The 46,433-nt window shown below is 62.3% G+C and carries 50 protein-coding genes and 1 tRNA gene; 31 read left to right on the plus strand and 20 right to left on the minus strand.

The window, feature by feature from the left end:
• Positions 1–585, plus strand: a 585-nt coding sequence (locus GOEFS_RS03145) for a TauD/TfdA dioxygenase family protein (protein WP_007316426.1), incomplete at its 5' end; no start/stop codon positions are given.
• A 6-nt stretch (positions 586–591) separates the two neighbouring features.
• On the opposite strand, the gene GOEFS_RS03150 is transcribed toward GOEFS_RS03145, so the two are convergent.
• From GOEFS_RS03150 to GOEFS_RS03160, 3 genes are read right to left on the minus strand one after another with little or no spacing between them, the layout of a single operon-like run.
• Complete coding sequence (locus GOEFS_RS03150; protein WP_050949756.1) at positions 592–1,248, minus strand: response regulator transcription factor; 657 nt, start codon at positions 1,246–1,248, stop codon at positions 592–594.
• Entirely contained in the window at positions 1,245–2,417 is a 1,173-nt protein-coding gene (locus GOEFS_RS03155) for a sensor histidine kinase (protein WP_007316428.1), read from the minus strand. The genes GOEFS_RS03150 and GOEFS_RS03155 overlap by 4 nt, the downstream gene beginning before the upstream one ends.
• Positions 2,418–2,424: 7 nt before the next feature.
• Positions 2,425–2,964 (minus strand): hypothetical protein, encoded by a 540-nt coding sequence (locus tag GOEFS_RS03160; protein WP_007316429.1) that lies wholly within the window; start codon positions 2,962–2,964, stop codon positions 2,425–2,427.
• A 204-nt stretch (positions 2,965–3,168) separates the two neighbouring features.
• Between GOEFS_RS03160 and GOEFS_RS03165 the strand changes: the two genes are divergently transcribed.
• The 5 genes from GOEFS_RS03165 to GOEFS_RS03185 all read left to right on the plus strand — a co-directional run bounded on the left by GOEFS_RS03165 (position 3,169) and on the right by GOEFS_RS03185 (position 8,156).
• Positions 3,169–3,540, plus strand: a complete 372-nt coding sequence (locus GOEFS_RS03165) for an ArsR/SmtB family transcription factor (RefSeq protein WP_007316430.1) — start codon at positions 3,169–3,171, stop codon at positions 3,538–3,540.
• A complete protein-coding gene (locus GOEFS_RS03170; protein WP_007316431.1) occupies positions 3,537–4,022 on the plus strand; it encodes an SRPBCC family protein in 486 nt (161 codons plus the stop codon). The genes GOEFS_RS03165 and GOEFS_RS03170 overlap by 4 nt, the downstream gene beginning before the upstream one ends.
• Positions 4,022–4,585: a maleylpyruvate isomerase family mycothiol-dependent enzyme gene (locus tag GOEFS_RS03175; RefSeq protein ID WP_007316432.1), complete on the plus strand. Its 564-nt coding sequence runs from the start codon at positions 4,022–4,024 to the stop codon at positions 4,583–4,585. The genes GOEFS_RS03170 and GOEFS_RS03175 overlap by 1 nt, the downstream gene beginning before the upstream one ends.
• A gap of 148 nt (positions 4,586–4,733) precedes the next feature.
• A complete protein-coding gene (locus GOEFS_RS03180; RefSeq protein WP_007316433.1) occupies positions 4,734–6,170 on the plus strand; it encodes a sigma 54-interacting transcriptional regulator in 1,437 nt (478 codons plus the stop codon).
• Positions 6,171–6,188: 18 nt separating this feature from the next.
• Complete coding sequence (locus GOEFS_RS03185; RefSeq protein WP_007316434.1) at positions 6,189–8,156, plus strand: vWA domain-containing protein; 1,968 nt, start codon at positions 6,189–6,191, stop codon at positions 8,154–8,156.
• 75 nt (positions 8,157–8,231) lie between these two features.
• Here the strand turns inward: GOEFS_RS03185 and GOEFS_RS03190 are convergent, their stop codons facing one another.
• The gene (locus tag GOEFS_RS03190) at positions 8,232–9,167 is read right to left on the minus strand and encodes an AEC family transporter (protein WP_007316435.1); all 936 of its coding nucleotides are present in this window, start codon (positions 9,165–9,167) and stop codon (positions 8,232–8,234) included.
• Positions 9,168–9,353: 186 nt separating this feature from the next.
• On the opposite strand from GOEFS_RS03190, the gene GOEFS_RS03195 reads away from it, so the two are divergent.
• The 4 genes from GOEFS_RS03195 to GOEFS_RS03210 all read left to right on the plus strand — a co-directional run bounded on the left by GOEFS_RS03195 (position 9,354) and on the right by GOEFS_RS03210 (position 12,172).
• On the plus strand, positions 9,354–9,962 hold the full coding sequence (locus tag GOEFS_RS03195) for a DUF4190 domain-containing protein (protein ID WP_007316436.1): 609 nt from the start codon (positions 9,354–9,356) through the stop codon (positions 9,960–9,962).
• A 143-nt stretch (positions 9,963–10,105) separates the two neighbouring features.
• On the plus strand, positions 10,106–10,279 hold the full coding sequence (gene rpmF / locus GOEFS_RS03200; protein ID WP_007316437.1) for a 50S ribosomal protein L32: 174 nt from the start codon (positions 10,106–10,108) through the stop codon (positions 10,277–10,279).
• A 101-nt stretch (positions 10,280–10,380) separates the two neighbouring features.
• Positions 10,381–11,757, plus strand: a complete 1,377-nt coding sequence (locus GOEFS_RS03205; RefSeq protein WP_007316438.1) for an MFS transporter — start codon at positions 10,381–10,383, stop codon at positions 11,755–11,757.
• The gene (locus tag GOEFS_RS03210) at positions 11,750–12,172 is read left to right on the plus strand and encodes a MarR family winged helix-turn-helix transcriptional regulator (RefSeq protein ID WP_007316439.1); all 423 of its coding nucleotides are present in this window, start codon (positions 11,750–11,752) and stop codon (positions 12,170–12,172) included. Before GOEFS_RS03205 ends, GOEFS_RS03210 begins: the two co-directional genes overlap by 8 nt.
• Positions 12,173–12,275: 103 nt before the next feature.
• Here the strand turns inward: GOEFS_RS03210 and GOEFS_RS03215 are convergent, their stop codons facing one another.
• Positions 12,276–13,046, minus strand: coding sequence for an SDR family oxidoreductase (locus tag GOEFS_RS03215; RefSeq protein WP_007316440.1), 771 nt, complete (start codon positions 13,044–13,046; stop codon positions 12,276–12,278).
• Between the two features lie 197 nt (positions 13,047–13,243).
• Here GOEFS_RS03215 and GOEFS_RS03220 point away from each other — a divergent pair, with 197 nt between their 5' ends.
• From GOEFS_RS03220 to GOEFS_RS03270, 10 genes are all read left to right on the plus strand, one after another.
• On the plus strand, positions 13,244–14,182 hold the full coding sequence (locus GOEFS_RS03220) for an AurF N-oxygenase family protein (protein ID WP_007316441.1): 939 nt from the start codon (positions 13,244–13,246) through the stop codon (positions 14,180–14,182).
• On the plus strand, positions 14,182–15,882 hold the full coding sequence (locus GOEFS_RS03225) for an FAD-dependent oxidoreductase (protein ID WP_007316442.1): 1,701 nt from the start codon (positions 14,182–14,184) through the stop codon (positions 15,880–15,882). Before GOEFS_RS03220 ends, GOEFS_RS03225 begins: the two co-directional genes overlap by 1 nt.
• Positions 15,883–16,083: 201 nt before the next feature.
• Positions 16,084–17,145 carry a DUF7847 domain-containing protein gene (locus GOEFS_RS22740; protein ID WP_007316443.1) on the plus strand — a complete coding sequence of 354 codons (1,062 nt, stop codon included), beginning with the start codon at positions 16,084–16,086 and terminating at the stop codon, positions 17,143–17,145.
• A 116-nt stretch (positions 17,146–17,261) separates the two neighbouring features.
• A complete protein-coding gene (locus GOEFS_RS03235) occupies positions 17,262–17,948 on the plus strand; it encodes a response regulator transcription factor (protein WP_007316444.1) in 687 nt (228 codons plus the stop codon).
• Positions 17,949–18,045: 97 nt separating this feature from the next.
• On the plus strand, positions 18,046–19,464 hold the full coding sequence (locus GOEFS_RS03240) for a HAMP domain-containing sensor histidine kinase (protein ID WP_007316445.1): 1,419 nt from the start codon (positions 18,046–18,048) through the stop codon (positions 19,462–19,464).
• A gap of 110 nt (positions 19,465–19,574) precedes the next feature.
• A complete protein-coding gene (locus tag GOEFS_RS03245) occupies positions 19,575–21,257 on the plus strand; it encodes a S1C family serine protease (protein WP_007316446.1) in 1,683 nt (560 codons plus the stop codon).
• Positions 21,258–21,320: 63 nt separating this feature from the next.
• Entirely contained in the window at positions 21,321–21,908 is a 588-nt protein-coding gene (locus tag GOEFS_RS03250; protein ID WP_007316447.1) for a MogA/MoaB family molybdenum cofactor biosynthesis protein, read from the plus strand.
• Positions 21,909–22,415: 507 nt separating this feature from the next.
• Entirely contained in the window at positions 22,416–23,039 is a 624-nt protein-coding gene (locus tag GOEFS_RS03260) for an MspA family porin (RefSeq protein WP_007316448.1), read from the plus strand.
• A 54-nt stretch (positions 23,040–23,093) separates the two neighbouring features.
• The gene (locus GOEFS_RS03265) at positions 23,094–23,747 is read left to right on the plus strand and encodes an MspA family porin (RefSeq protein ID WP_007316449.1); all 654 of its coding nucleotides are present in this window, start codon (positions 23,094–23,096) and stop codon (positions 23,745–23,747) included.
• A 261-nt stretch (positions 23,748–24,008) separates the two neighbouring features.
• Positions 24,009–25,802 carry an ABC transporter ATP-binding protein gene (locus GOEFS_RS03270; RefSeq protein ID WP_245549758.1) on the plus strand — a complete coding sequence of 598 codons (1,794 nt, stop codon included), beginning with the start codon at positions 24,009–24,011 and terminating at the stop codon, positions 25,800–25,802.
• 164 nt (positions 25,803–25,966) lie between these two features.
• Here GOEFS_RS03270 and mscL read toward each other — a convergent pair whose 3' ends face one another.
• A complete protein-coding gene (mscL, locus tag GOEFS_RS03275) occupies positions 25,967–26,836 on the minus strand; it encodes a large conductance mechanosensitive channel protein MscL (RefSeq protein WP_007316451.1) in 870 nt (289 codons plus the stop codon).
• Positions 26,837–27,001: 165 nt separating this feature from the next.
• Positions 27,002–27,661, minus strand: a complete 660-nt coding sequence (locus tag GOEFS_RS03280; RefSeq protein WP_007316452.1) for an SAF domain-containing protein — start codon at positions 27,659–27,661, stop codon at positions 27,002–27,004.
• Positions 27,662–27,759: 98 nt separating this feature from the next.
• On the opposite strand from GOEFS_RS03280, the gene nhaA reads away from it, so the two are divergent.
• Positions 27,760–29,040: a Na+/H+ antiporter NhaA gene (gene nhaA / locus GOEFS_RS03285; RefSeq protein WP_007316453.1), complete on the plus strand. Its 1,281-nt coding sequence runs from the start codon at positions 27,760–27,762 to the stop codon at positions 29,038–29,040.
• A gap of 70 nt (positions 29,041–29,110) precedes the next feature.
• Positions 29,111–29,401, plus strand: coding sequence for an FmdB family zinc ribbon protein (locus tag GOEFS_RS03290; protein WP_040524401.1), 291 nt, complete (start codon positions 29,111–29,113; stop codon positions 29,399–29,401).
• A 72-nt stretch (positions 29,402–29,473) separates the two neighbouring features.
• Here GOEFS_RS03290 and GOEFS_RS03295 read toward each other — a convergent pair whose 3' ends face one another.
• Both GOEFS_RS03295 and GOEFS_RS03300 read right to left on the minus strand, forming a co-directional pair.
• The gene (locus GOEFS_RS03295; RefSeq protein WP_050949761.1) at positions 29,474–30,553 is read right to left on the minus strand and encodes a type IV toxin-antitoxin system AbiEi family antitoxin domain-containing protein; all 1,080 of its coding nucleotides are present in this window, start codon (positions 30,551–30,553) and stop codon (positions 29,474–29,476) included.
• A gap of 50 nt (positions 30,554–30,603) precedes the next feature.
• Positions 30,604–31,221, minus strand: a complete 618-nt coding sequence (locus GOEFS_RS03300; protein WP_050949763.1) for a 5-formyltetrahydrofolate cyclo-ligase — start codon at positions 31,219–31,221, stop codon at positions 30,604–30,606.
• 19 nt (positions 31,222–31,240) lie between these two features.
• Here GOEFS_RS03300 and GOEFS_RS03305 point away from each other — a divergent pair, with 19 nt between their 5' ends.
• The 4 genes from GOEFS_RS03305 to GOEFS_RS03320 all read left to right on the plus strand — a co-directional run bounded on the left by GOEFS_RS03305 (position 31,241) and on the right by GOEFS_RS03320 (position 35,029).
• Positions 31,241–32,179 carry a UTP--glucose-1-phosphate uridylyltransferase gene (locus GOEFS_RS03305; RefSeq protein ID WP_007316457.1) on the plus strand — a complete coding sequence of 313 codons (939 nt, stop codon included), beginning with the start codon at positions 31,241–31,243 and terminating at the stop codon, positions 32,177–32,179.
• A 153-nt stretch (positions 32,180–32,332) separates the two neighbouring features.
• Positions 32,333–33,628: a molybdotransferase-like divisome protein Glp gene (glp, locus tag GOEFS_RS03310; RefSeq protein ID WP_007316458.1), complete on the plus strand. Its 1,296-nt coding sequence runs from the start codon at positions 32,333–32,335 to the stop codon at positions 33,626–33,628.
• Positions 33,629–33,704: 76 nt separating this feature from the next.
• Positions 33,705–34,358 carry a GNAT family N-acetyltransferase gene (locus GOEFS_RS03315; RefSeq protein WP_007316459.1) on the plus strand — a complete coding sequence of 218 codons (654 nt, stop codon included), beginning with the start codon at positions 33,705–33,707 and terminating at the stop codon, positions 34,356–34,358.
• 20 nt (positions 34,359–34,378) lie between these two features.
• Positions 34,379–35,029 (plus strand): SIMPL domain-containing protein, encoded by a 651-nt coding sequence (locus tag GOEFS_RS03320; protein WP_007316460.1) that lies wholly within the window; start codon positions 34,379–34,381, stop codon positions 35,027–35,029.
• Between the two features lies 1 nt (position 35,030).
• On the opposite strand, the gene GOEFS_RS03325 is transcribed toward GOEFS_RS03320, so the two are convergent.
• From GOEFS_RS03325 to GOEFS_RS03335, 3 genes are read right to left on the minus strand one after another with little or no spacing between them, the layout of a single operon-like run.
• Positions 35,031–35,612 (minus strand): TetR/AcrR family transcriptional regulator, encoded by a 582-nt coding sequence (locus GOEFS_RS03325; protein WP_007316461.1) that lies wholly within the window; start codon positions 35,610–35,612, stop codon positions 35,031–35,033.
• A gap of 24 nt (positions 35,613–35,636) precedes the next feature.
• The gene (locus tag GOEFS_RS03330) at positions 35,637–36,431 is read right to left on the minus strand and encodes an ABC transporter permease (RefSeq protein ID WP_007316462.1); all 795 of its coding nucleotides are present in this window, start codon (positions 36,429–36,431) and stop codon (positions 35,637–35,639) included.
• Positions 36,428–37,144 carry an ABC transporter ATP-binding protein gene (locus tag GOEFS_RS03335; RefSeq protein WP_007316463.1) on the minus strand — a complete coding sequence of 239 codons (717 nt, stop codon included), beginning with the start codon at positions 37,142–37,144 and terminating at the stop codon, positions 36,428–36,430. The genes GOEFS_RS03330 and GOEFS_RS03335 overlap by 4 nt, the downstream gene beginning before the upstream one ends.
• Positions 37,145–37,346: 202 nt before the next feature.
• Between GOEFS_RS03335 and sepX the strand changes: the two genes are divergently transcribed.
• Positions 37,347–38,492: a divisome protein SepX/GlpR gene (gene sepX / locus GOEFS_RS03340; RefSeq protein ID WP_007316464.1), complete on the plus strand. Its 1,146-nt coding sequence runs from the start codon at positions 37,347–37,349 to the stop codon at positions 38,490–38,492.
• A 71-nt stretch (positions 38,493–38,563) separates the two neighbouring features.
• On the opposite strand, the gene GOEFS_RS03345 is transcribed toward sepX, so the two are convergent.
• Positions 38,564–39,295 carry a hypothetical protein gene (locus GOEFS_RS03345; RefSeq protein WP_007316465.1) on the minus strand — a complete coding sequence of 244 codons (732 nt, stop codon included), beginning with the start codon at positions 39,293–39,295 and terminating at the stop codon, positions 38,564–38,566.
• An 84-nt stretch (positions 39,296–39,379) separates the two neighbouring features.
• On the opposite strand from GOEFS_RS03345, the gene GOEFS_RS03350 reads away from it, so the two are divergent.
• Positions 39,380–39,455, plus strand: a tRNA-Ala gene (locus GOEFS_RS03350).
• A gap of 35 nt (positions 39,456–39,490) precedes the next feature.
• Here the strand turns inward: GOEFS_RS03350 and GOEFS_RS03355 are convergent.
• Positions 39,491–40,033, minus strand: a complete 543-nt coding sequence (locus GOEFS_RS03355) for a CGNR zinc finger domain-containing protein (RefSeq protein ID WP_040524402.1) — start codon at positions 40,031–40,033, stop codon at positions 39,491–39,493.
• Positions 40,034–40,058: 25 nt separating this feature from the next.
• Here GOEFS_RS03355 and GOEFS_RS03360 point away from each other — a divergent pair, with 25 nt between their 5' ends.
• Positions 40,059–40,253 carry a hypothetical protein gene (locus tag GOEFS_RS03360; RefSeq protein WP_040524404.1) on the plus strand — a complete coding sequence of 65 codons (195 nt, stop codon included), beginning with the start codon at positions 40,059–40,061 and terminating at the stop codon, positions 40,251–40,253.
• Between the two features lie 81 nt (positions 40,254–40,334).
• On the opposite strand, the gene GOEFS_RS03365 is transcribed toward GOEFS_RS03360, so the two are convergent.
• From GOEFS_RS03365 to GOEFS_RS03385, 5 genes are all read right to left on the minus strand, one after another.
• A complete protein-coding gene (locus GOEFS_RS03365; protein WP_007316467.1) occupies positions 40,335–40,715 on the minus strand; it encodes a DMT family transporter in 381 nt (126 codons plus the stop codon).
• Positions 40,716–40,751: 36 nt separating this feature from the next.
• The gene (locus tag GOEFS_RS03370) at positions 40,752–41,072 is read right to left on the minus strand and encodes a DMT family transporter (RefSeq protein ID WP_007316468.1); all 321 of its coding nucleotides are present in this window, start codon (positions 41,070–41,072) and stop codon (positions 40,752–40,754) included.
• A 107-nt stretch (positions 41,073–41,179) separates the two neighbouring features.
• Positions 41,180–41,656: a MarR family winged helix-turn-helix transcriptional regulator gene (locus GOEFS_RS03375; protein ID WP_007316469.1), complete on the minus strand. Its 477-nt coding sequence runs from the start codon at positions 41,654–41,656 to the stop codon at positions 41,180–41,182.
• A gap of 41 nt (positions 41,657–41,697) precedes the next feature.
• On the minus strand, positions 41,698–42,879 hold the full coding sequence (locus tag GOEFS_RS03380) for a Cmx/CmrA family chloramphenicol efflux MFS transporter (protein WP_007316470.1): 1,182 nt from the start codon (positions 42,877–42,879) through the stop codon (positions 41,698–41,700).
• Entirely contained in the window at positions 42,879–43,631 is a 753-nt protein-coding gene (locus tag GOEFS_RS03385; RefSeq protein WP_007316471.1) for an SDR family oxidoreductase, read from the minus strand. The genes GOEFS_RS03380 and GOEFS_RS03385 overlap by 1 nt, the downstream gene beginning before the upstream one ends.
• Positions 43,632–43,712: 81 nt before the next feature.
• On the opposite strand from GOEFS_RS03385, the gene GOEFS_RS03390 reads away from it, so the two are divergent.
• Positions 43,713–44,312: a TetR/AcrR family transcriptional regulator gene (locus GOEFS_RS03390; protein WP_040524406.1), complete on the plus strand. Its 600-nt coding sequence runs from the start codon at positions 43,713–43,715 to the stop codon at positions 44,310–44,312.
• Positions 44,313–44,466: 154 nt separating this feature from the next.
• Here GOEFS_RS03390 and rox read toward each other — a convergent pair whose 3' ends face one another.
• Positions 44,467–45,885, minus strand: coding sequence for a rifampin monooxygenase (rox, locus tag GOEFS_RS03395; protein WP_007316473.1), 1,419 nt, complete (start codon positions 45,883–45,885; stop codon positions 44,467–44,469).
• A 242-nt stretch (positions 45,886–46,127) separates the two neighbouring features.
• On the opposite strand from rox, the gene GOEFS_RS22745 reads away from it, so the two are divergent.
• Positions 46,128–46,433: thiolase family protein (locus tag GOEFS_RS22745; protein ID WP_007316474.1), on the plus strand; the 306-nt coding region annotated here is incomplete at its 3' end.

The raw sequence follows: 46,433 nt of genomic DNA on the forward strand, positions 1-46,433 counted from the left end.
GCCGACGTGTGGCACACCGACGTCACTTTCATGGAACGTCCACCGCTCGGTTCCATCCTGCGACCGGTAGTCTTGCCACCCACCGGAGGTGACACCAATTGGGCCGACGCCGAATTGGCATACCAATCATTGTCGGAGCCGGTGCGCGGACTGATCGATCAACTGACCGCGGTCCACGACGGCAACCGTGAGTTCGGCTACTACCTCAAGCACAAGCGCGGCGGCAAAGGCAATACGTGGGATGGTCGGGAAGTGACCGAGCTGACTCCGGTACGGCACCCGGTGGTGCGGGTGCATCCGGAGACCGGCCGCCGGGCGATTTTCGTGAATCCGGGATTCACCTCGCATATCGAAGGTGTGTCCGACGCCGAGAGCCGAGGAATTCTTGATCTGCTCTACGCGCATCTGACCAAGCCGGAACATATCGTCCGGCACCGTTGGCAGCTCGGCGATTTGGTGTTGTGGGACAACAGAAATACGCTCCACTACGCCAATCGCGACTACGTCGACTTCGACGGCGGGCAACGACGGATCATGCATCGGGTGACCCTGCGCGGGGATATCCCGGTTGGGTTGAGCGCTTAAGAGCGACTACTCCCGGATCAGCGCGATTGCCTGCGCGCGGTCGCGCACACCGAGTTTCGCGAAGAGCGAGTTGATGTGGGTCTTCACCGTGGAGACTCCGACGAACAGTTTCGCGGCGATCTCGGCGTTACTCAGGCCGTCGCCAACCAGCGTCGCGACCTCGGCCTCCCGGCCGGTGAGTTGTGGAAACCGTTGCGCCACAGACGATGTAACTGGCGGTAGTGTTGGGCTCGGTGTCGCAAGGTTTTCGACGATCCGCGCGCCAACCTGGGCGCCGAAAGTCGCTTGACCGCGGGCGACTGATCGAACCGCTGCCGCGAGTTCGGCTCGACCCGCGTCCTTGGTCAGATAGCCGCGTGCGCCGGCCCGTAACGCGGTGAAAATCGACTCGTCGTCGGCATACGTAGTGAGCACCAAGACCGCTGTTTGCGGCCGTTCGGCGAGGATGCGTCGCGTTGCTTCCACCCCGTCGATTCCGGGCATTCGCAGATCCATCAGCACGACGTCGGGCTTTGTCGACGCGGCCTCGGCAATTGCATCCGCGCCGTCGCCTACCGATCCGACGACGTCGATGTCGTCATGGAGGGAGAGCACGGTAACCAGCCCGTCGCGGACGATGGCCTGGTCGTCGACGACGAGGACGGTAATCATCGATTCACTCATTCCGCTTGCCCCGGCATCCGCAGAAGAGCGGCCACCCGAAACTCTCCGGCGCGGGAATCAGCTTCTGCGACAAGGGAACTGTCATTTGCCAGTGCGATGAACCGTTCGCGCATCCCTAGCAGCCCGTGACCTCCACCGGACGCCGCGAGTGCGGTGCTGGCAGACAGCGGGTTGGTCACGGTGAACGTCACCCGATCATCATGCCAGTGCATTTCGATAGCCACCGGCGATCCGGCGGCGTGTTTGCGGGCGTTGCTCAGTGATTCCTGGATGGTACGGCGGATGATGTCGGCATGATTCGCCGGGACGCGGTCGGTGCGTCCGTCGCTGACCAGATTCGCGGTACCCCCAACGCTTCGGTGCGCGGCGAGCAGATCTTCGATGTCGGCCAGGACCGCGGCCGAATCGACAGCGGGTCCGACGATGGCGGGATCGCGCAGAGCTGCGACGGCGCGACGCGCATCACCGAGACCTTGTGCGGCCAAAGTCCTTGCCGCGCCGACACGTTCGGCGGCGGCCTCTGCCTTGCCAGACTCGAGTAACGCTTCGGCGGCGTCAAGTTGAATCACCAATCCGCCCAGACTGTGTGCCAGTAGGTCGTGCAGGTCACGGGCGAGTGCTACCCGTCGAGCTTCATCGCGTGCGGCAAACTCCCTCTCGCGCAACAACTCTAAAGCGTCGTCGGAGATTCGGGTCTGACGTCGCGAGAACCCGAGGAGCCCCGCTATGACGATGCCGCCCATCATCGCAAGTACCGAAATGGCCGGGATGTCGGCGACCACCGCACCGATACCGACGGCGACTATTCCGAGTGCTCCGGCGAAAACTCCGCAGAACAGGGGGTATTCGGTTGCGCCGATCAGCGCGCCGACCGCGATCACCACCGGGACTAAAGCAAGTCCCGAGGTACCTGCCGAGGCTAGCCCTCCGGTCAGCGTGGCCAGAAGCGCACAGGCGACCTCGGCTCCGACATTGGTGTGCCGGGCCGGCACCAGCCGATCAGCGATGCGCAGAACGACTGAGGAAGCGAACCAGGCGGCGACCGCGAGATAGGCGAGGATGTTTACCCACAGCGGTCGAGTCTCGCCGGTAAGCGACCAGACGACCACACCGACGCCGAGCAGATGGAGCGCGATGCTCATACTGCTCGGCGGTGGCTGGGAGTTCATCGCTCCATCATGACCGCAGCGCGTCACGATATGGGGTCATCGGGGCAGCGGCGTGGCGTGTCAATCGGCCGGCGAAGACGAATGTGTTTCCGGCTCGGTTGGCCGCGAACGCGAGCAGGATGATGCCGGTCGAGGCGGCCAACTGAGCGCCGCTGACATGTGCGATGACGGCGAGTCCGACGCGGGCAGCGATCATCAGTCCCCAGAGTGCCAATCCCCAGGGGGCGGTGCGGGATTCGTAGAGGGCCAGGTAGCGATCGTCTCGGCCGAGTCGGACAGGTTCGGGAAGGCGGCGGAAATGCGCAGCGGCACCCATCCAGGCGCCGATCGCCAGCGAGGTCACGAGCTCGACGGCGATCAACGTGACGTCCAGTGCGCTGAACCGGCCGTCCGTGGTTCCCAGAATCGCCAGCCCGACGACACCCAAAATTATTGGTAGCCGCCACATCTGGGAGATGTCCACCGGACGCCAGGTCAGTTGCCGGCGGCCGAGGAAGACGATGAGTCCGATGACGAGGATCGCGTCGACGAAGTACTGAGGTGACATCTGCTTGTCCTTTCGGGGAGGTGTGTTTGTCTGCAATCAGAATGCTGCGAGGCGGCGTTGATCAGATCCCCCCGCGGGTGGAGGTGTGGGTGGAGATTTCTGGAGGCGCCGAAGTGGGTATTCAACTAAAGGGTTGACGAGCGAGGCGAGAGGAGGTCTACTTGTATTCAACCAATTCATTGAATAAGGAGGTGATACCCGAACATGGCCGATCAACTGTCGCGGGTGTTCGCCGCACTGGCGGATCCGACTAGACGTGACATCGTCGCCCGTCTCACCGCGGCCGACGCGACGGTGAGTGAACTCGCCGAACCTTATGACGTAAGCATTCAGGCAGTTTCCAAGCACCTCAAGGTATTACAGGACGCCGGGCTCGTCACCCGGTCACGTGAGGCGCAGAAGCGGCCGGTCCATTTGGAAGCGGAGGTATTCGATCTCATGACCAAATGGATTGAACGCTACCGACGTCAAGCCGAGGCACGTTACCAACGACTCGACGCACTGCTGGCCGACATCAACGTCGGACCGCAAGCACAAACCGAAAGTTCAAAACCCAAGAAAGGCAAAGCATCATGACTACCCAACATGTCGAGGCCGCCATCGAAGCGGACCCCAACCTGCCAATCATTCGCATCACGCGGGACTTCAATGCCACTGCCGCACAACTCATTAAGGCACACACCGACCCCGAGCTCTTCGCGAAATGGGTCGGCCCTGACGGTATGGACACCCGCATCGTCGTCTGGGATGCCCGCAACGGTGGGGAGTGGCGTTATGTCGCTGGCCGCGACGGTGAAGAGTACGGCTTCCGCGGCTGCTTCCACACCATCAGCGATGACCGCATCGTTCAGACTTTTACCTTCGAGGGGATGCCCGACGACGTCTCGTTGGAGAGTCTGCGTTTCGAGGACCTGGGTGATGGCCGCACGCGGCTGCATGCTCAGTCGCTCGTCGACAGCATCGAAAGTCGTGACGCCTGGCTGGCGTCGGGAATGGAAGTCGGCGTCGACCAGGGCTATGCGAAGCTCGACAGCCTTCTCGCGGCCGGGGCGATCTGATGACTACCGGACTCGCCGACCTCGAGCCGGCGCAGCGACATCGTGCCATCGCCGATGACTTCGCGAAATACGTTGCCGCTACTGATGATTGGGATGCTCAGTCGCCGGTCGAGGGCTGGGTGGCGCGCGACGTCGTGCGCCACCTCGTCGAATGGTTTCCGTCGTTCCTCGCCGACGGTGGAATCACTCTGGAATCCTCACCGTCGGTCGACGACGATCCGGCGGTCGCTTGGGCCGCCCATGCCGGGGCTGTGCAAGCGTTGCTCGACGGCGGCGATGCGCAGTCCGAGTTCACCCACCCGAGAGCGGGCACCTATCCGCTGTCGACGGCGATCGACATGTTCTATACGGCTGATGTCTTCATGCACACCTGGGACCTCGCGCGGTCATCTGGCGTCACTCCCGAGCTCGACGAACAGTTCGCGTCGAACCTGCTCGCGGGGATGGCGCCGATCGAGGAGATGCTGCGCTCTTCCGGGCAGTACGGGCCGGCCAAGCCTGTCGCCGACGACGCGTCGGCAGTGGTGAAACTCGCCGCGTTCATCGGGCGCGACCCAGCCTGAGCAGCGCAAACCCGACCTTGTCGGACAAACCCCGCGCGAAACGGCGTCGGGGATGTCCGGCGAGGTCGGGTTTGCGAGTGGGGCGGTAGCGGTGGCCAGCCGGGCTATTCGTGGCGGTAGCCGGATTTCGCGGAGTAGCGTTGACCGGGTGGCAGATCAAGACACCCCCACCGCCAATTCTCACCCCACCGAATCTCGACCGCCGTCGCCGCGCACACTCGGCGAGCTGCGCGCCAGCGGGCATGTGCAACGCGACGTCCGCGACGAGATCCGCAACAACCTGCTGACCGCACTGCGCGAGGGGGTTGACCCGTGGCCGGGCATCGTCGGCTTCGAGGCGACCGTCGTGCCGCAGTTGGAACGCGCGTTGATCGCCGGCCACGACGTGGTGATGCTCGGTGAACGCGGTCAAGGCAAGACACGCGTACTGCGGACTCTGGTCGGATTGCTCGATGAATGGACCCCGGTTATCGCGGGCTCCGAACTGGGTGAGCACCCCTACGAACCGATCACCCCGGCGTCGATTCGCCGCGCCGCCGATCTGCTCGACGATCTGCCAATCGAATGGCGCCACCGCGACGAGCGATACAGCGAAAAGCTTGCGACACCGGACACGTCGGTCGCTGACCTCGTCGGTGATATCGACCCGATGAAGGTTGCCGAGGGGCGCAGTCTTGGAGATCCGGAGACCATTCACTTCGGGCTCATTCCGCGCGCGCATCGCGGCATCATCGCGATCAACGAATTGCCCGACCTCGCCGAGCGTATCCAGGTTTCGATGCTAAATGTCATGGAGGAGCGCGACATTCAGGTGCGCGGCTACTCCCTGCGCCTACCGCTAGACGTCCTGGTGCTGGCCAGTGCCAACCCGGAGGACTACACCAATCGCGGACGTATCATCACGCCGCTCAAAGACCGATTCGGTGCCGAGATTCGCACTCATTATCCGTTGGATCTCGACGACGAGGTCGAGGTCATCGAGCAGGAAGCCGACCTCACCGCGACGGTTCCGACGTTTATCATCGAGATTTTGGCGAGGTTCACCCGATACGTGCGTGACCACCCGTCCGTCGATCAGCGTTCCGGCGTGTCAGCGCGGTTCGCGATCGCCGGCGCGGAAACGGTTGCGGCAGCGGCACTTCACCGTGCCGCACTACTTGGCGAAGATGTGCCGGTTGCCCGTGTCGTCGACCTTGAGTCGGTGATCGAGGTGTTGCGCGGCAAGATCGAATTCGAGTCCGGCGAGCAGGGGCGCGAATTAGAGATCCTCGAACACCTGCTGCGCAAGTCCGTTGCCGATACCGTCCGCGCGCATTTGGGCGGCATCGACATGGCTCCGCTGGTCACCGCATTGGAGAGCGGCGAACCGGTGGTCACCGGCGATCGGGTGACGGCCGTCGAATTGCTTGGTGCACTTCCTGATCCGGCACATACGGCGCCGGTCGTCGACGCGCTCGCCGAACGTTTCGAAGCGACCAGCGACGGCGAACGGGCGAGCGCCCTGGAACTTGCGCTGGAAGGACTGTTCCTCGCGCGTCGAATCAGTAAAGAAGCCGACGATGCCGGGCAGACCGTCTACGGCTGAACCCTGAGCGGAGATACGATGGCCGACAAGAATTTTCACCGATCTCGTTATCGTCCCTACGTCGACGGTCCAGATCCGTTGGCGCCGCCCGTTGACTTGCGTGAAGCACTCTCCGAAATCGGCGATGACGTGATGAGTGGAGTGTCGCCCCAACGGGCGTTACGCGAATTGCTGCGGCGTGGCTCGCAGAATATGCGCGGTCTCGATCAATTGCGCGAGCAGATCAACCGCCGCCGGAATCAGCTTCTGCGCGAACGGAATTTGGACGGGACATTCGCGGAGATTCGTGAACTTCTCGATCAGGCGGTACTCGACGAGCGTAAGCAGCTCGCCCGCGATCTCGACGACGACGCACGCTTCGCGGAGATGCAGATCAGTAACCTGCCGTCGTCGACAGCGCAGGCGGTCGAGGAGCTGGCATCGTATGACTGGCGCAGCCAGCAGGCCCGCGAGGCCTACGACAAGATCAAAGACCTGCTTGGACGGGAACTGCTCGATCAGCGTTTCGCCGGGATGAAGCAAACCATGGAGGGCGCGACAGATCAGGACCGCCAAGAGATTTCGGAGATGCTGTCTGATCTCAATGATCTGCTCGCCGCTCACAACCGTGGGGAAGACACGACCGAACAGTTCAACGAATTCATGGAACGTCACGGTGATCATTTCCCGGAGAACCCGCAGAGCACCGAAGAGCTGATCGACTCGCTGGCACAGCGTTCGGCGGCGGCGCAACAGTTCTACAATTCGTTGTCGCCCGAACAGCAGGCCGAGTTAGATCAGCTGGCGCAGCAGGCGTTTGGGTCGCCCGAGCTGATGAATCAGTTGTCACAGATGGACTCGTTGTTGCGTGACGCGCGCCCTGGCCTCGATTGGGATAACGCGCAGTCGTTCTCCGGAGACCGGCCAATGGGGTTCGGCGAAGGTGCCGCGGCAATACGCGATATCTCCGAACTGGAAGCATTGAGCGAGCAACTGTCGCAACAGTATGCGGGTGCCGAACTGGCCGATTTGGATCTAGACGCACTCGAACGTCATCTTGGTCCCGAGGCCGTCGCCGACGCGCGGACGTTGGCCGAATTGGAAAAAGCGTTGTCGGAGCAGGGATTCTTCGAGAAGACCAGTGAGGGTGAGCTGCGGCTGAGTCCGAAAGCCATGCGGCAGTTGGGACAAGCTATCTTTTCCGATGTCGCGCAACAGCTTTCGGGACGGTCGGGTGACCGGCGGACCAGGCAGACCGGCCTGCTCGGTGAGCCGACCGGCGCGTCGCGAGAGTGGGAATTCGGCGACACCGACCCGTGGGACACCACCCGCACGATCACCAACGCGTTGGTACGCACCGCGGGTGACGGTTCGGCGCGGTCGGGCAGTGTGCGCCTGGACGTACGCGACGTCGAGGTAATCGATACCGAGGCACGTACGCAGGCCGCTGTCGTGCTGCTGATCGATACGTCGTTCTCCATGGAGATGGAGGGGCGCTGGACCCCGATGAAGCGGACCGCAATCGCGTTGAACCACTTGATCTCTACCCGCTTCCGGACCGATGAACTGCATCTGATCGCATTCGGCCGGTACGCCCGCTCGATCGATGTCGCGGAGCTGACCGGACTCTCGCCCAGAATGGAACAGGGCACCAATCTGCATCATGCTTTGCTGCTCGCGCAGCGCCATCTGCGGCGATTCCCCAATGCGCAACCAGTGGTGTTGATCGTGACCGACGGCGAGCCGACCGCGCATCTCGATCCATCCGGTGAACCGTTCTTCTTCTACCCGCCGCATCCGCAGACGATCGCATTGACGGTCCGTGAACTCGACCACGTGGCCCGGATGGGTTCGCAGATAACGATTTTCCGGTTAGGAGAGGACCCCGGTTTAGCCGAGTTCATCGATCACATCGCTCGTCGGGTGGGGGGACGAGTGGTCGCGCCGGATATCGACGGCCTCGGCGCGGCGGTGGTCGGGGACTACTTGCGGTCGAGGAGAGGCTAGGGCGGCAGTTACCCCACGGCTGGAATGCGGTTCGCGACAATTATTGGCGTGAACGTCGGAATATCTGTGGGGTAGCTACGCCAATAACACTGCGATCAGCGTAATTACCGGGATCGATGCCAATGTCGTGACCAACGCGGAATCGCGGGCCAGCACTTCACCGCGCCGATAGCGGGTCGCGTATACGAACACGTTCTGCGCCGTCGGCAATGCCGAGATGACCACTTGAGCCAGTAACTGATGTCCGGTCTGGCCGAAACCCCAGCGAGCGATCGCGTAGACCAAAACCGGCATCGCCACCATCTTCAATACCGTGGCCAATACGACGTCGCGACGCGGACTGTCGCCCTTTCGTAAAATTTTGACCCCGGTCAGCGATAGACCGAAGGCGAGTAGGGCTAACGGGACCGACGCTTCGCCGAGCATCTTCATCGGTTCGAGCACGGCGTTCGGCGGGTGCCAGTCCAGAAGCGAAAACGCAAGTCCGGCAACCCCTCCCAGCACGATCGGATTGGTCAGCGGTGCGATGACGGCATCTCGCAGGGTCGATGTGCCCTCGGTGCCCGCAAGCGCGGTGACATCAAGTGTCACCAGCGCAATCGGTGAGTACAGGAGGATCTGGAAGAGCAGCAGCGGTGCGATGAAAGACGCGTCGTCGAGGACGAAGATCGCGATGGGCAGCCCCAGATTGACGCTGTTCACATACGACGACGACAACGCACCGATTACCACTTCGGGCATCGCGCGGCCGAGCAGGAATTTGGCCACAACGGCGTAGACCGCACCGATGATCAGCGCGCTTGCCCCGGCGATAACTAACGTCGAGGAGAAGACCACCGAAAGGTCAGTGGTCAACAGGGAATGGAACAGCAGGGCCGGCGTGCAGACGAAGAACACGAGGCGAGATAGCACCCCGGTCGCGGATGGTCCGAGAACCTTCGTCCGACCCAGCACCAGGCCGACGGCCACCACGATGAAGATGACGGTGAAGCCTGAGATGACGCCGGACACGGCAAGCCAGTGTATGTCTCAAGGCGGGTCGTTGACACACGGCGTCGGCGGCCAGCCGGCGGTAGCCGAAGCGAAGTGGCTCGATGGCTGTCGCCGGTCGGGTGTTGTCTATTCTAGTTACCTCGTGGTCGTAATCTTCGAACGTCGGGTAACGCCACCGTCGGAAATGAGTGAGAGTATGGAGTCATGACCGGACCTGATATGTCCAAGCCAGGGCCCTCTGCGGAGCCTGGTGCCTATGACCAAACTCAGCTGCGTGACATCTCCAAGATGGATCTCAATAAGCAGCCACCCTCCGACGACTTCGCGCCTACACCTACGCCGACGTCAGACTCAGCTCCGATCCCGGACTATCAACAGCCGTCGACGCCGTATATCGCTCCGGGTGCCGATAGCCAGCCAAGCTACCCGGGCTATCCACCGCAGTCGTACCCGTCACAACCGGCCTATCCCGCGTACCCCCAGCCCGCCTACCCTCAGCCTGGTTACCCGGTTCAGCAGCCCTACGGTGTGCAGTACCCGGGTTATGGCTATGCGCCGCGCTCGACCAACGGTAAAGCGGTAGCCTCGATGATCTTGAGCCTGCTCGGTATCTTCGCGACCTGCGGAGTTCTTGGTATCCCTGGCGTCATTCTGGGGCATATAGCCAAGAAGGAGATCGACGAGTCCAACGGCACTCAGGATGGCGCGGGCATGGCGCTCGCCGGAATCATCATGGGCTGGATAAGCGTGGTGTTCATCGCTGCCTTCGTCATTTTCATTCTGATCGGAATCATCGCCAGCTCGTCGGCCTGACCGCTCGTTTTGGACTAAACCGAGCAGTTCGGTAGTCTTGACTGGTTGTATGCCGCTCCCGACCGGGGTCTGCTGGTGTACGCACACCAGAGACTCGCACGGTATACCTGCACGGAACCTGCATTATTGAGAAGGGCTTAATCATGGCTGTACCTAAGCGCCGGATGTCGCGGGCCAACTCCCGTAGCCGTCGTTCGCAGTGGAAGGCGGACAACCCGGCATTGCAAGAGACCAAGGTGAACGGGGTTGCCCAGCGCATTCCGCGCCGCCTAGTCAAGGCTGCTCAGCTCGGCCTGGTCGATCTCGACCGTCGCTAGAAGGACTTAGCCAAACCCCCATCGCCCGGATCGTCGGGCGGTGGGGGTTTGTTCGTCTCTACCCGCTTGCCAAGAATTAGTTGTAATCCTACAATTCTTGTGTGAATACAAGCATCACCGAGCTGAACCCGCGCCAAAAGGCGTTGGTCCTGCTCACCTGCAGTCTGAGTCTGCTGATCTCGTCGATGGACATCACCATCGTCAACGTCGCGCTGCCCGACATCCGCACCGATCTCGGCGCTGGCGTGTCGAGCCTGCAGTGGGTCGTCGACGTCTACACGCTCACGCTGGCCAGCTTGCTGATGGTCTCCGGCGCGATGGCGGACCGCTTCGGTCGACGCCGGATATTCCGCATCGGGTTGGTGATCTTCGCGCTCGGGTCCTTGCTGTGCAGCCTCGCGCCGACCATCGGGGTGCTGATCGCCGCTCGATTCTTGCAGGCGGTTGGTGGGTCGATGCTCAATCCGGTCGCGATGTCGATTATCACCGCGACCTTCACCGACCGCGTCGAACGCGCTCGGGCGATCGGGGTGTGGGGCGCGGTTGTCGGGGTTTCGACGGCGATCGGTCCGATGGTCGGCGGCTTTCTCATCCACGCGCTCGGGTGGCAATCGGTGTTCTGGATCAACCTGCCGATCGTCGCTGTCGCACTTGCCGGAACGTTCTTGGTGGTGCCCGAATCCAAGGCCGCGCGATCACGAAGCTTCGACCCGATCGGGCAGCTGCTCGCCGTCGTCACGATGTTTACCGTGGTGTTCGCGCTCATCGAGAAGATGCCGCTGCTTATCGTCATCAGTGTGATCGCGGGCGCGGCGTTCATCGTCCACGAGCGTCGCTATCGCTCGCCGTTCCTGGACCTGCGGTTCTTCCGCAGTGTGCCGTTCTCGGCAGCGACGATCACGGCCGTCTGCGCATTCGCGGGGTTTGGCGCGTTCTTGTTCACGATGTCGATCTATTTACAGGGGACTCGCGGGTTATCGCCGGTGCAGGCCGGCGCGATGTTCTTGCCGATGGCTCTCGCGGTCCTGGTGTTGTCGCCATTGTCGGGGCGGTTCGTCGGGAAATACGGTGCCCGACCGTCGCTGGTCGGCGGCGGCGTATTGATGACCCTCGCGGCCGGAGCACTCACCGGCGTCGGCGCTACGACGTCGCTCGTGGAGGTCGCGCTGATCTTCGCGGTTTTCGGTATGGGATTCGGTCTGCTCAATGCTCCGATCACCAACGCTGCCGTCAGTGGTATGCCGGTGGACCAGGCTGGTGCCGCGGCAGCGGTCGCGTCGTCGAGCCGTCAGGTGGGTATCACCTTTGGAGTGGCGCTGTGCGGTCAACTGTCGGGTGCTGGACTGTGGTGGACGGTGACCGGACTCGCTGCGATAGTCGCGGTGCTCGGCGTCGCGGCCACGGGGGCGGCGGCCGAACGATCGCGGCAGTCGGTTGCCGATCTACTCGATGGTGCATCGGAGTCGACCCGTGTCTGAACCGGTTGCGTCGGCCGATGAAGTGTGGAAGTTGTTGGTACGCATCGCGATTGACGACCGAGATGGCTGGCGTCGGGCGGTCGCCGAATGCACCGGAGTGGCGTTCAGTCGTATCCGGGTTCTCAAGAGGCTCGACCGCGGTGGAGCGATGACACTCAAGGAACTGGCTCATGCCGCCGCGCTTGATCAACCGGCCACCACGGTCGCGATCAACGAACTCGAGGGTCGTGGCATGGTCGTGCGCGACGTCGACCCGGGGGATCGGCGTCGCAAACTGGTGTCGATCACCGACGTCGGGCGGACGGTCGTCGAGCGCGCGCACGCGGTACCTGATCCTGCGCCAAAAGCGTTGCAGGAGTTCAGTTCTGACGACCTCGCGGCGCTGCGCGAACTGCTCGGTCGGCTGGAGCCCTGACGCCCGCCCCGGGAAAATCGTCCGAATACTTCCTAACCTGGGGCAATATGCCCTCGGCTAGGTGCTATTCGGACGATTTTCCCGGTGGGGCGGACGACCTCGACTACTGCGCGATCAGCTTATTCACTTGGCGCGAAACGAAATTCGGCACGAACTTGCTTGCGTTGCTGAGGACCTTGGTCTGGACGCCGACCGAATAGTGCGTGCGGTGCACCAGTTTGTCGCTCGACGTCGGATGCACTGACGTCCAGATGCGGTCGGCGACCTGCTCGGGTGTAATCCGAACCCCGAGAGTCTTGGTCGATTTCGCATCATTCTCGGCCAGCGCGGTCTTTGCCCATAGCGGCCAAATCGCGACCACGCGGATGTCGTGCGGTTCCCATTCCAGCTCAAGAGCTTCGGTCAAGCCCGCGACGTAGAACTTCGACGCGCTGTAGGTCGCGATGTCGGGTTGACCGTAGATCGCCGACGCCGACGCGATATTCACCAGGTGAGAGCCCTCGGTGTCACGCAAGTAAGGGAAAGCCACCTGGGCGCCGAGTGTCACGCCCAGCACGTCGATGTCGATCTGACGCTTGACGGCATCGGCCGAGATCTCGTTGAGCTGGCCGGCGACGAGGATGCCCGCGTTGTTATCGAGAACGTCGAGTTTGCCGTCGGTATGCGAGGTGAAGTCGGCGAGAGCCTGTTCCCACTGCTTTTCATCCCGGACGTCGAGGGTTCCGACGATAAATTCGGGATTCTCTGCTTTGACGGCGTCGAGCGCCTTCAGGTCGACGTCGTAGATACCGACGGTCCAGCCTTCGCGAGCGAATCGATGCGCCGTGGCGAGGCCGATGCCGGCGGCTCCGCCGGAGATGAAAATCGATGGCATGTGAGGTAGCCCTCTTTTCTATTGTGGTGGTCGCATGCACGGGGGTGAACTGGAATCTGTTCCAATTCGGTACGTCGAGGTCATTTACCTGGCGGTGGCTCGATGCTATCGTGACAACATTCATTGTCATACCATTGAGTGTTGTCACATAGTTTAGCCCGGTGAACGGGGTAAACATTACTAGGAGGTCGATTCGAGTGACTGCCACCGTATCCCCCAACAGTGCCGCCACCGCGGCCGCCGACGTCAGCACCCGCGATACCGGTGCGAGCGAAGTTTCTGAGCGACTGCTCGCGTCGGCCGCGCGCCTGTCCCGCAACGCGATGACCGAGATCGATTGGGATCTCCCGATGGATCCCGCGCAATACGGATGCAGTCCGGAGTGGTCCACGCTGTATGGCACCGACTACTGGAACGAAATGACCACCGAGCAGCAGGTCGCGCTGACCCGGCACGAGTTCGCGTCGATCATGAATATCGGTATCTGGTTCGAAATGATCCTGCAGGAGATGGTCATTCGCGACCAGTACCTCGGCGATTATCACGACCCGGAATTCCAGTTCGCGCTTACCGAGGTCGCTGACGAATGTCGCCATTCGATCATGTTCGCCAAGGCATCGGCCAAGATGGTCGGCAAGTCGTACCGGCCGTCGAAGAAGGTCGGCCGTCTCGGCAAGGTCTTCATGCGGACGGCCAAGGACGAGGTCGCCTATGCCGGCATCCTGGTGGCCGAGGAGATCCTCGACGTTTTCCAGCGCGGCTGCATGCGCGACGAGCGGGTGCTGCCGTTCATTCGCGAGATCAACGAAATCCATGTGCTCGAAGAATCGCGGCATATGAAGTTCGCGCGTGAAGAAGTCCGCGAGTCCATGAAGTCGGTCGGCAAGATTCGCCGGCAATGGAGCGCGTTCTATATCGCCTCGGCGGCGTCGTTCATCTTCTCCAGTTTGGTGCGTCCGCAGGCTTACGCCGACGCCGGTCTCGACGCCGATCGCGCACGCCAGGAAGCCAGAAATAACGAGCACTTCGCTTCGATGGTCCGCGGTGGCTGTGCTCATTTGATGGAGTTCCTCGACGAGGCAGGTTTGCTCACCAAGCCCGCGGCACGTATCTACCGCAAAGTGAATATGCTCTGATGTTCGTCATCACCCAGTCGTGTTGCAGCGATGCGGCATGTGTGGCGGTCTGTCCGGTCGACTGCATTCACCCGACGCCGGAGGAGCGTGGATTCGGCAGTTCCGACATCTTGCACATCGATCCGCAGGCGTGCATCGACTGTGGTGCGTGTGCCGACGCGTGTCCGGTTGACGCGATCTTCCCGGCAGATCGTCTCGGTACCCGCGACAAGGTATTCATCGACATCAACGCCTCCTACTACCGGGATAACGCGAATGCGAAACCGGATGAGGCGGGCGTCGCGAGTTCGGGCGCCGGGAGCGTAGCGAGCGGGCCCAGTGTTTCGGGCGCCGGGAGCGTAGCGAGCGGGCCCAGTGTTTCGGGCGCCGGGAGCGTAGCGAGCGGGCCCAGTTTTCACGGCGTTGTCTATCCGGCGCTGCCGAAGCTTCGCGCTGGAATGCGGGTTGCCATCGTGGGGACCGGGCCGTCGGGTGGCTATGCGTTGCGCACCATTCTCGACCGAACCCAGGCGCACGTCACTGTCATCGACAAGCTGCCGACACCGGGTGGGCTTGTCCGTGCCGGGGTGGCTCCCGATCATCCGAGCACCAAGAATGTCATGAAGGCGTTCGACATCCTCTACCGTGACCCGCGAGTCACCATGGCCACCAACGTCACCGTGGGTACAGATACTGCCGCGGGCGAGATAACGCCGGCCGAGCTGGCCGCTCATTTCGACGCTGTCTTTTACTGTGTCGGCGCGAGTGAGTCACGGCGCCTTGGTATTCCGGGCGAAGAGCTGCCCGGGTCGACGTCGGCTACCGATCTCGTCGCGTGGTACAACGCGGTGCCCGGAGCGTCGGCGCCGCCGATTCCGCGCCACGGGGCGGGCCGCGTGGTCATCGTCGGCACCGGCAACGTCGCGCTCGACGTCGCGCGGATCCTGGTCTCCCCGCCAGAGTTGTTGGCTACCACTGACATCGCCGATCGCGCGCTAGCTATTTTGGCGGATCAGAACGTACACGAGGTGGTGCTTCTTGGCCGGCGTGGCCAGGCCGACGCCGCCTACACCGACGCGGAATACCGTGCGCTGGAGTCGATTCCGGGGGTTGAGGTGGTAGTGCACGTCGACCCGTCAACCGTCCCCGATTTGTCCGGGCCGGCCGATCCCGCACGTCGTCGCATCATCTTCCTCTTCCACAGTTCTCCCGAGAAGATCGTGGGTAACGTTGCGGTGGAACGGGTTTCGGTCACGTCCGGGGCGAGGACGCATGATGTCGCCGCTGACCTCATGGTGCGTTCTATCGGCTATCGTTCGGTCCCGATCGGTGGACTGCCCTTCGACGACGCGCGCGGAGTGTTCCCCAACAATCAGGGTCGTCTTCTCGATGTCGATGGCGCCGTGTTGCCCGGCCAGTACGTCATCGGGTGGGCTAAACGCGGGCCCAGTGGCGGTATCGGCACTAATAAACTCGATGCCATTACCACCGTTGAAGACTTTCTCGACGACGCCGTCGCCGGCAGGTTGCGATCGCCGCTGACTCAGCCGAAAGCGTTCGCCGCATTGCTAAAGATGCGGCGCGCGAGGGTGATTGGATACCGCGGTATGCGCTCGATCGACCGTGCCGAGCGCGCTCGTGGCGCTAGCCAGGGGCGCCCACGAGTGAAGTTCACCCGGGTCGCGGACATGGTCAAAGCCGCCGGGTGGCGTAAATCCTGAGAAACTAGATCCCGCGGCAATATGCCCCGAGACGAACTGAGATGGCGATATGACCTCTTAGTTGGTCGCAGGGCATATTTCGTTAGCTTTACGACGGCCCGACCGGCCGGTAAGCAAATGACTTAGGAATCTCCCAATTGTTCCGCCGAATTGATAAGTTTGCGTGGCAGTGACCGTATTGAGAGAGTTTGAGGAGCCCCGATGACGCAGCCACCCAACCCCGGCGAGTACCCACAGGGTCAGCCCGGTGGTTACCAGCCTCCGCAGCAAGGGGGGTATCAGCCACCGCAACAGCCGGGGCAACCTCAGCCCGGTGGTTATCAGCCACCGCAACAGCCGGGGCAACCTCAGCCTGGTGGTTATCAGCCACCGCAACAGCCGGGCAGTTACCAGCCCGGCGGATATCAACCACCACAGCCGGGGCAGCCGGGTGGCTATCAGCCTCCACCGGCATCGGGCGGCCCGGATTTCGGGAAGCAGCCGGGCGAGGGGTACCAGCAGCCGGGATACCAGCAGCCGGGGTATCCGCAGGGAGGTGTCCCAGGGGATACCTCGTACAGCGTCGGCGATGCGTTTAACTGGGCGTGGAACAAGTTCACCAAGAATGCGGGACCATTGGTTCTGGCGACTCTCGCGTACGCGGTGGCTTTCGCGATAGTCGGTGCGATCTTCGGTTTCCTGATTTCCTCGCTTACGACGACGACGGAGACGCAGTCGGGATCTATCTACGGCAGCAGCTATTCGTATGAGGTGACCACGTCGAATTTCGGCGCGGGTGCCATCATCGTGACGATAATCGCCGCGCTCGTATTCTTTGTCTTGGGCGGAGCTATTATTTCGGCGTTCTTCAGCGGCATCTTCGACATCGCCGAAGGCCGCGAAGTGTCGGTCGGATCGTTCTTCAAGCCGCGTAACCTGGGCAATGTCATCTTGGCGTCAGTTCTCGTCGGAATCATCACCTACATCGGCTTCCTGCTCTGCATCATTCCGGGAATCATCGCGGCGTTCTTGCTGTGGTTTACCACCGTCGCCGTAGTTGGTCGCGGTATATCGGCAGTTGATGGCATCAAGACCAGTTACAACTTGGTGCGTGCGCGTCTAGGCGATTCGATCCTTGCCGCGTTGCTGTCTTATGTGATCATCCTGGTCGGCACGGTCCTGTGCTACGTGGGACTGCTTGTGGCGGCGCCACTTGCGGCCTTGTTCCAGGTCTATACGTTCCGGCGACTCTCCGGTGAGTCAATCGCACCGCTCACTCCGTAACAACGCATTGCGATAAGTGAATTCGATGCCCGGTGCCGCCAATACGGTGCCGGGCATCGGGCTTTTCTCAGTGAGTCTTACGCGGCTCTCAGCCGGACTGCGATAAGACTGTATACATGCGGATTCTTGTCGTCGACGACGATCGTGCGGTACGTGAGTCACTGCGCCGATCTCTAGCGTTCAATGGCTATAGCGTAGAAACGGCGTCGGACGGCTTGGAAGCGCTCGAAAAGGTAGTGGCAGATCGCCCTGACCTGCTCATTCTCGACGTTATGATGCCCAGGCTCGATGGCCTGGAAGTGTGTCGGCGGCTGCGGTCGGCCGGCGACGACCTGCCGATTCTGGTGCTCACCGCTCGCGACTCGGTATCCGAGCGCGTCTCGGGGCTCGACGCCGGCGCCGACGACTACCTGCCCAAACCGTTCGCTCTCGAGGAATTGCTCGCGCGGCTTCGCGCGTTGCTGCGTCGCGCCACCCCCGACGATGGTGAAGATTCGGAGGCACTGGAGTTCTCTGACCTCACCCTCGACCCGGTGACCCGTGACGTCTCGCGTGGCGAGCGGTCGATCAGCCTCACCCGCACCGAGTTCGCATTGCTGGAAATGCTGATGGCCAATCCGCGCCGTGTGCTTTCCCGCAGCCGGATTCTGGAGGAAGTGTGGGGCTACGACTTCCCGACGTCGGGCAATGCGCTTGAGGTATACGTCGGGTACCTTCGCCGCAAAACCGAGGCCGACGACGAACCTCGACTGATCCACACCGTGCGCGGCGTCGGATACGTGTTGCGGGAGACACCGCCGTGAGAAGTGTCTGTTGACTGATCGCGACACCTCGCGCTGGAAGACGTTGCGCCGCAACCATTCCGTGGGCAATCGCCGAAATAATGGCGCCAAGAAGGAGATGCGCGCCCCGTGGGCGCTGACTCGGTCGGCGTCGTTGACGATGCGCGTCACCCTCTTGTCGGCGACGGTGGTGCTTATCTCGGTCGGATTGATGGCTGCCTCAGCCTATTTCGTGGTGTACCGAGCCATGTACAACGAGGTGGATAGGCAGCTCGAATCTCGCGCTGACGGAATGACCGCACTGGCCAAGTCGGGTTTGCTGAACGAGCGTCCGCAGGCGCTGGCGACCGGAACGGTGTTCTCCACCAACATTTCTCTGGCGTTGGTACGCCCGGACGGCGCGAGCTATCTGATCGGTGAAGTCCCGTTCGAGGATGCGGAGAAGGCCGTTGCCCGCTCGGTCAACGCGCCGGGGCAGCACAACCAGAGTTTGCGAACCCTGGCGAATCAACGTGTGCTGGCCCGAAAACTCGACGACGGCAACACTCTGGTACTCGCACAGAGTCTGCTGCAGACCGATCGAGTGCTCAAACGACTTGCCTGGGTGCTATTGGTGGTCGGCGGTGGCGGCGTCGCGTTCGCCGCGTTGGCTGGCACCACTGTGTCACGCGCTGGATTGAGACCGGTCACTCGATTGACTCGGGCTGCCGAACGAATCGGGAAAACGCAGGACCTCACTCCGTTGCCGGTAACCGGAAACGACGAATTAGCCCGTCTCACAGAATCTTTCAATACGATGTTGCGAGCACTGGGGGAATCGCGCGACCAGCAGGCCCGTCTCGTGGCCGACGCCGGGCATGAATTGCGTACCCCGCTGACCTCGTTGCGCACCAATCTCGAATTGCTGATGGCGTCGACGGCTCCGGGCGCACCGCCGGTGCCGGCATCGGACATGGTCGAGTTGCGTTCGGATGTGCTGGCCCAGATCGAAGAGTTGTCGACGCTCGTCGGAGACTTGGTGGATCTCGCCCGTGAAGATGCTCCCGAAGTGGTCCACGAGGAGGTCGATATGGTCGAGGTGATCGAACGATCGTTGGAGCGAGTTCGACGTCGACGCAGCGATGTCGACTTCAGTGTCGACTCCTCGCCCTGGTACGTCTTCGGTGAGCCGGCCGGACTGTCTCGCGCGATTCTCAATGTGCTCGACAATGCCGCGAAGTGGAGTCCACGTGGTCGCGCGATCGAGGTGAGTCTGCGTCAGATCGATTTGAGCACTGCCGAATTCACCGTCGCCGACGCTGGTCCCGGTATTCCACCGGAGGATCGTGAACTCGTTTTCGAGCGGTTCTACCGCTCCACACAGTCGAGGTCGATGCCCGGATCGGGATTGGGTCTGGCAATCGTCCGACAGGTAGTTGTGAAACATGGTGGCACTATTACGGCATCCCAATCCCATCTTGGTGGGGCGCTTATTCGGATGACTTTGCCCGGACACTCGGTTCCCGTGGAACCATCTCCGGTAGTGGTTCGTCAGTAATGATGGATACGCAAACCCGCCGGAGCGAGTGACCCATGAGTGGTACGCATTTACGGCAAGCGCATTGAGCCGTGCCCAACGGCCCTGAGCAGATATGAAAGAAGGCGCACATGACCGGCGATGATCGCGACAACGGTGATCAGACCCCCAACCCGTACAGCTACGGGGGTGAGCGGGACGGGCAAGGTTCCACGCCGGACCCGGGTGCGCCAGCGCCGCCTAATTCGCCGCAGTCGAGCGGCAGTCAATTCGGTTCGGACACATCATCTTTCGGTGCGCAGTCGCCGTATGGCGCGCAGGCCGGTTCGCCCGGACCGGGACCTTCAGAGCCCGGCTATTCACAACCCGGTTCGCAACAGCCGGGATGGCCTCAACCCGCGACGCCAGAGTTCGGGACACCCCAAACCGGGACACCCCATGCCGAAACACCCCAGCAGTTCGGCGGATTCGGGCCAGCCGGCGATGCCGGTTCGACCGGCTATGGCCAGCAGTCGGCCTATGGCCAGGGTGGTGCCTCGGGTGGCCAGCAGTTCGGTGAGCAACCAACCTATGGTCAACCGTCGGATCCGCATGCGACTGGTGGTTTCGGCGCGTCGCCGACCAATCCGTACGGCCAACCGGCCTATGGCCAGCCAACCTACGGCCAGTCGGGGACGGCGCCGTTCCAGCAGCAACCCGCGCCCCGACGCAAGACAGGTGCGACCGCGGCGATCGCGGTCGGTGCGGTGGCGCTCGCGCTAGTCTCCGGCGGCGCGGGCGCGGCCACCTACTCGGCGATCAATGACGATCCGCCGTCGACGACGATTTCGGGTCCACTCGGTGGAGACAAGAACGAATCCAACAAACCGATCGAGATGCCGGCCGGTTCCGTTCAAGAAGTAGCCGCCAGCGTACTGCCGACGGTTGTTTCGGTACTGGTGCGCGAAGGAAATCTCGAAGGCGAGGGCTCCGGCGTGATCCTCGACGCCAACGGCACCATCATGACTAACAATCACGTGGTTAGTGCCGGCGGCGATCGACCGGCAAGTGACGTGACCGTCGCGTTCAACGACGGAACGCGTGCCAAGGCGACGGTGGTGGGTACCGATCCCATCTCCGACATCGCGGTGATCAAGGTGAACAAGCCCGGCCTGCGCAAGATAAGCATCGGGACGTCGAAGAACTTGGTCGTCGGGCAGGACGTGATCGCCATCGGATCGCCTCTCGGCCTCGCGGGTACGGTTACCACCGGAATCATCTCGTCGCTTAACCGGCCGGTGTCGACGTCGCGGACCGGCGGCACCACGTCGGTGATGGATGCGATTCAGACCGATGCCGCGATCAATCCGGGCAACTCCGGTGGAGCGTTGGTGAACGCGCGGGGTGCGCTAATTGGTCTCAATACGGCCATCGCGACGACGGGCGGTGGCGACTCGAGCGGCAGTGCCCGGTCCGGCAGCATCGGCCTGGGGTTCGCGATCCCGGTCGATCAGGCTATCCGAGTCGCCAACCAGTTGATCGCCTCCGGCAAGGCTCAACATTCCAGCCTGGGTGTGTCGGTCCGTTCGGAAGCCGCGGATTCGACGTCCGGTGCGCAGGTGTCGGCGGTGAGCGCCGACGGCGCGGCGGCCAAGGCCGGAATTCCCAACGGTGCGATTATCACCAAGTTCGGTGATCGTACGATTACCACCGGAGACGCACTCGTCGCCGCGGTACGGTCTTATGAACCCGGTGCGGTCGTACCTGTTACCTACACCGTGGGCGGTCAGACCAAAACCGTCAACGTGACCCTCGGGACACTGTCCACCAAGTGAGCCTCGGTTCGTCTCTCCAGATACAAACAGTTATCGCCGTCACTCGTCGAAAGGCCCGTCGCAATGTCTGACCTGGTTCCCGATGTATCCACCGAGGCCGCGGCCGACGATGCTGCTGATGCGGCTGCACGTGAATTCGCGCAGCGACGCGGGTCGTCGTCGGCTCCCGATGGCTCCGAGATCGGTCGCGCGCTGGTCGTCGTGGTCGGGGACCGCGCCGCGCATGGTGATGGGGACACCGCACTCGGCTCGCTGATCGTCGAATTGCTCGAAGAGGCGGAGTTCCACGTCGACGCGACCGTCGTGGTGTCGGGTGACGAGGTGGAAATCCGCAATGCGCTCAACACGGCGGTAATCGGCGGCGTCGATCTGGTTATCTCGGTCGGCGGCGTCGGCGTCGGAGCGCGAGACGTGACACCTGAGGCCACCGAAGCGCTTCTGGATCGTCGACTGCCGGGTATCGAAGAGGCCGTCCGGAGTTCTGGCCTGGCGGCCGGTGCTACCGACGCGGGCCTCTCGCGCGGCCTGGCCGGCATCTCCGGACAGACATTGGTCGTCAACCTCGCCGACTCGCGCGCCGCGGTCCGCGACGGCATGGCGACGGTGACAATGCTTGCCCGGCACGTCATTGAATCCATCAGCGACTTCTGAGGGCGATCGTTGACCGGATCAGATGAGCCGACGCGCGCTGACGGCACGCGCAGTTCGCACAAATTTAGCGATGCTAAACAACCCGGCAACATATCACAGCAAAATGAAGCGCTCGGTGAGGATTCACGCAGGCGGCAGCGGCTTGTCGACATTTTCGGCGACGACCTACCGTCTCAAACGACCGATGATCGTGACGAAGGTCACAGTGAAGTGCGGACCGAGTGGTATCAACTGAATCGGCCGCCACATTACGAATAACGCATGTACCTGCAAACATGCTGTGGGCTGTGAGTTTTCCTGGTGTTTACTTTCCGGGTTTCGCTATTTGAATGTAAATACTAATTATCGGAAAGATTAAATCTCACTATTCACGTGAGTTCGTGTTGCTCAGCTTTCTCTTAACCGGATAACGTTTCGGCCAAGCTCGCGGTCGCCGACGGCGAGCGATGTGTGTGTAAACGGCTCGCGCAAGTTGGGGTCGCAGCCCATTCCGGTGAGAGGGAACGAATGAAGATCAGCAAGCTTGGCCTGCGTCGCGCATCTGCGGCAGCCGCTGTCGCTGCGGTCGCCGCAGTTGGTTTGTCCAGCATGGGTGCGGGTGGGGCCGCAGCCGGGAAGCTGCCGAACGGTTTTAAGAAGGTCACCGGCATCGATGGTCAGGTTGTGCAGACCTGGCGCACCGGCGAATACGCCTTCGCTCAGCAGTCCGAAGCGCACAACGGGGCAGGGCGTTCGGCTCGCGTGTCGGGAACCTACACCTCGAAGATTTCCAAGGGTGGCGGCAACGTCGAGGTCGGGTACCTCGTCGGGTGCCAGGTGAACCTGGGCAGCCTGGATGCGGGTATCTCCATCTCGGCTACGCCGTCGGTCGGTGCTTCGCTGTCCTTGCCGCTTTCGCCCGGCGAGATCAAGAAGGTCGCGGTCACTGACAAGGACTTCAAGAACAATCTGGTGAGTCTGCAGCTTTCCGGCGTGGAGATTGACGTGCAGGGCTGCGGTGGTTACGCGCAGGCACGCTCATACGTCAAGGTGCTGGCCGCTGAGGGCTACAACACCGACGAGGGCACCGTGAACGGTGAGGGTGGCGCAGTCCAGTCCACGCTGTACGGCAAGCCTTTCAGCCTCGGCTGATCGCCGCATCCGACCATTCCGACTTAACCCTGAACTGAACCCAAAAGGGGAATCATGAACAAGACCTTTACCCGTCGCCTCGCCGCGGCAGCTGGCATCGCTGGCGTCGCATTGATGGGCCTCACCACCGTCGGCGCCGGTGGCGCCACCGCTGGCAAACTGCCCGGCGGGCAGATCAACAAGAAGCTCGTCGATGGCACGACCGTTAACGCTCGCCTGTACGACGAATTCGTCAACTACCGCGCCGGTAATGTCGCCAATATCGCGACCAGCCGCGAGGTGTGGGTGTCCGGCAAGATCCGCGTCAACATCGGCGGCGGTGCCGAAGGTGGTGTCATCAAGGGCGGCTACGTCGTTGGCTGCCAGGTGAACCTTTCTGGCGTATCCGGTGGAAGCGAAGGAAGTCTTGACAGCAGCGGCACGCCGTCCGCCGAAGGTAGCGCCTCGATCTCGCTCGGACCCGGCCAGGCTGGTTTCGTGCCGATCATCGAAACCACCTCCGGTGACTACACCACCTACAAGGATTACGAAGTCAACGACTTCACCTTCAAGGGCAACCGCGGCGGCGTCGCATTCAGCCAGGAAGGTTTCCGACTGAACGGCTGCGCGGGATACGCCTCGGCTCGTGCGCGCTTCACCATCAAGGTGAGCACCGACTCGGTTAAGGGTGTTATCACCTTGTGGGGCAAGCCATTTAGCATCGGCTGATCGCTTTACCACGAACTAATAGTTCAGCGCGGTACCCGACGTCGGGTACCGCGCTGACCTGTTGTTGGCGCGGTGATTCTGTCGCTCTTCGCTGGCACGGGTGCGCTGGGACAGATCGGAACTCCCAGTTAGCGCACAGCGAGTTTCCAGACAGCGGTTCTAAGGTTCTCTCTGGTAGGTCCGATGGTGGCTTTCGACGGCGCGACGCCGACGTCGAGCTCGTCGGAGATCGCCATTTCCGAGCACCTTAAGGAGAGTCGTGTGACCGCGCAGTCAAACGCGATCGGAGTCGACGACGTCGAGGCCTCGATTACGCCATCATCGATCGACCGGCTTGAATTGCCTCCAGCTGCACCTGATTCGGGACATCCATCGTTGACCGTGTTCTCGGCCATGCGTCGTTTCTCGCCGTATATGTCGGGCCTGTGGGGAAGGCTGGCCGCGGCGGTCGGTCTGCAATTCCTCGACGTTCTGGCGAGTGTGGCGGTGGTCTATCTATTCGCCCATATCGTCGACGACGTACTCGCTACCGGTGATCTCCACGCTCTCATTTCGCCGATGATGTGGTGGATCGTGGTCACCCTCGCCGGCGCGACAGCATCGTATTGCGGCAGTATCCTCGCCGAAGTCGTCACCGAACGAATGCTGCTACGCCTGCGCACCGATCTTTACGCACACACCCAGCAGTTGGCGCCGCATACGCGTCGTCAGTTCCAGACCGGTGATCTGATCGCCCGGCACAGCAGCGACGTCGACGAAGTGGAGCAGTTGGTCTCATCCGGCATCGTGTCCGGCATCATCGCGGCCGCCTCGGTGATCGCCTATGCCGTTGCGGCAGTGTGGGTTCGATGGGATCTGGCGCTGATCGCCTTCGTCCTCGCTCCGCTGTTGTGGCTGGTTGCCCGACGGTTCGGCCGAATTCTCAAGCGTGCCTCGCGAACTGAGCGGGCGGCCAACGGTGAGATCTCGTCACTGATCGCCGAGGGAATCGACAATGCGCACGCGATCGCCGCGGACAATCAGTTGGCTGCCGATCAGGCGCGCGTTGGCAGACAAAGCTACCGCTGGATGCGCGCGCGAGTCTCGGAGGCGAAGGCTGGCGAGGCGTTCCAGCAGTCGGTTGTGGTCGTTGAATTGCTTTGTATGCTAGGCATTTTGGCGCTTGGGGCCTGGCAGATCGCAGCAGGACGAACCACCATCGGTGGGCTTATCGCACTCACCGGCTACCTCGGTTATCTCTATCCGCAGATCCAAGCGCTCGGTGGACTGGCCGTGCAGGTGACGTCGGCGACCGCGAGCGCCGAACGGGTTGCTCAGGTGCTCGACGAACCGATCGGCCTTTCCGACGAGACCGAGCCGGTGGCAGCGATTGCTGCACCGACGCCCCACCGCGACGTCGGCGCGCGTATCGACTTCCGTGACGTCACGTTCGGTTACCCCGGAGCGGAAAGCCCAGTACTCGAAGGCTTTTCGTTGACCGTCCACCCGGGAGAGTGTATTGCGCTGACCGGTGCGAGCGGTGCGGGAAAGACGACACTCACGCATCTGCTGCTCCGGTTCTACGACCCTGATGAGGGGGCGGTTCAGGTAAACGGCGTCGACCTGCGCGCGCAACGGATTGCCGACGCTCGCGCCGGCACCACGCTGCTGCCGCAGCGGATCGCAATCTTTCACGGCAGTATCGCCGAGAACATCGCCTTCGGACGATCCGACGCCGACCGCAGTGCCATCGTCGCCGCCGCCCAAGCCGCCGACGCCGACGGGTTCATCGGCCTGCTGCCCGACGGTTACGACACCGAGCTCCGTGATTCCGGCGCGAATCTCAGTGGCGGACAACGTCAACGGATCGCGTTGGCCCGCGCATTCCTACGCGATACCCCCGTGTTGGTGCTCGATGAACCGACGACCGGATTGGACCGAGAGACGGCCGATCGCATCCTCGGCCCGCTGCGGCGCTTGGTGTCGGGACGTACGACGATCATCATCACCCACGATCCAGTGGTCGCGGCGATGGCCGACCGAACGGTAGTGCTGGACGCGCAGGCGCCGAACTAGGTTGGCAGTTGGCAGTCCGGCGCCGCGGCCAACCAGAATTCTGGAAATAGGCCGCCTGCCTAGGGCGGTATGCCCTCGCCGCACTGCTATTCGCCAGATTTCTGCGGCGCCCCAACAAAAAGAACCGCCCCCACAGGATGGGAGCGGTTCTTTGGTCCGACGATCTAGCGTGAATGACGTCCTGGAGCATCGGGATCGTTACCCTGGGCCGGAAATCCACCCGATGGCGGGAAGTTCGACTGCGGTGGGTAATTACCTTGCGGCGGTGGGGGATACCCGCCCTGCCCGGGACCGGGAGGCGGGCTCGGCGGAGCGTAACCGCCGCCGGGTGGTGCCGCGGGCGGCGGTCCCTGCGGAGGCTGCGACGGCTGGATAGCCGGTCCGGCCGGGAATTTATGGGTCTGCAGCGGAATCGCGCCCGACGGCGGGCCGCCGTCGCGGGACGGCACGATCGCCGGTCCTTCGGATCCCGGATATCCCTGCGACCCGAATCCTTGCGGTCCGCTACCCGCTGGTGGCTGTGGTCCGCGACCGAACGGTCCGCTGTCGAACTGTCCGCCGTCAAACGGTCCGTTGTCGATAGATGGCGCGGCCTGGGCGGCAGCGTTGGCATCAGCCTCGGCGACGGTCTTGGCCTTCGCTCGTGCCGCGGCCTCGGGGTCGAGGATGTCGCGGATCTCGGTGAGCAGCGCGACCTCGACCTGCTCGGCGTCGTCCTTGGTGAAGCCGGCCAGTGCGGCCAGCTTGTTGTAGGGCAGCACGATGATGAAGTAGACCACCGCGGCGACGATGAGGAAATTGATGACCGCGGTTATTACGGCGCCAATGTCGACGAAGGTGTTCGCGTTGTCATTGATCTGGAAACCGAGTCCGTCGGCCTTATCCGTTCCGATCGGTATGGCGTTGATCAGAGGCTGGATGATCTTGTTGGTGAAGGCAGTGACGATGGCGGTGAATGCGGCACCAATGATGACCGCGGTGGCCAACTCAACGACATTGCCTTTGAGTATGAATTCCTTGAATCCCTTAAGCACGCTGTGCGGTCCTCTCGTGTAGATTCCGCTCTCGATTGCAGCATTGGGTCGTTCGGGCGGTTCATCCTTCGCGAGGCTAAACCTGAGGTTGATCTTAAACCAATAGGATCATCCAATAACGAATGTGATGCACATTCGACACAGATGACCGAAATGGCCGAACCGTCAATGCAGCACGACTGTTAGGGCAGATTTCAGCCCGGCGGTTGCCACCCGCTGCGCCTCGACGTCGCTCATCGCGAGGAGAATCGGCCGTATACCAGTGGAATTGCCGCCGAAGCCGGTACTTCGCCGAGCCACACCGAGTGCGACGACGGCATCGCGGGCGAGCACATCTGATGTCTCGCTGAGCACATCGACGATGTCACCTTCGCGAAGAAGGTCGGCGACGGCGTCGTCGGCGAGTCGCACGGGGACCAGGCGTGAATCGCGTAAGCCCCGCAGCCCGACCGGCAGCCGTGCGGAGAGCAAGCGGACATCGGTCACGATTTCACCAGCGCGTACCCGGCCGGTGACGGTGCGGCCCACGCCGTCGGCGGATAACCGTAGTGCGCCGTCGGGTAACGCGACGCCCGGGATACGGCGGATGGTGAGGTCGGAGGCGACCAGAAGACGGCCGGGCATCAGATCGTGAGCCGCGGTGATCACCGATTGTCCTTGCGCGGCACGGTGATCAGCGATTGTCATGACAGCGGCTACCGCTACCAAGACAATCGCGATGGTCCGCCGGATAATCACCGCGCGCAGCCAGCCGGGGCGCAACCAGGTGGAGATGCGATCGGCCCAGCGCGGGCTCAGGCGGGTGGAAAAGGTGTCGAATCGCATGTGGCACAACATAGTTGCCGTGCAAGAGGAAGTTGTCGATGACGCTCGGTTATCCACAGCGGTTCGCGCGTCAGCCGATCTGTGGATAAGGTCGCAGCATGGTTGAGGCACCGATACATCAGGATCGGTGGACGACGCTGCGGCGCCGGCTCTCCGCGGAGACCACCGGTGGTGTGTTGCTCCTGATCGCGGCGGCAGTAGCGTTGATCTGGGCCAATTCGCCGTGGCGCGAAGGGTATTCGCGGCTGGTGGCCCTCGAAGTCGGTCCAAGCCAATTGGGATTACATCTCAGTCTGGGGCAGTGGGCCGCCGACGGACTACTGGCGATCTTCTTCTTCGTGGTTGGCGTCGAGTTGAAACACGAGGTAGTCGCGGGCAGTCTTCGACAACCCCGACTCGCCGGCGTGCCTATCGCGGCAGCGGTGGGTGGAATGGCTGTGCCGGCCGCGATCTTCGTCGCAGTGATCGCGCTGCGATCGAATGGCGATCCAGACCTGTTGCGCGGCTGGGCAATTCCCACTGCCACCGACATCGCATTCGCGGTGGCGGTACTTGCCGTGTTCGGTCGAGGTTTACCGATGGCGTTGCGTACTTTTCTACTGACCCTTGCCGTGGTCGACGACCTGCTCGGCATCGTGGTGATCGCGACCTTCTATACCGAAACGATCGATGTCGGGGCATTGGCCGGGGCGCTCGCGGTGATCGTGACGTTTGGTGTCGTAGTGCGGTTGGATCTGCGCGGGATCCGGTTTATGCGCCCACCGGTATTGATCGCACTTGGCGTCGTCGCCTGGGCATTGATGCACGAGTCCGGGGTGCACGCCACAGTGGCCGGAGTGTTGCTCGGGTTCACTGTGCCTGCGGTCGCCCGGTTTGGCGACATCGCACCGACCACGACGATCGAGCACGCCGTGCGGCCGTTCTCGACCGTCGTCGCGGTACCAGTATTCGCACTATTCGCCGCTGGGGTGTCGATCATCGGAGCAGAAGGCGGATTGGCGACGATGTTGTCGTCGCCGGTGACCGTGGCGATCATCGCGGGGCTGGCCGTCGGAAAGGTGGTCGGCGTGCTGGGAACAACCGCGCTGGTCACCTGGCTGACGCCGCTGCGACTACCCGATGCCGTTGGCCTGCGCGACTTGGTCCCGGTCGGAGTGTTGACCGGCATGGGGTTCACCGTGTCCCTGCTGATCGCCGAACTGTCGTTTCCCGACGGTCCCGATCACGACGCCGCCAAAGTCGCGATCCTGATCGCGACGGTGATCGCCGCTGTCGTCGGGGCCGGGACGCTGCGCTGGGATGCGCATCGGGCCAGGTCAGATGATATGAACCAAGATGGTGTGGTCGACGTCGATACCGCGGTCATCGGTGGCAATTAGCACTCGGAATGTTCGAGTGCCATTTTCGGTTAGACTGACAGACGCAAACATTGATCTCCCGGAGGTTTCGGTGCCAACCTACTCGTATGCCTGCACGGAGTGCGACAACAAGTTCGACATTGTTCAGTCGTTCTCCGACGACTCGCTGACCGTGTGTCCAGAGTGCTCCGGCAAGCTGCGCAAGCTCTTTAGCCAGGTGGGGATCGTCTTCAAGGGCAGCGGTTTCTACCGCACCGACAATCGCTCGTCGAGCAGTTCGACGTCGTCGAGTTCGACCACCGAGTCGTCGTCGAGCAGCTCCTCGTCGAGTTCGGACTCGTCGTCGAGTACATCGACGAAGACCGCCGCAGCGGCGTCGTAGCCAGTTCTTCCGACCGTTGCGGTTAGTTCCCATTGCTCTATTCGTGGGACGACTCCACAACTATGGGAAGAGTTAGAGGATCCCGCCGCGAGTTAGTCCCTCGACCAGTTTGCGATGTAGCTCCCGTGGATTGTGGAGATCGCTCCAGGCCCAGCGGATGACCCATAGTCCGCGATCCCGGATCGCATCCTCGCGTAACTTCTCCTCGTACACGACGTCTTCGACTGCCTTTGGCCCAAACTCTCGATTGCGGGTGTATTTGACGTGGCCGTCGAATTCGCCGACGACCTTGTCCTCCCAGCCGAAGTCGCACCAGGCCTTCGACGCACCCCCGCGCAGGCCGACCGCGTACTGAACGTCGGGATCTGGAATATCTTCGAACTCGAAAATGATTGCCCGACTATAGGATTCGCCCACACTGGCTGCTAGCGGCGTGGCGAGCGGGATGCTCCGACGCAGCATCTCGATGCCATGCCACCGGCTCTGGCTCTGTGCGATCCGCTCCAAGTCGATAAGTTTCGCGCCTCGCCGAAGGCCCTGATCTAAGGCGGTGAGCGCCTGCGGAAATGTCCCGGCCCGCGCGACATCGGCGATTGTTCTGGACACGCTGGTAAGGGGCACGCCATCCTTCTCGACAAGGTCGTCCGGATCGATTGGCGCTTGATGGATGATGGCCCGGCCGGCGGCGCGGCCGGTCCCTTTCATCGTCGTGAAGTGGACGACGTCGAGGTCGGGGGATAGCAGCGGAATCCCGTGTAGTGCCGCTGCAGAACTATGACTGACGACCCGGTCGCCTCTACTCGAACGTGCGGCAGCGATCACCTTGGCTCGGTATCGTTCCAGCTTTTCCGCGTGGACGTTCTCGGGATGTCCGGTGAGCGCACCCGTGGTCAAATAGTGCCCCCGCCAGGGCCGTTCGACGGTCCCAGCTCGAACGAGTCGTTTCAAGTCGTTGTCAGATGCTGACGTTCTAACGGCATGTGCGCGGGAAGTCAGTCCGCGCAGGTTTTCGTCGAACATCAGCCAAGCGTCGCACGGCAATGAGACGCCGCCCGGCGCTGACGAGTCGTGGCGATATCGGCTGTGGATAGCGGTGCGTGCTGTGGATTCGGGTCGGCGCCAGTTCTTCCCACCGTTGCGGTCAGATCCCATAGCGATATCCGTGGGACGGCTCCACAACTATGGGAAGAGCACGACGCGCCTCAGCCCAGTTCAGTAAATCCGCCGTCGGGCGTTAGTGCCCACCCCACCCGGACGTCGGTCGATTCTTCGGGAAGTTCGTCCACTAGCTCGTTGTCGTAAACGACAGCGACCAATTCGGCATCGACACCGCTGAGACTGCGGTCGTAGTAGCCAGCGCCGCGGCCGAGTCGCACGCCGCGCCGGTCGACGCCGAGTGCGGGCACAAAGACCACGTCGACGGTATCGAGTACACCGGTACCCAGAGGCGCGCCTGCTGGCTCGAGTAGACCGAAGCGCCGTGTCTCCAGCGAGTCTTGGCCGTCGTAGGTAATCCAATCGAGCGCGGTTGGCTCGCCGTCGGGGACGACCGGCACGAGTACTCGGACGTCGCGGTCGGCGAGCGCATCGAGGAAGCTCAACGACCCGGGCTCGGTCCCGACGGGAATGTAGGCCGCGACGGTCACGTCGTATTCCAGCCGAAATGGCGCGGAGTAGACCCATTCGGACAGGTTTGCGGCCGCCTGTTCGCGCGCGAACATCGACATTGCCTCGCGCTGCGCCGACAATTCCGCACGTCGCTGCTCTTTGGCTGCGTTCCCAGTCACTTCGCACCCTCTCGCCCGGAGGTTCAAAGCCATCGGCATTAGGCTGACGGCTATGGCACGCACCGAGAGTACCGACCTGGACGACGACAAGCCGACCGCCCCGCCGATTCCACGGACCGCCGTCGTCCCCGCCGCGGGTTTGGGCACCCGGTTCCTGCCCGCAACCAAGACGGTTCCCAAGGAATTGTTGCCTGTCGTCGATACGCCTGGCATCGAGTTGGTTGCCGAAGAAGCCAAGGCGGCGGGTGCTGAACGACTCTTGATCGTCACCTCGCCGGGCAAAGATGGCGTGGTCGCGCATTTCGTCGAGGATCTAGTCCTGGAAAGCACTCTCGCCAAACGCGGCAAGCAGGCGATGTTGGCCAAGGTGCGCAATGCGCCGTCGTTGCTCGAGGTGGCGTCGGTCGTCCAGGACAAGCCGCTCGGGTTGGGGCATGCGGTTGGTTGTGTGGAGCAGTATTTGAGCGACGACGAAGACGCGATCGCGGTCCTGCTGCCCGACGACCTCGTGCTTCCCGGCGGCGTTTTAGAAGTAATGGCCCGCACGCGTCAACGTCGGGGCGGATCGGTGTTGTGCGCGATCGAGGTTCCCGACGATCAGATCAGCGCCTACGGAGTCTTCGACGTCGAGCAGTTGCCCGACGCGAAGAATCCCAATGTGATGCGATTGCGCGGCATGGTGGAGAAGCCCAAACGCGAAGACGCACCGTCGAATTTCGCGGCGGCCGGCCGATATATCTTGGACCGCAAGATCTTTGACGCTTTGCGTCGCATCAAGCCCGGTGCCGGTGGCGAATTGCAGTTGACCGATGCCATCGCCCTACTTATCGAAGAGGGTGAGCCGGTGCACGTGGTGGTCCATCGCGGCACGCGGCACGACTTGGGCAACCCTGGTGGATACCTCAAGGCCGCAGTCGATTTCGCGCTCGACCGCGATGATTACGGTCCTGAACTGCGCGCCTGGCTCACGCAGCGGCTCGGTGTGAATTAGGCCCTTCCGGCGTCTTGCTCGACACCTGTTCGTACGAAGCACGTGGTCAACACGGTGTGCCTCCCTGAGTTGGGAGCTTGTGACGTATAACGTTTCACGCTGAAGAGGACTGGCCACACGTGTACTGGCCGCGGACCGCAACGAGGAGGCGAAATGCGTTCTGTCGAGGATCATCTGGCGTTGATCACGTCGGCCGCGGTGATGCCTCGGCCGGTTAAGGTGGCGATCTCCGAAGCTCAGGGTCTGCTCTGTGCCGAAGAAGTTGTCACTGAGCGGCCGCTACCGGGATTCGATCAGGCTGCCGTTGATGGCTATGCGGTCCGCGCGGTTGACGTCGTCGAGGCAGGACAGCCCGCCCCCGACGACCTCGACGTCGGCGATACCGACGTCGACATCGATGCGGCCGGCGAGCCGATGATGGTGAAACTGCCCGTCGTCGGCGAGGTGGAACCTGGATCGCGGACGCCGACACGACTGCAGCCCCGGCAGGCCGTCCGCGTTGAGACGGGTGCACCCCTACCAACGCTCGCCGACGCCGTGGTCCCGTTGCGTTGGACCGACGCCGGTGTGCAGACGGTCAGGATAGGTCAGTCGGTGGATTCGGGTGCGTACGTCCGTCGAGTTGGCGACGACGTGCAGCCGGGCGATGTGGCAGTCCGCGAGGGCATGATCATCGGGCCGGCGCAGGTCGGCTTGCTGGCCGCCGTGGGCACGTCGCGGGTGCTGGTTCATCCGCGTCCTCGACTGTCGGTGATCGCGATCGGTAACGAACTCGTCGACATCGACCGGGTACCCGGCCCCGGCCAGGTGTACGACGTCAACAGCTACGCGCTCGCCGCTGCCGCTCGCGATGCGGGTGCTGACGTGAATCGTGTTGGTATTGCTGAGCGGGAGCTATCGCGACTACGCGAAGTGGTTGAGGCCCAAATGATTCGCTCGGAGATCGTCGTGTTGTGCGGCGCGGTCGGAGGTGCGGCGTCGCGAGCCGTCGCCGACGCGTTAGGTGAGCTCGGTGATCTGGAAATCGTCCGTGTCGCAATGCATCCCGGCTCGGTACAGGGTTTTGGGCGTCTCGGCCGCGACGATGTGCCGACTTTCTTGCTGCCGGCGAATCCGGTAAGCGCGCTGGTCTGTTTCGAGGTGATGGTACGTCCGCTGATCCGGATCGCGCTCGGCAAACGACAACCCATGCGCCGGGTGATCAAGGCGCGGACCATCGGTCCGATCCTGTCGGTCGAAGGGCGTACCGGATATCTGCGCGGTCAGTTGATGCGCGATGAACGAACCGGCGATTACCTCGTGCAAGTTATTGGTGGCTCACCCAGCGGAACGTCGCATCTGCTGGCCGAACTTGCCGAAGCGAACTGTTTGATCGTGGTTGACTCGGACACCGAGGAGCTGCGGACCGGCGACGAAGTTGACGTTATGTTCCTCGCCCAGCGAGGCTAAGGTTCCGTGCATAAGCGAACGACACATTATTCCGCTCGTGTACCAAAGTCTTCGACCCGGCGACTAGACTAGCCGGGTGTTCTCGTGGTCTAAATCGCACGTACACCCGGGGTGGCCGGCCACTCTGGGACCGCTGCGCGTCGCTGGTGGACTGGTCACCGTGCGTCCGGTGAAACTCCGTGATGCCGCCCGATGGAGTGATCTTCGGCTGCGCAATCAGAACGCGCTGTTGCCGTGGGAGCCGACGGCTCCGGGGTCGTGGGCGCAACGTCACCAGCGCAGCAATTGGGGACCGCTGTTCTCGGTGTTGAGGTCGGAGGCCAAGCGGGGAACGCTGCTGCCGTTGGTTATCGAGGTCGACGGAGAATACGTCGGCCAACTGACCATCGGCAATGTCCAGCGCGGCGCTGTGCGCAGCGCATGGATCGGATACTGGATCGATTCGGAGCACTACGGAAACGGAATCGCCACTGCCGCAGTCGCTCTCGGGGTCGATCACGCATTCGGTCCGGTCGGATTGCATCGGTTGGAGGCGACCGTACAGCCGTCGAATAGTGCCTCGCAGGCGGTGCTCACCAAGATCGGTTTCCGCCGGGAAGGTTTGCTCGAGCGCTATATGGACGTGAATTCGCGCTGGCGCGACCATATTCTGTTCGCGCTGACCGCTGATGAGTTGATGGGCGGTGCCACTGAGAGCCTGGTCCGCCTCGGGCGGGCAAACTACATCTGATCGGTGGTTATGGTGGCAGCATGACTGAATTCCTCGTTCGCGGGACCGCATCGCAAATCTATCCGGCTGAATGTGTCTCGGTGCCGTTGACCGCCGAGTTCCAGGAGTCGAAAAGTGTTGTCGCACATGAGAAAGCGGTAAGTCTACAGAGCGAGATCATCTCTGCCGTCCGTGAGCTCGAAGCCAGCGGCTCGGTGCGCAAGTGGAGTTCGGACCGCGTGCGCAGTCGCAGCTATCGTCCGACCGACCACGACGGGAGACTGCAGCCGCCGGTATACCGTACGTCGATCTCGGTGTCGGTCGAGTTCACCGATTTCGACGCACTCGCACCGTTTATGGATGCGTGGGGAGCTCGCGAAGGTGTACAGATCGACGAATTGCAGTGGGCGGTACTACGTGAGAACCGAGAGAGGTATCACGCCGATGTTCGCGCCGATGCGGTGCGCAACGCAATCGCCAAAGCGCAGTCGTACGCCGACGCAGTCGATGCGGGCACCGTTCGAGCGTTGATCCTGGCAGATCCGGGCATGCTATCCCCGGGAGCTCCGACCGGTGGTCCGGTGACGCGGTCAGCGATGTTCGCCGCTCCGGCCGGGCCGGCATTGGAGATCCGATCGGGCGGGGTGGAGATCAGTGTGAGTGTGGATGCGCAGTTCGTTGCGGGGGAGTGATTTAGAGGTCATCGGTCAGATAGCGCTGCAGTGTAGGTCCGACCTTCTGCGCGACTTCATCGAGCGGCATCGACGCGATCGGTTCCAACTGGACGATGTAGCGAGTCACGATCAGTCCCAACATCTGCGTGGCCAATAGCGAGGTGCGGACCGCCGCATTGTCGTCGAGACGATCGGCGATATTCGTCAGAATGATCTCGCTGAGAAATGATCGGATGATGCCGGCGTCGGGTGCGGCAAGAGTGGTCTTCAGCAAAGCAACACCGGCACTGCGTAATTCGCCGTCCCACACTCCGAGCACTACTCGAATCAGCTGTACCCCAAGATGTTTCACGTCGACCGAATTCAACTCGGCGAGAATTTCCACCGGGTCGACCGGTATCGCCACTGCCTCAAGAAAGAGTTTGTGTTTGGTGCCGAAATAGTGGTGAACAAGTGCGGCGTCAACTCCGGCCGCGCTCGCGATCGCGCGGACCGAGGTCTTGTCGAACCCGTCGCGAGCGAAGAGTTCGCGGGCGCTGGTAAGGATCGCGCCCCGGGTGTCGGGATCGCCGGGGCGTCGGCCGCTGCGTCGGGTTGTCATCGTTTCCTCACCGTATCGCTTGACTCACGGCGTGCGGCGGCGCAGTGTGGCTGCCGCCAGCGCGAGCGCGACAACGATACACGCCGCGACGATGGCGATGTCGCGCCACATGATCGCGGTCGGTGACTGATTGCCCGCGACCTCCTGGAGGGCCTGTACCGCGTAGGTCAGGGGCATCACCCGTGAGAGCGCTTCCATCCATCCGGGCAATTGATCGCGGGGCACGAATAGCCCGCACAGAAACAGTTGCGGGATTACGACTATGGGCAAAAACTGCACGGCTTGAAACTCGGTCTGGGCGAATGCGCTGCACAGCAGACCGAGTCCGACACCGAGCATGGCATCGAGCATCGCGATCACGAAGACCCACACCACCGATCCCTGGGTCTGTAGTCCGAGCAGCCAGAAGGAGACGCCTGATGCCAGAGCTGCCTGCACCGCGGCGACCACGCAGAAGGCGATCCCGTAGCCGCCAAGGAGGTCGAGCCGACTGATCGGGGTTGTCAGCAGCCGCTCCAACGTTCCGGACCGACGTTCACGGAGCATGGCGATCGAGGTGATCAGGAACATCGTGACGAACGGCAGGATGCCCAACATGATGATTCCGATGGCGTCGAATTCGGTTGTGCCGCCGGGCAATGTGGGTTGTTCGGAGAACATGAAATAGAGCAGGGTCATCAACAACAATGGGATGACCATGATCAGTGCGATGGTGCGCGGGTCGGCTCGAAGTTGTCGTAAGACGCGGATTGCTGTGGCGCCCAGCAATTTCGGATGGATCGGCCGGGCACCGGATGCCGAGATGGTGATGCTGGTCATGCCGCGGACTCCTCGATGAGTGTGAGAAACGCGTCCTCAAGGTTGGATTGCCCAGTGCGTGAACGTAGTTCGATCGGTGTTAGTTGGGAAACCAGCCGTCCATCGCGCATCAGGATCAGGTTGTCGCAATGTGCCGCTTCGTCCATGACGTGGCTGGAGACCAACAGCGTGACCCCGGATTCGGCGAGGCCGGCGAAGCGTGCCCACAGATCGGCGCGCAAGACCGGATCGAGTCCGACGGTCGGCTCGTCGAGGATCAGCAGCGTCGGTGACGTGACTAGAGCGCAGGCGATCGAGACTCGATTGACTTGTCCGCCCGAGAGATCCGACGTTGGGTGTGGGGCGTAACTCGTGAGGTCGACGGCCGCCAGTGCTTCGTCGATTTTGTCTTCTGCGTCGAACAGTGTCGCGAAGTACCGCACGTTTTGTTCGACGGTGAGGTCGGTGTAGACCGAAGCGGACTGGGTCACGTAGCCGACGTGGCGGCGCAACGTCGCAGAGCCGGCCGGGTGACCGAGTACCTCGATCACACCTTCGACATTGCGTTGGGTGCCGACGATTGAACGCATCAGGGTGGTCTTTCCGCAACCGGATGGGCCGAGGAGGCCGGTGATGGAACCTTGCGGGATGGTCACCGACAGGTCGTCTACCGCGGTAATCGGGCCGCGGCGCACAGTGACGTGTTCGCAGGCAATGGCGGGCGGTGGGTTCATCGGGATGACCTCAATTCATCGAGTGTTGAATTCATCTGTTGATGAATTTACTCTCGCTGGTCGGCATAGGTCAACGGATTCTTGGCAAGTGCTGAGAAACTGCACCCACTACGGCGCGCCGCCACCGGCGCGAACCGTCGGCGCCTTACATTGTGTGGTGGATTCTTGTGACTCGGGTTAACCAATGTGAGAGGAGAGTCGAATGCCGAACTCGGTGTTGTGGGTAGGGCTGGTGGCCATCTGGCTCTTCGTCTTGGTCCCGATGCTCATCAAAGGACGTCCGGAGATCGCGAAGACTACCCAAGCCGTCCGGGAGACGCGCTTGCTGCATCGTGGAGGAGGGGCGCGGACGAAGTCGCGCAGCCGCGTCGCATCCGGTGCACACCCCCATGACGCTTCGTATAAGCGAACCGTGAAAGCCGCGATGTCGGCGAAGGCCGCAGCCGCCGCCAAGGCGGATGCTGATTCGAAGGTCGACGAAACAGACGAAGATTCGGTCGACGCGGTCGCTTATGAAGAAAAGACCGTCGAGATGAAGAAGGTCAGCCCGGTTACCGTCGATGCCGAGCTGGTCGATGACGATACTTCCGATGACGTTGTCGCCGAGGATGATTCGATCGTCGACGCCGAGTATGACGACGGCGCCGAGGATGTCACCGAAGTGATTGACGTCGTCGATGACGAATCCGAGGACTTCGACGAGGATGCTGAGTACGAAGACGAAGATGCTGAGTACGACGAGGATGCCGAATACGACGACGACCTCGACGAGGATGCCGAGTATGACGACGCCGACGTAGACGCTGAGTACGACGACTATGACGACGATCTGGAAACCGTTGCCTCGCAGGATCGTAGCGACGCCGAGCCTGAGCAAGAGAAGACCGCGCGTCCGCGTGGTCGAGGTGGATATAACCCGGAACTAGACCAGACTCGCGGTGATATCCGGTATCGCGAACGTCAGCGCGTGTTGATCGGACTATTGGCGCTGACCCTGCTCGCAGTGGGATCGGGTGTGCTGTTCGGCCAAATCGGTTGGATCGCAACTGGTGTCGCGGCGGTAGTGCTGGTTGCCTACCTCACCTACCTGCGTCGAGCGGTGCGCACCGAGGCGCAGATTCGTAAGCAGCGGACCGCACGCTTGGAGAAGTCGCGTCGTGAAGCCGATGAGCGTCGACGTCGTGAAATCGTCGAACCCGAACTCGCGCAGCGCATCCCGGCTCGACTGCGTCGCCCCGGTGCGGTTGTCTTGGAGATCGATGACGAAGATGTCGTTTTCGAGCACCTCCCGCCGTTCCAGCGTCGCCGGGTGATGCGCGAGGACGAAGACTTCCGCCGCGTCGGATAGCGAAAGCTTCTTTACGAGAACATGCCCCACCCGATGTCGGGTGGGGCATGTTCGTGTCTGGGGGAGTTCGTCTAGTTCGCGGCCGGCGAGATCGAGTCGGGGTGATCGACTATCCAGCGTCGGCCCAAGGAGGCCGCGCGACTCAGCGCCAGTCGCTCACCGAGGTAGGAGAACGGTCCGCCGATGATCGGGATGAGGCGAAGTGCCTCAAAGGGTTTCGCGGGTCCAGGGCGTCGGTCCAATTCTCCGGAGAGGCTGCGCAAGGTTTGGGCTACGTTCCACACCGTCGCGATAAGCGAGCGCCCGCTCGCTGGTAGCGCCGACGTCGTAGTGCCGGCGCGATGAGCATCGACGTCGCGACCGCACAGCACCGAAGCCAGCAGCTCGACTTGGTACTTCGGCTCGGTCACCTCATATTCGCGCGCGATCGCTACGAGCACGATCGCCTGGTTCGCGAACCCCAGCAATGAGGTCACCGGCAGGTAGCGCGCCCAGAATCCGAACACGCTCGGGAAGGCGACGCCGACCGTATTCAGTGCGCCGATGCGCGTGACCCACCATTCGGCTCGGGCTTTCATCGACAGCTCAGACCAGCCGGCGGTTCCCGGCCAGTCCGCGAAATCCAGTGGTGTGGAGGCGAGATGGATCGCCTGGTGAGTGCGAGGGCCGTCGGGCCACGGGTGATAGGTGTGCTTCTTGAGGCCGAGCACGTCACGGTCGGCGAGTAGGTCGAGGACGGGATTGATCGCGGTGACGGCTTTGTCGAGGATGGCGACGACCTGGTCGTCGGAGAGTTCGGCCACGCTATCCACGGTAGGCGACCGGTGATTGTGCCGCCGCTCGGGACGGCTGATAAAGTGGCTGAGGCTGGTCTGCAGAGGCCACCAGGGGCTATGGCGCAGTTGGTAGCGCGACTCGTTCGCATCGAGTAGGTCGGGAGTTCGATTCTCCCTAGCTCCACCAAACGACCGATGGTTGTTTACCCCAACCCACCCGCATCACCCCGCCTTCACCCGCGCGCGATGCCTCCGCACCGCCGCGCGGTTGGCGCAGCGCACCGAGCAATAGTGCTGACGACCGTTGCGAGTGACGTCCGCGACGACGTTCGTGCAGGGATCGCCTGGAACGTCGCCCGCAGCACATCGCCGGAGCCGGTGCATTCCGCGAGTCGAGAGGTGTAGCGCGGTCCCGACGCTGATGACAGCGAACAGCACATCGGGCAACGACACCGCATCGTCGTCGCGGTAATGCAGATGCCAGCCTTCATCGTCGTGGTCGGTTAGTCGTGGATATGCAGAGGTAGATGCCATGTGCGCGTTGAGAATTCGCGCCCGCTCCTGCGGCGTGGCCGCATCCACAACACTGAGCCAGTCGTCAATGACGCGTCGCACGCGTTGATAGTCGCCGGGCTCTTCGGGAAAGTCGACGGTCATGCCGAGCTCACGAGCGCGGTCGACAATTCCGTCTCGATCGCTCGGCCAGTCATTGGCCAGTGACGCCGCCAGCAGCACCGCGTATTCGCCGTAAGGGTTGAGATGCATAACGGCATTACAGCACAGTAGAGGGATGACCCACACAAAAAGCGCCACAACCTGCACGGAGTCCACCGCCGTCCATGAACATGGTTGGTACACCCAGTCGCGACACGCCACCTCGGAAGGTGTTGTGCTGTACGTCCGGTGCGGATCCTGCGGTACCCAGCGAGTGGATCTGCAGCGCCCCGACGACCTGCTTCCGGCCGCGATCAGCGGCGAAATCTAATTGGTAGAAGCCGCGATGCCGAAACGCTATCCGGTAGGCACCGAAGCCATCGTTCTCGAACTATCAAGTGCGAGAAGAGTTTCAATCCGCCAGCGCCTCGCCTGATCGCTCAGGCCTGTCCGCAAGCTTGAGCCACACGACGCCACCGATAATGACAGCGAGCCATAAACCCTTTGTTGGCGTGAGGATTTCGTCGAAGAACACCGGGCCGAGCGCGGCAGCGCCCACCGCGCCGATTCCCGCCCAGACGGCGTAGCCGATCCCGACGTCGACGGTCTTCAGCGCGATGCTGAGGAAGAGCAGGGTGAATAGGAAGAAGACGACGGCGATCGCCGACCAGACTGGGTTGGTAAATCCTCGGCTGCCGTTGACGCTGAGGGCGTAACCGATCTCGAAGCCGCCGGCTATCAGTAGCGCGATCCAGCCTGCGCTCTTACTCTCGGTCATGAGTTTCGTATTCATGCTTTCTCCTTTGGAAATCGTTCTGGCAGAAGGGGTTTAGACGGTGCCGGCCAAATTGAGGCCTATTACGCCGACGATGACGATCGCGATTCCGAGAAGCTTTCTCCACGTCAGCTTTTGGCCGAAGAAGACGAGGCCGACGGTGACGATCCCGACGCCGGCAAGAGAGGTCCACAGCGCGTACCCCACGCCGACGTCGAAGGTGAGCAGCGCCAGACTCAGAAAGAATGTGGCGATAGCCCCGCTGATAAGGGTGGCGGTGGTCCACCACGGATGTCGAAAACCATTTGCCTTGCCGGCCGAGATGCCGACCGTGACCTCGAATACAACGGCGATTCCCAAGTAGAGCCAACTCATAATGAACTCCTGTCAGTCTGTCTCGGTCGGGACGACCGAACATCAATATGTGTGTACATGCACCTATATGATCGAAGCGAAAGAGGTGTGACTTCGCGGCCACGCTTTCAGGGGTGGAGGAGGGTGGTTACCTGCGACAGCGCGGTGGCGATGATTCCGGCGTCGATCTGCGGGAAGTGCTTGCCGGGATCCGTCAGCAATTCGCGGACGCGGGCGTCATAGGGGTCTCGAACTTCACGCAATAGCGCCTCGCCGGCATCGTCGATAACGGCGTAAACGCCGCGCCCGTCGTCTTCGCACACGTCACGTCGGGCAAGCGACTTGGACTCCAGTCGGCTGACCAAGCGGGTCGTCGACGTCGAGGTCAGTCCGACGCGTTGCGCCAGTTCTGCGATCCGCAACTCCTTGTCGGCTTCCCGGCTAAGTGACGCCAGAGCGCGATAGTCGGTCAGTCCGATCCGGTAGTTCTCGGAGAGCCACCTATCCAGGTTCGCATCCACCGCCGCCGCGAAAGCCGCGGTCATCGACCACGCCGCACTTGAGTTGCCTCGCGCGAGCTCGTCGGAATCAATGTGTGTGCGCATGCACCTAAATGTAGCAGGAGGGCCAACACGTAGGCAGGTCGTCACCCAACCGTTTCGAGTTCACCTGCTATGGAGCGCCGGAAGCGTCGTACAAGCCACACATCCAATGCCCACAACACCAACGCCACCCCCGCAACCCCGGCCCCGATCCACGGAACAACTGGATAGTCATACCCCGCCGCCAACGCCATGCCGCCCAGCCATGGGCCGACGGTGATCCCGACATTGAATGCTGAAACGTTCCCCGACACAGCAAGCGTCGGAGCGTCAGGTGCGATTGCGGCGAAGCGTGAGTTCAACGCCGGGTTGGTGCCGAAGCCGAGTAGCCCAAGGGCGAAGATCAATGCGATCGCCGCGCCAGCGTGCTGGGCGGCAAGAGCAAGGGCCGCTGACGTCACCAGCAATCCCGCGAACCCAACACCGAGTATCGCGCGCGGGAAGCGGTCGGCCGTCTGTCCGCCAATCGTGATGCCGATCAACGCTCCCAGGCCGTAGCCGAATAGGACCGCCGGCACCCAAGCCGGATCGAGGCCCGTCGTCGTTATCAACATCGCGGCTAAATAGGAGAACGTGCCGATCAACGCCGTCGTCGCCGCCGCGGTCATCGCGTATGACAGCCATAGCCTCGGCGGCCGAAGTCCGCGAAGCTCGGCGCGGATGCTTGGCGGCTTGTCGGTGCGCAACGCTGGTACTGCGATGGCGACTGCAACTGCCGCGACGGTAGACAGCACCGCAACGGCCCAAAATGCTCCACGCCAGCCAAGATGCTGGCCGATCCAGGTACCTGCGGGCAGTCCGATCACGGTCGCGACAGTGAGCCCGCCCGCGACGATGCTCATCGCCTGCCCCCGACGTTCCGGGCCGGCCAGCGTCATTGCGATACTTCCGCCGACTGCCCAAAACCCAGCGTAGGCAAATGCGCTGACGAAGCGCATCGCGAATAGCAGCACATAGCTATCGGTCAGCGCGCTGACAACGTGGCCGGCAATGAACACAACTAAAAACACGAGCAGCGCCAGGCGTCGGGGCCATCGCAGGGTGATGATCGCGAGCACGGGCGCACCCACCAGCATGCCGAGGGCGAAGGCGCTGATCAGCCAACCTGCTTGGGGGATACTCACTCCGAGGTCGGTAGCGAGTTCGGGCAGCAGACCGGCGAGCATGAGTTCGCTTGTGCCCTGGGCGAATATCCCAAATCCGATGATCCAGATGGCGCGCGGCATCAGAGCAGCGACCCTCCGCTTGCGTCGATCCACTGGCCGGTGATCCATCGCGCGTCGTCGGACGCGAGAAATGCGACGATATCGGCGATGTCGTCGGGCTGGGCAACTCGCCCCAGTGGTGAGCGCGACGCAATCGCTTGTCGCCCTTCGTCGGTCGCGAGCCGGGCGGCGTTCATGTCGGTAGCCGTTGCTCCCGGGCCGACGGCATTGACCGTAATCTTGCGTGCGCCAAGGTATTTCGCCAATCCGCTGGTGAACGCGTCGATGGCAGCTTTGGACATCACATAGGGCAACAGGTCGGGGTTGTGCAGGCCATGCGTGAACGACGTCGACACGTTCACGATCCGCCCGCCGTCACGCAGCCGCGACAACCCTTCCTGGACAGTGAAGAATGGCGCTGCGGTGTTGATCGCGAAAACCTTTTCGTAACTTGCCTTTTCGACGTCGGGAAATGGCGTACGGCCGCCGAGGATGCCGGCGTTGTTCACCACGATGTCGACGCCGTCCGCGTTAGCGTCGAAGGCCGACCATAGGGTCCCTGCGTCATCGGGTGTGCCTAGTTGCGCACCGATCGCGAAGGCCACTCCGCCACGACCCTCGATCTCCTCGACGACCTGGTGTGAGGCTTCTGCATTCGCGCCGTAGTGCACTGCTATCTTTGCGCCGTCGGCCGCGAGACGCAACGCAATCGCGCGACCAATCCCACGCGCGGCCCCGGTGACCAGCGCGGTCTTTCCAGTCAATGTCGACATCTCGATACCTCATTATGTAGCGGTCGCTAGATTATTGGGAAATCGTAGCAGATTGTGTAGCGGACGATATAAAATAGCGGCATGGCATCTACCTCGACCCGCGGTCGGCCCCGCGCTTTTGACCGCGACGTGGCGCTCGATCGCGCGATCCGGTTGTTCTGGCACAAGGGATATGAGGCGACGTCAGTCCGTGATCTCAGTGACGAGCTCGGCATCGGCCAGCCGAGTTTGTACAACGCCTTCGGTGGCAAGCGCGCTCTGTTTGACGAGGCAGTTGGCGTATACGACAGTGAATACGGCGGTTTCATCGACGCCGCGCTGAGCGAGGAGGCTACTGCGGTGGCGGCGATGCGCCGCATCCTCTCCGAGGCGCCCGGGAGGTACACGCGCCGGGGACTGCCGCGCGGATGTCTGGTCGCATGTGGCGATGCGGGGACCGACGATCCCGAGGTTCGCGCGTCGCTGGCAAAGATGCGTGACCGCAATATGATTCGGCTGCGGCGCAAATGTGACGAGGATGTCGCCGCGGGACGGCTCCGGGCCGACACCGATTCGACGGGGCTGGCAGGTTATGTGATGGTCGTGCTCAACGGCTTAGCGCAGCGTGCCCGCGACGGCGCGACGCGACGCGAACTCGAGGGAATCGCTCGCGTAGCGGCGAGTGCGATCCCGCCGTCGTAGCCCGCCGCTGCCATCGCCCCGCCCCCGGCCCATCCGCAAACCCGACCCCAGCGGACATACCCAACCCAAATTGGCGTCGGGTATGTCCGCTAGGGTCGGGTTTGCGAGAAGAGTCGGGTTTGCGAGTTGGTGGGGGACAAGGGGCAGCAGTGGTCTACGCCGCTCCGAACCACCGGCCCAACGTCGTGTCGAGTTCCGTCTGGTCGTCGCCAACCCAGGCGACGTGGCCATCGGGACGCAAAAGTATTGCGGCAGAATCAAGTTCGGTGCTGGAGTCGACGACGTGATCGACGCGATCACCCCACGACCCGGTAGACAGCTGGCCGCTTTGATCGAGCAACAGTCCACGTCCAGAACGCATCAGGCCGTAGAGGCTGCCCCGCGTCAACTCAACGTCTCGTAGTCGCCTCCCGACGAGATCGGGACCGTCGCCGAAGTCGTAGCGGACCGAGATCGCGGTGATCTTTTCGATGAGGTAGCGCGCGACGTCGTCGAAATCCATTAGCTCGGAGAACAGACGTCGGACCGCGAGCGATCCGGCATCGGTAGACATCAAAACCGCCTGTGCGCGTGTGTTATTGAGCACGTCCGCGGCCACCGGTCGCCGTTCGGACTCGTATGTATCGAGCAGATCCGCTGGCGCCCAACCGCCGATCGCGGCGGCGAGCTTCCAGCCGAGATTGAAGGCGTCTTGGACGCCGAGATTGAGACCCTGACCGCCCATCGGCGGATGGATATGAGCGGCATCTCCAGCCAGGAATACCTGTCCACGCCGGTAGTGCTCGGCAAGGCGAGTTGCATTGCCAAAGCGCGACATCCAGCGCGGCGAGTGCACACCGAAATCGGTGCCCGCGACCGCTCGAAGCTGCTGCTTGATGTCGTCGAGGGTGGGTGGTGTACGGCCGTCGGAGATGTCGGCGGCGGGCACGACCAGTCGATGGGTGCCCGTTCCGGATGGTCCAATCCCGAATAGCTTTTGGGTCTCGCGGATTTCGGCGACCTTGGCGGCTAACTCTTCGGCTGGCATGGTCACCTCGACCTCGGCGATCAGCGAATCCGCAGTCGATGGTTCGCCCGGAAAATCGACGTCGAGCAGTTTGCGCACGGTGCTGCGCCCACCGTCGCAGCCCACCAAATATCGGCCGGAAACCTTTGTACCGTCCGACAGTTCGACGCTCACATCGTCGGTGCCCTGTTCGATCGCCACAACACGCTGTCCACGGCGCAGGTCGGCTCCGACGGCAACGGCATGCTCGGCGAGAATCCGGTCGATGGTCGGCTGCGGAATGCCGAGCACATATCCGTGCGAAGTGTCCAGATTGGGTGGTTGAGGTCTGGAGATACCAGCAAAGAATCCGTTGAGCGGGTACTTCTTACCCTCCGCGAGAAATGCTTCCAGCAGGCCGCGTTGCTCCATGATCTCGATCGTCCGGACATGGATGCCGAGCGCGCGCACGAAAGGAGTCGGCTCTTCGTTCTGCTCCAGCACTACGACGTCGATTCCTCGAAGTCTCAGCTCTCCAGCCAGCATCGAACCCGTCGGTCCGGCACCGACGACGATCACATCACTCATCAAACCCCTCCTGAATTCGGTTGCAGCCAGACGAGTTTGCACCATCACCGGGGCCTTGCGGCAAGCCCCGGGTCACGCGATATGGTGAAAGTGGCGGGAGATACCGCTGAAAACCGCACCTGATCGAAGCGCGAAGGGCAATCTGCCCTCGGCGGCACAGTTTCGTGCGGTTTCCGGGAGGCTCCGACCTTTACATCACCCGATGTAAAGGTTATTCAAAGACTCAACTACAGTCACTGGCCATGACCACACGTCAGCTCATTCCCGTTTACGTTCTCGGCGGCAACCGCATACCCTTCGCCCGGTCCAATGGCGCCTACCTCGATGAGACCAATCAGTCGATGCTGACCGCGACGTTGACTGGCTTGGTGGAACGCTTCGAATTGCAGGGTGCGCATCTCGGCGAGGTTGCCGGCGGTGCCGTCGTCAAACTCGCGCGCGATCACAGTCTCACCCGCGAAGCGCTCCTCGATACCGAACTGTCGCGAGCTACGCCGACGGTCGACATGCAACAGCAATGCGCTACCGGCGGTCAGACCGTCGTGCAT

The sequence above is a fragment of the Gordonia effusa NBRC 100432 genome, from assembly GCF_000241305.1.
GTDB classification, from domain to species: Bacteria; Actinomycetota; Actinomycetes; order Mycobacteriales; family Mycobacteriaceae; genus Gordonia; species Gordonia effusa.

What these genes read in the sequence shown, in the direction of transcription:
- GOEFS_RS03150 (WP_050949756.1), bottom strand. Translation starts at nt 1,248, where the DNA reads ATGAGTGAATCGATGATTACCGTCCTCGTCGTCGACGACCAGGCCATC.
- GOEFS_RS03155 (WP_007316428.1), bottom strand. Translation starts at nt 2,417, where the DNA reads ATGAACTCCCAGCCACCGCCGAGCAGTATGAGCATCGCGCTCCATCTG.
- GOEFS_RS03160 (WP_007316429.1), bottom strand. Translation starts at nt 2,964, where the DNA reads ATGTCACCTCAGTACTTCGTCGACGCGATCCTCGTCATCGGACTCATC.
- GOEFS_RS03165 (WP_007316430.1), top strand. Translation starts at nt 3,169, where the DNA reads ATGGCCGATCAACTGTCGCGGGTGTTCGCCGCACTGGCGGATCCGACT.
- GOEFS_RS03170 (WP_007316431.1), top strand. Translation starts at nt 3,537, where the DNA reads ATGACTACCCAACATGTCGAGGCCGCCATCGAAGCGGACCCCAACCTG.
- GOEFS_RS03175 (WP_007316432.1), top strand. Translation starts at nt 4,022, where the DNA reads ATGACTACCGGACTCGCCGACCTCGAGCCGGCGCAGCGACATCGTGCC.
- GOEFS_RS03185 (WP_007316434.1), top strand. Translation starts at nt 6,189, where the DNA reads ATGGCCGACAAGAATTTTCACCGATCTCGTTATCGTCCCTACGTCGAC.
- GOEFS_RS03195 (WP_007316436.1), top strand. Translation starts at nt 9,354, where the DNA reads ATGACCGGACCTGATATGTCCAAGCCAGGGCCCTCTGCGGAGCCTGGT.
- rpmF (WP_007316437.1), top strand. Translation starts at nt 10,106, where the DNA reads ATGGCTGTACCTAAGCGCCGGATGTCGCGGGCCAACTCCCGTAGCCGT.
- GOEFS_RS03215 (WP_007316440.1), bottom strand. Translation starts at nt 13,046, where the DNA reads ATGCCATCGATTTTCATCTCCGGCGGAGCCGCCGGCATCGGCCTCGCC.
- GOEFS_RS03225 (WP_007316442.1), top strand. Translation starts at nt 14,182, where the DNA reads ATGTTCGTCATCACCCAGTCGTGTTGCAGCGATGCGGCATGTGTGGCG.
- GOEFS_RS22740 (WP_007316443.1), top strand. Translation starts at nt 16,084, where the DNA reads ATGACGCAGCCACCCAACCCCGGCGAGTACCCACAGGGTCAGCCCGGT.
- GOEFS_RS03235 (WP_007316444.1), top strand. Translation starts at nt 17,262, where the DNA reads ATGCGGATTCTTGTCGTCGACGACGATCGTGCGGTACGTGAGTCACTG.
- GOEFS_RS03240 (WP_007316445.1), top strand. Translation starts at nt 18,046, where the DNA reads ATGCGCGCCCCGTGGGCGCTGACTCGGTCGGCGTCGTTGACGATGCGC.
- GOEFS_RS03245 (WP_007316446.1), top strand. Translation starts at nt 19,575, where the DNA reads ATGACCGGCGATGATCGCGACAACGGTGATCAGACCCCCAACCCGTAC.
- GOEFS_RS03250 (WP_007316447.1), top strand. Translation starts at nt 21,321, where the DNA reads ATGTCTGACCTGGTTCCCGATGTATCCACCGAGGCCGCGGCCGACGAT.
- GOEFS_RS03260 (WP_007316448.1), top strand. Translation starts at nt 22,416, where the DNA reads ATGAAGATCAGCAAGCTTGGCCTGCGTCGCGCATCTGCGGCAGCCGCT.
- GOEFS_RS03265 (WP_007316449.1), top strand. Translation starts at nt 23,094, where the DNA reads ATGAACAAGACCTTTACCCGTCGCCTCGCCGCGGCAGCTGGCATCGCT.
- GOEFS_RS03280 (WP_007316452.1), bottom strand. Translation starts at nt 27,661, where the DNA reads ATGCGATTCGACACCTTTTCCACCCGCCTGAGCCCGCGCTGGGCCGAT.
- nhaA (WP_007316453.1), top strand. Translation starts at nt 27,760, where the DNA reads ATGGTTGAGGCACCGATACATCAGGATCGGTGGACGACGCTGCGGCGC.
- GOEFS_RS03295 (WP_050949761.1), bottom strand. Translation starts at nt 30,553, where the DNA reads ATGGGATCTGACCGCAACGGTGGGAAGAACTGGCGCCGACCCGAATCC.
- GOEFS_RS03300 (WP_050949763.1), bottom strand. Translation starts at nt 31,221, where the DNA reads ATGGCTTTGAACCTCCGGGCGAGAGGGTGCGAAGTGACTGGGAACGCA.
- GOEFS_RS03305 (WP_007316457.1), top strand. Translation starts at nt 31,241, where the DNA reads ATGGCACGCACCGAGAGTACCGACCTGGACGACGACAAGCCGACCGCC.
- glp (WP_007316458.1), top strand. Translation starts at nt 32,333, where the DNA reads ATGCGTTCTGTCGAGGATCATCTGGCGTTGATCACGTCGGCCGCGGTG.
- GOEFS_RS03320 (WP_007316460.1), top strand. Translation starts at nt 34,379, where the DNA reads ATGACTGAATTCCTCGTTCGCGGGACCGCATCGCAAATCTATCCGGCT.
- GOEFS_RS03325 (WP_007316461.1), bottom strand. Translation starts at nt 35,612, where the DNA reads ATGACAACCCGACGCAGCGGCCGACGCCCCGGCGATCCCGACACCCGG.
- GOEFS_RS03330 (WP_007316462.1), bottom strand. Translation starts at nt 36,431, where the DNA reads ATGACCAGCATCACCATCTCGGCATCCGGTGCCCGGCCGATCCATCCG.
- GOEFS_RS03335 (WP_007316463.1), bottom strand. Translation starts at nt 37,144, where the DNA reads ATGAACCCACCGCCCGCCATTGCCTGCGAACACGTCACTGTGCGCCGC.
- sepX (WP_007316464.1), top strand. Translation starts at nt 37,347, where the DNA reads ATGCCGAACTCGGTGTTGTGGGTAGGGCTGGTGGCCATCTGGCTCTTC.
- GOEFS_RS03355 (WP_040524402.1), bottom strand. Translation starts at nt 40,033, where the DNA reads ATGCATCTCAACCCTTACGGCGAATACGCGGTGCTGCTGGCGGCGTCA.
- GOEFS_RS03360 (WP_040524404.1), top strand. Translation starts at nt 40,059, where the DNA reads ATGACCCACACAAAAAGCGCCACAACCTGCACGGAGTCCACCGCCGTC.
- GOEFS_RS03365 (WP_007316467.1), bottom strand. Translation starts at nt 40,715, where the DNA reads ATGAATACGAAACTCATGACCGAGAGTAAGAGCGCAGGCTGGATCGCG.
- GOEFS_RS03370 (WP_007316468.1), bottom strand. Translation starts at nt 41,072, where the DNA reads ATGAGTTGGCTCTACTTGGGAATCGCCGTTGTATTCGAGGTCACGGTC.
- GOEFS_RS03375 (WP_007316469.1), bottom strand. Translation starts at nt 41,656, where the DNA reads ATGCGCACACACATTGATTCCGACGAGCTCGCGCGAGGCAACTCAAGT.
- GOEFS_RS03380 (WP_007316470.1), bottom strand. Translation starts at nt 42,879, where the DNA reads ATGCCGCGCGCCATCTGGATCATCGGATTTGGGATATTCGCCCAGGGC.
- GOEFS_RS03385 (WP_007316471.1), bottom strand. Translation starts at nt 43,631, where the DNA reads ATGTCGACATTGACTGGAAAGACCGCGCTGGTCACCGGGGCCGCGCGT.
- GOEFS_RS03390 (WP_040524406.1), top strand. Translation starts at nt 43,713, where the DNA reads ATGGCATCTACCTCGACCCGCGGTCGGCCCCGCGCTTTTGACCGCGAC.
- rox (WP_007316473.1), bottom strand. Translation starts at nt 45,885, where the DNA reads ATGAGTGATGTGATCGTCGTCGGTGCCGGACCGACGGGTTCGATGCTG.